Raw genomic sequence first — 57,405 nt, 5'->3', positions numbered from 1 at the left:
TTCACACCGTATGGCTCCTTATCCGAAATCGAAAATTGCAATATGGAAATATTATAACACGTTTGCCCCTATCCCACAAGCGATTCTTTGACACGCCGGGCGATGAAAAAAGCACAAAAAAACCTTGCGAAAAACGCTTGCATTTTCACAGTGCGCGGTGTATACTTTACCCCAGTGAAACAAGAAAACTTATGGTTTCACAAGGTAACTGAATAATGTTCTTCAGGGCAGGGTGAAATTCCCTACCGGCGGTATAGCCCGCGAGCGGGTGCTTTGGCACCAAGCAGATTCGGTGAAACTCCGAGGCCGACAGTATAGTCTGGATGAAAGAAGAATGATGCGGATGGTGGTATCGTTGTACCCTTTTCCGTTTGTTTGCTGTTCTGGAATGTGGTTTTATCCGCATTTCAGTTTTTTTGTTTACGGCATTTTTGCGCCCCGAAGGTATTTTTCGGGGCGCTTTTTATTTTTAGGAGGGATGCATTTTGACCGATGAGGATTATATGCGCCGCGCGCTCATGCTGGCAAGGCGCGGCGAAGGCCGCGTCAGCCCAAACCCCATGGTTGGCTGCGTGATCGTGAAGGAAGGCCGCGTCATCGGCGAAGGCTGGCATGAAAAATGCGGCGGCCCGCACGCCGAACGCGCCGCGCTGGCCGCCTGCGCGGAAAGCCCACAGGGCGGCACGCTCTACGTCACGTTGGAGCCTTGCTGCCACTGGGGCCGTACGCCGCCCTGCACGGACGCGATTATGGAAAAACGCCTTGCCCGCGTCGTCGTCGGCTGTCTGGACGCGAACCCGCTCGTCGCGGGAAACGGCGTGCAAACGCTTCGCACCGCCGGGGTCGCAGTAGCTACCGGCGTACTGGAAGCCGACTGTAAAAAGCTTAACGAAGTGTTCTTTCACTTTATCCAAAACCAAACGCCCTTTGTGACCCTGAAATACGCCATGACGCTGGACGGCAAGCTTGCCGCCCACACGGGCGACAGCAAATGGGTGACCGGCGAAACGGCGCGGGCGCACGTGCACCGAACGCGAAACCGGCTTTCCGCTATCATGGTCGGCCTTGGCACGGTCTTGCAGGACGATCCCCTGCTCACCTGCCGGATGGAGGGCGGGCGCGACCCGGTGCGCATCGTCTGCGACAGCCGCCTGCGCATCCCGCCAGACTGCCGGCTTGTGCGCTCGGCGCGCGTTTCGCCGCTGCTGATCGCGGCGGCCGAACGGAACGCGCGCGCGGAAGCGCTTGAGCGGGCGGGCGCGGAGATCCTTTTGTGCAACACCGTGAACGGCCGCATCGATCTGGCCGACTTGATGCGCCGTCTTGGCGCGCGCGGAATCGACAGCGTGCTGCTGGAGGGCGGCGCGGCCCTGCATTTTGCCGCGCTGGAAGCCGGTATTGTCCACAAGGTGCAGGCCTACATAGCGCCCAAGCTGATCGGCGGCGCGGGGGCTAAAAGCCCGGTCGGCGGGCAGGGCTTTGCCAAAATGGCGGACGCGCTGCCGCTGCGGCATATGACCGTCTCCCCATTGGGCGAGAACTTTTTGCTGGAAGGAGAATTGGCATGTTCACCGGTATCGTAGAGGAAATGGGGCGCATTGCCCGGGTCGAGCACGGCGCGAAGGGCGCGCGTCTATATGTTTCCGCGCGCACCGTGTTGGAAGGCACGAAACCCGGCGACAGTATTGCGGTAAACGGCGTGTGCCTGACCGCCACCGACCTAACGGCAAACAGCTTTGCCGCCGATGTGATGGCGGAAACGCTGCGCCGGTCGAATCTCGGTGCGCTTTCGTCAGGCGCATGCGTCAATTTGGAACGCGCGATGCCGGCGAACGGACGCTTCGGCGGGCACATCGTTTCCGGCCATATCGACGGCACGGGCGCCGTTATCGAGCTGCGTCGCGAGGACAACGCCGTATGGGTAAAGGTTCGCGCCGCCCCTTCCCTGACGCGCTATATGGTGGAAAAGGGATCGATCGCGATCGACGGCGTCAGCCTTACGATCGCCGCGGTATCTGAAAGCGATTTTTCAGTATCCGTCATTCCGCACACGGGCGCGGAAACCACGCTGCTCACCCGCCGTCCGGGCGACGCGGTCAATCTGGAATGCGACGTGATCGGCAAATATGTAGAAAAGCTGCTGGCTACGGAACAGCGGCAAGGGATTACACCGGCCTTTCTGGCCCAAAACGGATTCTTTTAAAGGAGGAACCATCTGATGCAAAACACCATTGAACAGGCGCTCCAAGACCTTCGGGAGGGCAAGCTCATTCTTGTCATTGACGATCCGGAACGCGAAAACGAGGGCGACCTGATCTGCTCGGCGGATGCAGCGACAACGGAAAACGTCAATTTTATGGCGACCTTCGCCAAGGGCCTGATCTGTATGCCGATGTCCGGCGAGCTGGCCGACCGGCTCGGCCTGCCGCCCATGGTCGAGCAGAACACCGATAACCATGAGACCGCCTTCACCGTATCCATCGACTACCGCGAAACGACAACCGGCATTTCCGCCGAGGAACGCGGCCTGACCGCCCGCATGTGCGTCTCGCCGGACGTATCCCCCGCTGATTTTCGCCGCCCGGGCCACATGTTCCCTCTGCGCGCGGTAGAGGGCGGCGTGCTCAAGCGCGCCGGGCATACCGAGGCAACGACCGACCTATGCGCGCTGGCAGGGCTGCCCGCCTGCGGCCTTTGCTGCGAAATCATGCGGGACGACGGCACGATGATGCGCACGACCGAGCTGACCGCGTTTGCCAAAACGCACGGCCTGACCATGATCTCCCTTGCCGACCTAATCGCCTACCGCCGCCGCACGGAAACGCTGATCGAGCGGGTGGCGTGCGCGGATTTCCCCACGCGGTACGGTCATTTCCGTATTTACGGCTATGTCAATAAGCTGAACGGCGAGCACCACGTCGCCATGACCATGGGCGATGTAACGGACGGCGCGCCCGTTTTGGGCCGCGTGCACTCCGAATGCCTGACCGGCGACGCGCTTGGCTCGGCCCGCTGCGACTGCGGCGAGCAGTACGACGCGGCCATGCGCATGATCGCCAAGGACGGGCGCGGCGTTATGGTATACATGCGGCAGGAAGGGCGCGGCATCGGCCTGATCAACAAGCTAAAGGCTTACGAATTGCAGGATAAGGGCATGGACACCGTGGAGGCCAATGTGGCGCTGGGCTTCCCGCCCGATCTGCGGGATTACGGACTGGGCGCGCAGATACTCAGCGATCTGGGCGTGCGCCGCCTGCGGCTGCTGACCAACAACCCCACCAAGGTGGTCGGTTTGGGCGGCCATGGAATTGAAATCGTCGAGCGCGTGCCGATCCAGATCGCCGCCAACCCGCACGACGCGTTCTACCTCAAGACCAAGCAAAGCAAGATGGATCACATGACCGAATACAAATAAACGGAGGAACAGAAAATGAAGCTGATCGAAGGAAAACTGACCGCGCCCGCCGGTAAATTCGCCATTGTCGCCGCGCGGTTTAATGACTTTATCGTGTCCCGCCTTGTGGAGGGCGCGGAGGATACGTTAAAGCGCCACGGCGTCGCGGATGAGGATATTGAGCTTGCCCGCGTGCCGGGCGCGTTCGAGATACCGCTGATCGCGAAAAAGCTGGCGGAAACCGGCCGCTACGCGGCGGTCATCTGTCTGGGCGCGGTCATTCGCGGCTCCACCTCGCACTATGATTTCGTCTGCGCCGAGGTATCCAAGGGCGTTGCCTCGGTCGGTTTGGAAACCGGCGTGCCCACGCTGTTCGGCGTTTTAACGACGGACAGCATCGAACAAGCCATCGAGCGCGCCGGGACCAAGGCGGGCAACAAGGGCGCGGACGCCGCCCTCTCCGCGATTGAAATGGTCGATCTGGCGCGGCAGATCTAAATCTTATCGCATCAAAAAACGCGCGCACAGGCAATGACCGCCTGCGCGCGCGTTTTGCTATGCTTATCAGCTTTTCTTTGCCATGCGGTATCTCGTGATAACCGTTTGAATGATCTCCGGGGTCTCAATCTCCCTCGGCACGGGCGGTATCTTTTGTTGCTCCACCCCCCGAAGGCTTTGGAACAGGACGAAATACATAGAACCCAAGCCTGTCACGGTCCTATCCGTTATGGGTATTTTTTTGATGTCCTCTACCTCTAAAACCGCCAGCAGCGCTTCTCTGATATAATTACTGAAATGCACGCCGGCTCGCTTGTCCTTGGATAAACTGCTTTCCACCGCTTGCCATAAATAATTTCCCAGTGCAAGGTGCGCCGTGGGATATTCGTGAAACAGGCGTTCCCCATATTGAATATAGGTGTAAACATCTTCCCACGCCTCGGTCAAGTCTTTCATGGTATGTCCTCCATTAGCATCATGCTATTTCCATATCAGCTCGTTCGCTTCATGAGGTTCAATGGCTCCGTACGCTTGCTCGACCTCATTTAAATGATTGATTAAGACAAATTCAATATAGTTTGTCATGGAACGATGTTTGTTGGTCGCAAGGACACCAATTTTATTATAAACGTCTTCGGCAAGGCGTAAGGTGAAAACTCGTTTGTTGGTAGCCATAAAACCATCCTCCTTTGCGGGTATATTTTTATGGTACAACAAAATCAAGTATTTTTATGCAGTCTACGTGATAGCTATATGATATCACTTTTTGTATTACCAGGTTACCTCAATTGAGTTAACCGACATTTTCAGTTTGTCAAGCCCTTAGGCAAAATTGGTTCGTTTCCGTACATATTTTGCATCCTTGCAGCCTGCTATCTCCCTACGAGCGGCGTGGTGAGGTCACCCCGCCCTACAGCGCCGCTTAAAAGTAGGGCGGCGTGACCCCACGCCGCCGTTCGCGGCTACCGCCGCGCATTATTTCATTATTGAATTGTGAGCGTTATAAACCCACCTAAATCCGTTCTTTTGTCCACCGAAGTAACTCTTCATAATCAGCCGATCCGTCAGCGACTTTTAAAAATATCTCACTCAATTCGCCTTTTTGAAGCTGGCGCAATGGCATTTTGTTAATCTGTAGTACAATTAAAAGAGCCAAAGCGCTAATTCGTTTGTTTCCATCCACAAAAGCATGGTTTGCGGATAGTCCGAAGGACAGGCGAACCGCCTTTTCAACAACACTTGGAAACAGCTCCATACCATCAAACACTTGAAGCGGGGCATTAAGCGCAGACTCCAGCAGAGATTCATCTCGCACTCCCGTGCTGCCGCCAGTCTCCGCAAGCAGTTGATCGTGCATATCAAGAATTAATTCTTTGGACAGCCAATTCATTTTGCAAGTACCTCAAAATCTTTTCGATAAGCATCAATCAGCTTACTCGATGCATCGAGCACCTCTGCCTTTGCAGGGTATTCGATCTGATCACCTGCCTCCAATGTGCAGCCGACCTCGAAGGGAAATTTCCGCTCACGAACCATTTTTTTGACAAAAATATTAATTGCGGCGGAAGCGGACAACCCGATCTCCGAACAAAGCAAATCCAGCTGTTTTTTTACATCCGCGTCAATTCGTATCGTCATATTTGTGTTAGCCATATTATCATCTCCTGTGCTTAGTATAATCCGCTCCATTAAAAATGTCAACGAAATGCACATAATATTACGTGCATTTCGTTGACATAAATATAATCTCACACTATTACGCATCAAATATATGAGCGTCAGCGAACCACCGAGCTCCGCTGATCAATCGATCACCAGCGCCTCGCGCAGCGTGCGCAGGCTGGCGAGGTGGCCGTCCAGCATGGAAAGGGTCAAATCCTCCATCTCAAGCGCTACCTCTTCATCGTACCCCGACATGCGCGCGACCGAGAAAAATTCCTTCCACCACTTGGCGTCGTGTCCCGCGCCGACCGCGACGAAGTTCCACGCGCGCCCGGCGAAAGCGTCGATCGGCTTGGTGTCCAGCAAGCCGTTGGGCTGCCAGTAGCGGCGTTCCGGACGCGAATCCTTTCCGTGAATATGGTACAGCGCCTGATGCTCGCCCAGCACGCGCGCGGCCTCGATCGGGTCGCCGCCCATCCAGAACAAATGGCTGGGGTCGAGGTTCATGCCGACCATTGGGCCGACCGCGTCGCGCAAACGCAGGCAGGTTTCCGGGTTATAAACGAGCTGCGCGCCGTGGTTTTCCAGCGCGATACGCGTAACGCCGCAATCCTCTGCCATTTGAACGATATCCTTCCACACCGGGATGGCGACCTCGTTCCACTGATAGTCCAAAACATCCTGCGTTTCAGGCGGCCAAGAGGTGGTAATCCAAACCGGCGTTTTGTCGCCCTTGCACCCGGCGGGCAGGCCGCTCATCATAACGATTTTCTTTACACCGAGCTGACGCGCCAGTTCAAAGGTCTTTTTCGTTACGTCCATTTCATGCTCATACGCAAGCGGATTGCCCGAGCAATTAAGCGCGCACAGCGTAAGGCCCTTGGCGCGGATCGCATCGTACCATTTCTGGCGCGCGGTCGCGTCATGTACGAGCAGGTCAAGGTCGCAATGGGGCGCGGCCGACCAGTTGCCGGTGGCGATCTCCAACGAAGCGACGCGCTGCTCCACGCAAAAATCGAGCATTTTATCAAAGGGCATATCGAGGGTACATGTTTTTACTGCAAGTTTCATGATTCCGGTTCCGCTCCTTTTTTCTTTTCTTGTGCTCATTTTAACATACTATATAACCGGTCCGCAAGCGTTTCGGCCGGTGTTTGGCGGCGCGCCCTGATTTCCCGTTTTCCCTTGCAAAGCCCGGCGCTTTATGATACAGTCATGTTGCTTTGATAGAAAGAAGGGAGAAAAACGGATGGACGCGGACGTTATTATCGTGGGCGCGGGCCCGGCGGGTATTTTTACCGCGCTTGAAATGTTGAATCAAGGTACCACGCAGCGCATTCTAATGGTAGAAAAGGGTCAGCCGGTCGAAAAGCGGCACTGCCCCAAGGCAAAGACCGGCAAATGCATGAACTGCCGCCCCTATTGCCATATTACCACCGGCTTTTCCGGCGCGGGCGCTTTTTCGGATGGCAAGCTTTCGCTTTCCCACGAGGTCGGTGGCGATCTGCCCACGCTGATCGGCCCGACGCTCGCGCAGCAGACGATCGATTATACCGACGGGATCTATCTTTCCTTTGGCGCCGATCAGCACGTGGAGGGCGCGCAAAACACCGAAGAGGTAAAGGAGATACGCAAGCGCGCGATTCAAGCGGGTCTAAAGCTGGTGGACTGCCCCATCCGCCACCTTGGCACGGAAAAGGCGCAGCAGATCTACGGCGCGATTCAAAAACACCTGCTGGACAACGGCGTGGAGCTTCTATTCGGCTGGGAATGCCGCGACCTTATTCTGGATGGCGAGACCTGCCTTGGCGTATCGCTCGCGCGAAGCGGTGAAACGCGGGAGCTGCGCGCCAAAAACACCATCATCGCGACCGGGCGGCGCGGCGCGGATTGGCTGGAGCGCATCTGTGAGGAGCACCACATCGCCCACCAGCCCGGCACGGTCGATATCGGCGTGCGGGTAGAGGTGCGCAGCGAAGTGATGGAGCGCGTGAACAATATTCTTTACGAATCCAAGCTGATCGGCTATCCGCATCCGTTTAAGAACAAGGTGCGCACCTTCTGCCAGAATCCGGGCGGCTTTGTTTCGCAGGAAAATTACGATAACGATCTCGCGGTCGTAAACGGGCATTCTTATAAGGAACTAAAAAGCAACAACACCAACCTTGCTATTTTGTGCTCGCACAACTTTTCCGAGCCGTTCAACCAACCGATCGCGTACGCCCAAAAGGTGGGCGAGCTGACCAATATGCTGGGCAGCGGCCACATCCTCGTGCAGCGCTACGGCGATATTCTGGACGGCAAGCGCACTTGGCAGCAGGAGCTTTCCCGCTCCAACCTAACGCCCACCCTGCCGGACGCGGTCGCGGGCGATATCACCGCCGCCATGCCCTATCGCGCGATGGTCAATATTCTGGGCTTTATGCAGGCGGTCGATCAAGTGGTGCCCGGCTTCGCTTCTATTGAAACCCTGCTGTATTCTCCGGAACTGAAATTTTACTCCAACCGCGTGAAGATGGACCAAACGTTTACGACCAGCCTTACCGGCCTTTTCTGCCTTGGCGATTCCTCCGGCTGGACGCGCGGCCTGATGATGGCTTCCGCCATGGGCGTGCTGATGGGCCGCCGTCTTGCGGCGGAGGAATCAAATTAATTCCTTGAAAAGCAGCGTCTTTGCCGTTTTGCGGCAAAGACGCATTTTCATTTAACAAAATATTCATAAACGAGACTTGACTTTGCAGGGCGACGGTGGTAAATTAGTTTTAGCACTCGAGGGAGATGAGTGCTAAACACAAAAAAGGAGCGACGCCGCATGGAGCTTTCCGAACGCAAAAAACAGATCCTGAAGGCCATCATCGGCGATTATATCCGCACAGCCGAACCGGTCGGATCCAAAACTCTGGCCGCCGGGCATGAGCTCCCCTTCTCCTCCGCCACCATCCGAAACGAGATGAGCGAGCTGGAGGAGCTGGGCTTCCTCGAAAAGCCGCATACTTCGGCGGGCCGCATCCCCTCCGCTTTGGGTTACCGCCTGTACGTGGATGAGCTGATGACCCGCATGGAAGACGCGCCGGACACCGACGAAATGCCGTTTCAGCGCATGATGCAGCACAAGGTGAAGGAGCTGGACCGCCTGATTCAAGAGGCCGGCAAGCTGATTTCCAACCTTACGGATTATGCGTCGGTCGCGATCACGCCCGCGATGACGCAAACCGCCATTCGCCGTTTTGAGATCATCGCGGTGGATAAGCTGAATTTCGTTATCGTCGTTGTGACGGAATCCGGTACGGTAAAAAACAAAATGGTGCGCACGCTGGCCGATGTGACCGCGGATGAAGCCGAACTGCTGACCTACGTGCTCAACCAAACCTTGACCGGCCTGCCGCTTTCCCATATCACCGCCGAACGGTTCGATATTGTCCGCCGCGCCGCCGGGCTGTCCGCCCTGCTTGCGCCGGTGGCCGAATACATCGCCGAGCTGATTGAAGAGCTGGGCAGCCAGCGCGTTTATTTAGAAGGCGCGACCAAGCTGCTGCACTACCCCGAATACCGGGATCTGAAAAAAGCGCAGACCCTGCTCGATTACATGGACGACGACACGCATCTGCTGCCGGTCGCCCGCAAGATCGACGGCGTGCAAATTTTCATCGGCCCGGAAAACGGTGAAAACCCAATGAGCGAAACCTCTGCCATTTACGCAAAATACGATATCGGTAAGATCGGCCAAGGTGCGATCGGCATCGTCGGCCCGACGCGCATGGACTATGCCACGCTTTCCGCCCGCCTTTCCCGCTTTGCGAAGGGCCTGAACAAGCTGATCGCCGAAACCTTTTTGGATGAAAAAGAATAACGGAGGCATCAAATCAACATGAGCAAGAAAAAGAAGCCGGAAGCTGCTGCGCAGGAGCAGACGACGGAAAGCAGCGAGGTAGAAACCGAGAATACCAAGGCCGCTGAAGCCGAAGCTGAACAGACCGAACCCGAAGCGCAAGCCGAGACCGCCCCGGAAGCCGAAGCCGCTAAAGTTCCGGACGACGACCTCAAGGCTAAGTTCGACGACCTGAACGACCGGTATTTGCGCATGGCGGCGGAGTACGACAACTTCCGCAAGCGCAGCCAGCGCGAACGCGATCGCATCCACGCAGACGCGGTCTCGCACGCGGTGAAGGCGCTGCTGCCGACCTACGACAATTTGGAACGCGCCGTTAAGGCCGAGACCACGGACGCTGAATATAAAAAAGGCGTTGAAATGACCATGACCCAGCTGGTAGAAAGCCTAAAGGGCCTGAACGTCACCGTAATTGAGGCAGCGCCCGGCACCCCGTTCGATCCCAACCTGCACAACGCCGTCATGCATATTGAGGACGAGGCGTTTGCGGAAAATGTGATCGCCGAGGCGTTCCAGCAGGGCTTCCAGATCGGCGACCATGTCATTCGCCATTCGATGGTCAAAGTCGCAAATTAATTAGGAGTTAGAAATTAGGAATTGCGGTTCCGCGCGGAGCGCGGATATTTGATAAGCGGCTTACAGCCGCACCATGATTACTAATTACTAACTACTAATTACAAATTCACTTTATCAATCAAGAATCTTAACTATAAGGAGTGCAATAATCATGGGCAAAATCATTGGTATCGACCTTGGCACCACAAACTCTTGCGTGGCGGTCATGGAGGGCGGCGAAGCCGTCGTTATCCCTAACGCGGAAGGCGCGCGCACGACCCCTTCGGTCGTCGCGTTTTCTAAGGACGGCGAGCGCATGGCCGGTCAGGTAGCAAAGCGTCAGGCCGTGACCAACGCGGACCGCACCATTAGCTCCATCAAGCGCGAAATGGGCACGAACTACCGCGTAAGCATCGATGATAAGCAGTATTCCCCGCAGGAAGTTTCCGCGATGATCCTGCAAAAGCTGAAGGCGGACGCGGAAGCTTATTTGGGCGCCACGGTTTCGCAGGCGGTCATCACCGTTCCCGCTTACTTTACCGACTCCCAGCGTCAGGCCACCAAGGACGCGGGCAAGATCGCGGGCCTTGACGTGCTGCGCATCATCAACGAGCCGACCGCTGCCGCGCTGGCTTATGGCGTGGATAAGGAGACCGAGCAGAAGGTCATGGTATACGACCTTGGCGGCGGTACGTTCGACGTTTCCATCCTCGACATCGGCGACGGCGTGCTCGAAGTGCTGGCCACCGCGGGCAACAACCGTCTGGGCGGCGACGACTTTGACAAGCGTATTATGGACTGGATCGTCGCGGAATTTAAGAAATCCAACGGCATCGACCTTTCCGGCGACAAGATGGCCATGCAGCGCCTGAAGGAAGCCGCGGAAAAGGCCAAGATCGAGCTTTCCGGCATGGCGCAGACCTCGATCAACCAGCCGTATATCACGGCCGACGCGACCGGCCCCAAGCACCTCGAATTAACGCTGACCCGCGCCAAGTTCAACGAGCTGACCGCCGATCTGGTCGAAGCGACCATGGGCCCGGTGCGTCAGGCCATGTCGGACGCCGGCCTGTCCTCCGGTGATCTGGCGAAGGTGTTGCTCGTGGGCGGCTCCAGCCGCATCCCCGCCGTGCAGGACGCCGTAAAGGGCATCACCGGCAAGGACGGCTTTAAGGGCATCAACCCGGACGAATGCGTTGCCATCGGCGCCGCCATTCAGGCGGGCGTGCTGGGCGGCGAAGTCAAGGACGTGCTGCTGCTTGACGTTTGCCCGCTGTCCCTCGGCATTGAAACGCTGGGCGGCGTGTGCACCAAGCTGATCGAACGCAACACCACCATCCCGACCAAGAAGAGCCAGACCTTCTCCACCGCGGCCGATAACCAGCCCTCCGTTGAGATCCACGTGCTGCAGGGCGAGCGCGAAATGGCCGCCGGCAACAAGACGCTGGGCAAGTTCAGTCTGGACGGTATCGCCCCCGCGCCGCGCGGCGTGCCGCAGATCGAAGTAACCTTTGATATCGACGCGAACGGCATCGTCAATGTATCCGCCAAGGACCTCGGCACCGGCAAGGAGCAGAAGATCACAATCACGGCTTCCTCCAACCTTTCGCAGGACGAGATCGACAAAGCCATGCACGAGGCCGAGCAGTTCGCCGAGCAGGATAAGAAGAACAAGGAAGCGGTGGAGACCCGCAACAGCGCCGAACAGCTGGTGTTCCAGTCCGAAAAGGCGCTGACCGATCTGGGCGATAAGCTCTCCGCCGAGGAAAAGACCACCGTGCAGGCCGAGATCGACAAGGTCAAGGAAGCGCTTAAGGGCACTGATAACGAGATGATCAAGATGGCGTCCGATTCCCTTTCCCAGAAGTTCGGCGAACTGGCCAGCAAGATCTATCAGCAGCAGGCGCCGCAGGGCGACCCCAACATGGGCGGTAATCCGAACATGGGCGGCCAGCCGGGCGCGGGCCCGCAGGGCGATTTTGTGGACGCTGATTTCACCGAAGTGAAGGACGACGATAACAAATAATTAGTAATTAGAAATTAGCAGTTAGTAATTGTGGATCCGCACGCAGTACGGCGAGATTGATTTCGCCGCCTGCGGCGGCGCTCCTCAATTCCTAATTACTCATTACTAATTACCAATTTCGAGGGCGCGCTCCGGCGCGCCTATCCCCTTGTATAGAGGAATGATGATATGGCTGACAAAAGAGATTACTATGAGGTGCTCGGTGTCCAAAAAGGCGCGAGCGATGAAGAAATCAAGAAAGCGCACCGCCGCCTCGCCAAGAAATACCACCCGGATCTGAACCAAGACAACCCGGAGGCCGACGAAAAATTTAAGGAACTGAACGAGGCTTACGAGGTGCTCTCCGACAAGGACAAGCGCTCGAAATACGACCAATTCGGCTTCGCGGGCGTCGATCCCAGTTATGGAGGCGGCGCGGGCGCGGGCTTTGGCGGCTTCGATATGGGCGACCTCGGCGATCTGTTCGGCTCGTTCTTCGGCGGCGGCTTCGGCGGGCGCTCTTCCCAGCGCCGCAACGCGCCGCAGCGCGGCGAATCCATCCGCCAGAGTGTGATGCTTTCCTTTGAGGAAGCCGCCTTTGGCTGTGAAAAAGAAATTTCCATAGACCGGATCGAGACCTGTGATGAATGCGGCGGCTCGGGCGCGAAGAAGGGCACCAGCGCGGAGTCCTGCCCGAACTGTCACGGCACCGGCTCGGTCACGCAGACCCAGCGCACGCCGCTCGGCATGTTTCAAACACAGGCGGCTTGCCCCAACTGCCGCGGCACGGGCAAAATCATCCGCACCCCCTGCACCAAGTGCAGCGGCGCGGGACGGCTGCGTAAAAACCGCAAGCTGAACGTTACCATACCCGCCGGTATCGACGACGGCCAGTCCATCCAGCTGCGCGGTCAGGGCAACGCGGGCGTTAACGGCGGCCCGGCGGGCGATTTGCTCGTCACGGTAGGCATCCGCCCGCATCCGGTCTTCTCGCGCGACGGCTCCAACGTCATCTGCGAGATCCCGATCTCCTTTACACAGGCGGCGCTGGGTGATACGCTGCAAGTGCCGACGATCGACGGACGCATCGAATACAAAATCCCCGAAGGCACGCAGACCGCCACCGTGTTCCGCATGAAAGGCAAGGGCATTCAAAACCTGAACGGACGCGGGCGCGGCGATCAATACGTTCGCGTCAATATTGAAGTGCCGAAAAACCTATCTGAAAAGCAGAAAAAACTGCTGCGCGAGTTCGAGGAAAACACAACGGATGAAAATCAGGCTCAGCGCAAGGGTTTTTGGGATAAAGTCAAGGACGCTTTCAAGGAAATGTAAAACACAAAAGGCGCTTTACCGCATGATTGCCGCGGTAAGGCGTCTTTTTCTTTTCTATATCCGCATTTTATATACGTGAAGCTTGAATAGCAAGGGGCTGTAAAAAAACTGTTGCAAAATAGAAGAGTACCCAAATGTCATTCTGAACGAAGTGAAGAATCTCGCGCGAACGCGCGTTCCCAGCGTAACTTCCGCGCGTTGGCACGAGATTCTTCGTCGCTTCGCTCCTCAGAATGACAAAATTGGTAGCATTCTTCGCTTTGCAACAGTTTTCTATTCATTTGTGAGAACTTATTTTCAGCCCCTTTTTATTCTTTTATAGGGGTAAGGCGGCGGCCCATTCCCGAAGACGGGCAAGATCCGCCTGATTCGGATGGGTTAGCGCGCGGTCAAAATTTTCGATCATGTCGGTCATGCGTTTATCGCCGGGGCTTTGCCGCAGCATGGCTTCATACCGCTCCCGCACGGCGGGCTGCATTTTTCCCTGACACATAAAGCCGGGCAGCAGAATGTTATCCGCCGGAAGCTGCGTTTTTGTCCGCGCGAGGATAGAATCAAAGTAGCCCTGTTCCCCGCCAAAGCCGGCGGTACCGAACAGCGCGACCTGCTTGCCATGCAGCTTGCCGAGAAAAAACGCGGTCTGCTCGTCGCACAGGCCCTTATCCGTCCAGAAACCAACGCAAAGGAGGGAGGCGGATAACGCTTCCTCCCCCGGCGGGCCAAAGAAAACGCGGCCCGCTTCCGGCAGGCAGTCTTTTAACGCTTCAGCCAGTACGGCGGTATTGCCGGTACGGCTGCTGAAAACGATCGAATATTGCATGAGAAAAGGCCTTCTTTCAGCGTGTGCTGAGATCCATATAATGCGCGGGCTGCTGGACGCAGCGGTATGCCGGGCGAATAATCTTGTCCGCGTTGATCAGCTCTTCCAGCCGGTGCGCGCTCCAACCGACGATGCGCGCGATCGCGAACACCGGCGTGTACAGCTCGGGCGGCAGCGCGAGCATCGAATAAACAAAGCCCGAATAAAAATCCACGTTCGCGGAAACGCCCTTGTAGATATGACGCTCCTGCGCGATGACTTCGGGCGCGAGCCGCTCAACCAGCGAATAAAGGGCGAAATCCTGATCCCTTCCCTTCTCCTTCGCGAGCTGGCCGACAAAGGATTTGAACACGCGCGCGCGTGGGTCGGAAATGGAATAGACCGCGTGGCCCATGCCGTAGATCAAGCCCTTCTTATCAAACGCTTCGCGGCGCAGCAGCGCGCGCAGATAGCCCGCCACGGCTTCTTCATCCGTCGTATCGGTTACATTGCGCTTGAGGTCCTCAAACATTTGCACGACCTTGAAATTCGCGCCGCCGTGCTTGGGTCCCTTGAGCGAGCCGAGCGCCGCCGAGATCGCGGAATATGTGTCCGTGCCGGACGAAGACACCACGTGCGTGGTAAAGGAAGAATTATTACCGCCGCCGTGCTCCATATGCAGCACAAGCGCCAGATCCAACACCTTGGATTCCAGCGGCGAATAGCTCATATCCGGCCGCAGCATGCGCAGGAAATTGCTCGCCGTGGAAAGGCTGTCCGACGGATAATGAATGTACATGCTGCCGCCGCATTCATAATGGTTATAGGCATGATAGGAATATACCGCCAGCATCGGAAACACCGAGATCAGCATCAGGCACTGGCGCAGCACGTTGGGCAGGCTGATGTCGTCCGCCGTCGAATCATACGAGGCGAGCGTTAAAACGCTGCGGGACAGACTGTTCATCATATCGTGCGTGGGCGCTTTCATCACCACATCGCGCGTAAAGTTGGTAGGCAGCGTGCGCCCCTGCGCCAGTAGGCTTTTAAAATCTGATAAGCGGCGCACATCGGGCAGCTCGCCAAACAGGAGCAGGTATGCGGTCTCCTCGTAGCCCTTGCGGCCGTCCTTCATAAAGCCCTGTACCAGATCGTTGATATTGATGCCGCGATAGTACAGCTCGCCATCGCAGGGGACCAGCTTTCCATCCACCATTTTCTTGGAAATAATATCGGATATATTGGTCAGTCCGGCGAGCACCCCCTCGCCGTTTAGGTCGCGCAGCCCGCGTTTGACGTCGAATTCCTTATATAGCGCGGGGGCAATGGTGCTGTTGCTCTTGCAGAGCGCAGCCAAAGCTTCCACGCGCGGGGTCACTTCCAAAACATCGTGTCCTGCTGTCATAACTTCCTCCCTTTCCCGGTTCGTGAATTACTCGATAGTATTATTTTACCGGAAAAGGGCGGTCCGCTTCAACTTTATTTCGGTAACAAACCGTGAATAAACTGTAAACTTTTTCAACATATCACCACTTTACCATATTGGTGTATAATTATTCTTCGTCCTCCTCAAGCTCCTGCACCTTTTGTTCGCGGCGGCGACGGGCCATGCGGAAGGAAATATAGTAGATCACCAGAGTGGCAAGGGCTGTCGGTATGCAAATTGAGATGAAAAATGCGACGGATAGGCCAAACATAACGCTTGAACCGCCCTCCACGGGTACGAATTGCCGCACGCGCAGCACAGTGAGCAAGATGGCGGCTATCGCCCCCGCGCCCAGCGCCGTGAACAGGTAATGGCGCAGTGGAAAGCGGTCCGATTCGGCAAAGGCGTTATCATCCATCAGGCCATTCCGCCACTGCATTACGACGCAAACAATCTGCGCCAGCATGAATACGCCAAACTCCACCCAGCTGAACTGTCCGGAGCCCTCTGTATATTTGATCGCCTGCAATAGCATATCGAGCAGAATGCCAAAGGTAAATACATAGTACCCGATTTTGTAGATTCGGTTGACCTCTTGCGCGACGCGCTCATCGGTCGGTTTATGGATCAGCTTCATTGTGTTTCTCCCCCTTACAAAACATTCAGCAGCGCGACGACCAATGCTACGATCGCCATGAAATCCGCCAGTTGTTCGTCCTTCATCAATGCGTGTAACTTTTTCATTTTAAGCTTCCTCCCAAAATAATTCATCCAGTGTTCGATCGAGTACTTTACAGATCGCAATGCAAAGGTGAAGCGTCGGATTATAGCCGCCCGCTTCGATCAAGCCGATGGTTTGCCGCGTGACGCCGACCGCTTCCGCCAGATCCGCCTGCGACATATCCTTTTCCACCCGCGCCAGCTTCAGCTTTTTATTTTTCATGCCATCACCTCTTTGTTGATTACAGTATAATCTTTATCTTTCATTATGTCAAGTATATATTGCATTTTGTTTGATAAAAAAGGCTCTCAGAAAGTGAGAGCCTTTGGTCCTTATTCGTGCGGGGTTCCGCCGCGCGGCCCGGCGAAGCCGAGTCGGTGCATGGTGATCAGATACGCGATGAGCAAAGGAGTCATGGAGCCCGGCCATGCCAGCGCATAGGCCACGCAGATGCCGCCGAAGCCGAACGGCCCGGCAAGCAGCATCACGCCGAGCGCACGCATCACCAGCTCCATGATGCCGGCGATGGTTGGCACCACGCCCTGCCCCAGCCCTTGCAGCGTGTACCGATAGATATACAGCAGCGACAGCGTCGGGTAGAACAGCCCCGTTATGCGCAGGTAGAGCGCGGCCATGGAGATGACCTCGGTCGCCTCCTTACCGACGAATACGCCCGCGAGCGGCCCGCCAAACAACAGATTGACCGCAAGCACAGCAAGCGAATACCCCACCGACATGTAAGCGCACGACCGCACGCCCCGCTTGATACGGTCTACGCGGCCCGCGCCGTAGTTTTGCGCGGCATAGGTCGCCATGGTCATGCCGAAGGACGATAGCGGCGCGCCAAAGATTTGCTCGATCTTTTGCGCGGCGGTAAACGCCGCGACCGAAACAGAGCCGAAGCCGTTGAGCACAAACTGTAAAATGATAACGCCTATGCCGATGATCGAAGCCTGAAAGCCCATCGGCAGGCCAATGCCCGCGTGCCGCGCCAGCTCCTCGCCCGTTAAACGGAAGTCCTCGCGCCGCAGATGCAGCGCAGGGAACTTTTTCACGATATAGATTACACACAAAAGGCCGGAGACAAGCTGCGCGATCACGGTTGCCCAAGCCGCGCCCGCAACGCCCATATGCAGCCATAGGATAAACGCCAGATCGAGCGCAACATTCAAAATGCTCGCGATGATTAGGAAGTAAAGCGGCGTACGGCTATCCCCCAGCGCGCGGATGATATTGGACAACAGGTTAAAGAGCATGGCCGCGCCCGTGCCGATGTAAATAACGACGATATAGGCATAGGCCTGATCGATGATATCCGCCGGTGTGCGCATGAATTCCAGAATGGGGCGCGCAAAGGGCACGCTGATCCCGGTCAGCACGGCGGTGACCAGCACACAGATCACGATGCACGCCGCAAAGCTGCGCCGCACGCCGTCCGCGTCGCCCGCGCCGAAGCGCTGGGCCGTAACGATGGAAAGCCCGGTCGTAAGGCCCTGCACAAAGCCAATGATCAGGAACATGATGCTGCCCGTGCAGCCGACCGCGGCCAGCGCGCTCACATCGATCGCGCGGCCCACGATCAGCGTGTCCATCATATTATAGAACTGCTGGAACAGGTTGCCCGCAAGCAGGGGCAAAGTAAAGAGCAGCACCAGCTTGGCGGGGCTGCCCTGTGTCATCGACTTGGTCATAAGCGGGGTCTCATCCTCTTTTCAAAAACGTTGCAAGCATCATTATAGCACGTGCCGGCCCTTCTGCGAAGCGCGCGTTTTCCACAAAAAAAGAGGCGCCTATGCGCCTCTTTTTGCATGCTTACCGGATGAAGTTGGTCATCGTGCGGTGATGCGCCGCCGGCGGCGCGATGCCCGCCTTATCCATGACCTTTAAAAGCCACGCGATGTTTTCTGCCAGATGTTCGACCACGTCCATGCCCTCGGTATCTTCCAGTACCTCGCCGGGATCGGCGCCATGCACGGCGTTCCAGTAATCGGAGGTGACCAGCACCATTTCCATCGCGTCCATCGTGCCGAGCAGCTGCTGGTAGGTCTCCATACCGCCCGAGCGCCGCAGCGTGACAAGCGCCGCGCCCACCTTATGATGCAGTTGGTTTTCGCCGCAGCCCGCGGCCAGCATCAGCCGGTCGAGGATGCACTTCATATTGCCCGCGATGCCGCCGTGATACACGGGCGACGCGAGCACGATGCCGTCCGCCGCGATGCACTTTTCAATCACTTCGTTCACACTGTCGTCGTTCTGGATACAGCGCAGCGTTCCGTTATCCAGACAGTGATAGCACGCGAGACAGGGATGTACTTTTGCGCCGGGCTGCACGACCTCGAACTCGATCCCCTCGCGCTCGAAAACCTGAGCCATGACCTCCAAACACTGCGCGCAGTTGCCGCCCTTACGCGGGGACCCATTGATTGCTACTACCTTCATATCTTTTTCCTCCTCAAAATTTATCTCTTTTTATTGCTTCTGTCTTCCGGTTTCAATGCGATATAGCCGCATGACGACCAGCGTGTGGTTGAGCTGCGGGCCCATCAGCAGGATCATGCTGACCAGATAGAGCCAAAGCATCAGCACGATGATCGCGCCAAGCGAGCCGTACAGCACCGAGTAGCGCGCCATATTATCCACGTAGAATGAAAACGCCCAGGAAACCAACAGCCAAGCCAGCAGCGAAAACAGCGCGCCGGGCCAGACCTCGCGGAATTTTAAATACAGGTTTGGCACCACGCGGTTAAACAGCAGTAAAAAGCCGAAAATGAAAGCGATCATCACCCAGAAGCTCGCGTCATGCGTCAGGCCGAGCACGGCTTCGGGAATGGGCAGGTAAACAGGCAGCAGACGCAGCAGCGTGCGCCCCGCAACGACCAAAACAAAGCTGACGACCACCGAAATCAAAAAGCCCGCCGTGATCCCAAAGGAAATAAGAACATCCATGACCATGCCGCGCTTGACTTCGATATGGTAAATATCGTTCACCGTGCGCATCATCGAACGCACGGCGCGCGAGAGAAAATACAGCGTGAGCACGATACCGATGATCATCGGGCTGACCGCGGGCTGCTGCCGGAGCTGTTCCAAATAGGATTCGATTAGGCTGTTCAGGCTTTGCGGCAGCATCTGCAAGATCGGCTGAATGCCGTCCATCGACAGGTGGAGCTGGGCGAGCAGCGAGTTGATGAACATGAGGAGCGGGGCCAGAGAAAAGAGCAAAAAATAAGAAAGCTCAGCCGCAGCCTGCGGAATGCCGTCCCCAAAATAGCGGTAAACCATGCGCTTGATCAGATATACCAAACGATTTTGTCCGTTCAACCAGCCGCGCCTCCTTTCCCCCTGCGTGTGTTACCGTTATTGTACCAGTTTTTCGCGTGATTTACAACTTGCGTTTTCCCACCATTTGGCGTATACTATAACAAAATAGAACGAATGTTCGTTTTCGTGAGGTGCGCTATGCAAGACCTTCGGCCGATCACCTGTTGCTTTTCCGGCTATCGAATCGAAAAAATGCCTTTCGGCGCGGATGCCCCCGAAGCGGAGGCGCTGAAAAAAAAGCTGGCGGACGCGGTCGCGCGGGCGCACCAGCGCGGATGCACGCGCTTTTTTACCGGCATGAGCACCGGCTTTGACCTATGGGCGGCAATGGCCGTTTTGGAAGCGAAAAAAGCCTTGCCGCTTCGCCTTTGCTGCGCTATCCCGTTCGACGATCAGGCCCGCGCTTTTGCGCCCTTTTGGAAAAAAGCCTATAACCAAGCGCTCGTCTACGCCGATGAAGTGTACACGCTTTCCCGCGCGTACCATGCGGGCTGCTACGCCGCGCGCAACCGCTTCATGGTGGAAGCCTCCGCCCGGCTGATCTGCTACTATGACGGTCTGCCCGGCGGCACGGCCCAAACCGTCCGTATGGCGCAAAAAGCAGGGCTGCTGATCGACAATTTGGCGGAGGAGCAGCTTTCGCTGATTTCTCATTAATTTTTCGCAAAAAGTTCCTATTTTCTCCTTTTTTCACACAACTGGCTATTTGCATCACGTAGGTGTTATTTACATTGTGTTCACAATTTAGTAAAATAGAAGATATTACGAAAGAGAAAAAAGGGGAAATCTAAACATGGGCTATCGTTTTAAGGACATGAAAAAATGGCAGAAAAGCCGTCTGTTGTTCTGCTTTATTTTCGTTGTTGTCGTTTCGGTGGTTTACCTATCTATTTGCTCGGTTCGGCTGTACCGCGACCGCGCGGGCGAGGACAAGTATTGGACAGACGCGCTAACCACGAACGAAGCCGTGCTGGACAAGGTGGAATCACGCGGCGCGGACGCGGTGCAGGTATCCGTCGGCACCTATATCGAAAACCTGAAAGAGGTATCGATCAAAAACTCCTCCTACCGGCTCGTCATGCAGGTATGGTTTAAGTGGCAGGGCGATCAGGCGCTCGACATGGCAAGCAATTTCCATGTGTATAAGGGCACGATCAACAAGACCGAAATGCTCAAAGAATATCACGAGGGAAACGAGCATTACCAGCTTGTCCGCATGGATGTAACGGTCACAAAAAACTACTGGACCTGCCGTTTCCCATTGGAATCCCACCAGCTGCGCTGCTATTTGGAAAGCAACTATCCCGCGCAGGATGTGATTTTTGTCGCGGATAAAGAAAACAGCGGCCTGAACGGCAATATGTCTATCGCGGGCTTCGATATCCGCCGGTACGACACGGGCGTTTTCTATAACGAGTACGATTCGACCCATGGCGATCCCGAGCTGGCCGATCCGATCATCACAGCCGAGCATGTCACCGCGTTGGAACTGAACCGTTCCAGCATCGGCCTGTATATTAAGTGCATCATCGCGCTGTTCGGCACAACGCTTTGGGTGCTCATCACGCTGTTCATCTGCACCTTCCACTATGTCGATCCGCTGGGTATGATCCCGGCCGCTCTGTTCGGCACGGTATCCAACATCATGGTCGGCGCCAACCTGCTGCCGGACGCACTTGAAATGGGCTTGTTGGAATTCATCAACATGTGGGGCGTGTATACCATCATCATCGTCGCGCTCGCGGTCATAAACATCAACCGCATCCGCAATAAATTCGAGGATCGGGAATTTGCCCAGTACTTCGGCCGCATCATCTTTACGACGATCCTGTTCTTCACGCTGGTCGGCCATCTGCTGCTGCCGATTTGCGCCTATATGATTTAAGGGAGGCGCCAACGCCATCATGCGTAAACGCATTTATGAAATCGTCGAGCACGCGGATCAGGGCGACCGGCTCAGTCACGCATACGATATCTTCATCACGGTCGTTGCGCTTATCAGTATCGTTCCGCTTTTATTCAAGGGCACGAATCCGTTCCTCGACCGGATCGATCTGGTTACCGTTTATATCCTGTTCGCGGATTACATCTTCCGCTGGGTAACGCACGATTTTCGACGCGGCAAGGCTTCGCCGTGGTCGTTCGTCCTTTATCCGGTCACGCCCCTTGCCATCATTGAGCTGGCCGCCATTCTTCCCTCGCTCGCGGTACTCGGGCCGCAGTTCCGCATCCTGCGCATGCTGCGCCTTTACCGTGCGCTGCAATATTCTAAAAACTTTATCTATATCGCCAACGTTTTTAAGCGCGAAAAAAAGACGCTCGGCAGCGTGCTCATCATTGCGCTGGCGTATATCTTTATTTCCGCGCTCGCCATGTTCTGCTACGAGCCGGATACGTTTGAAAACTTCTTTCATGCGCTTTACTGGGCTACCACCGCGCTCACCACGGTGGGCTATGGCGATATTTATCCGGTTACGCATGTCGGCCAGCTCATCAGCATGATCTCCTCCCTGTTCGGCGTGGCGATCATCGCGCTGCCCGCCGGCGTTGTAACGGCCGGCTTTATGTCGCAGCTGGAAAGCGAAAACAAGCAGAGGGAGGCGAAACAGGATGACGAAGTGGAATAATAAAACGCGCTACGCGGTCGTCATGGTGCTGTGCGTCGTGCTGAACATGGTGCTCAGCGAGGTTTCGGGCAACCTGCACCTGCCGGTGTGGCTGGATGTGACCGGCACGGCGCTCGCCGCCTTGCTGTTGGAGCCGACCGCCGGCCTGATCGTCGGTCTGGCAAACAACTTCTTCCTCGCCATTTTTCTTACCGGCACCTCTTCGCTGTTTTACTACTGCATCTCGGCGGCGGTCGCGCTGATTGTCGGCCTGATGATCCGCGAGCCAAACGGCGGCAAAATCCGACGGAACAGGGTTTTGCCCGCGATCGCGCTCGTGCTGATTGTATCCACCCTGCTGTCGACGGTGTTGACGCTGCTGCTCAGCGGCGGTGTTTCCACCAGCACGTGGGAGGTCCACTATATGGACATCGCCGCCGCGTGGGGCTTGCCGCAGGCGCTCTCCTGCCTATTCGGCGTGTTCGTGATCAAGTTCTACGATACGCTTGCCACCGCCGCTCTTGTCGCGGTACTGTACCGTGTTTCCCCCCATTCGTTTAAATATCCTCCTGCGGAGGCGTGACCAGAAACAAAAGCCCGCTCCAATCGGAGCGGGCTTTTATGTGTGCTTTAAACTATTTTCTCCCGTTTTTGTATATACCGAGTAAGTATCGCGGCCGTTTCCGCCCGGGTCGCGTGACCCTTTGGGTCGAGGATGCCGTCCCCTTTTCCGGTGATAATGCCTTGCTCAATCGTCCACGCGACTGCGCTAACAGCGTATCGTGATATATTGCCGCTATCATGGTACTGTGCCAGCAGCATATCGCGCTGTTCCACTGTTGGGCTGCCCGCGTATCGATACAGCATGGCGGCAAGCTGTTCACGGGTGATGAAATCGTCCGGTGCAAAGGTATTTTCGTCATATCCCTTTACTACGCCATATTTCGCCGCCCACGCAACGGCGTCCGCATAGTAAGCAAAAAAAGGAATGTCCGTAAAGGACGTGTCCTTTACGGACGGCTTACCGGTAAGCCGCCACAAGATGGTTGCGATCATGCCGCGCGTCGTATCTGCCTGCGGCGAAAATTCTGTATCCGAAGTGCCGCCCATCAGACCGCTTCCGTACATATATTGCACGCTGTCGTGGAACCAGTCGGAGGCGCCGACGTCAGTGAAAGGCAGCTTATCGTGTTCGGCCTGCCTGAACGCTGCTACAATGGTATGTCCCTTTGTCACCCGATCAAAGGTATAGGTGTTCACTTCTCCAACGCTGGCTCCATCCACCTTCACATCGGCAACTTCATAGCCCGTATCCGGCGTAATGGTAAAGGTACGGCTACCGCCCCGCGCCACTCGTAGCGAGCCTTTAGGGCTAATAGAGCCGCCGGTACCTGCGGAAGCGGTAATGGTATAGTAGGTTGTACCGCTCGAATGGCTGGGTTCAATATCCTGATAGACCAGCGAATAAAGCGAAAACTTATCGCTTTGCACCGTCACTGTGTTGGGGTCACTGTCTAGGTCATACAACAGCTCGGTCGTAAGCGCGCCAGTGGCTCCGTGCACCGCCAAGACTGACCAGCGACGCTCTACCCCTGTTGGCGCCGGTAAATCGGACACGTTGAAAACGAGTGTGATCTGACGTCTTAGCGAAGTAAGCGGTTGAACGGTTTTATCACCTGTATTCTTACGGATAATTTCCTTTTTCACTGTTACGTCATGTACCCGTCCGACTGTGACACCGGCAGACTCCGCTTTTTTAAGAATTTCCGTTTGCTGGGACTCGGTCAGCGTATCTGCCGGCTTTACCTCCAAAATAATATTATATTCGGAGATGTCGCCCTGCTTAATTGCCTGCGCTTCCTCAAACACCATGTTTTGAAGCACCATATTGGCATCCGGCAAATTCGCCGCCGCCTGTATATTCTGCTTCACATTGATTTCGGGCAGTTTAGCCAGTGCGTCATTCAGCTTTTCAACCGTTTCGTCCTCTATTCCGGCTTTATCGCCCTCTTCCATTGCTTCGTAGTCCAGCTTGGTGTCCAGAATACTTTCCTGCTGCACTTCGTCCGGCACCGCATCCTCCGGTAATAGAGGCAGGTTTTCTATTTTATCCTCCAAATCCGGCGCTTTCATTTTCTCAAAAGTAACCATAAGATGACAATCCGTGTCTGGTGAGAAGGTGTATATATTATTTTGCAGGTATTTTGTCACATCGTCATTTTCTATCCACGCAGTCTCTACTTTATAGCCGGGATCTGGCTTGAAAGTAAACGACTGAGGCGTTCCCTGCTCTACCTCGATATCGCCCGCCGGCTCCACAGTACCGTGCTCGCCCGCTTGCGCGGTGACTGTAATGCTGTGTACGACCGGCTCGAACGAAACAGCTATCGTATGATCAGTATCGGCGTTAATGGTATAGGTATTGTTCGTAACGCTTGCTGTCACGTCTTTACCGTCAAGCGTCACACTGGCTACCTTAAAGCCGCTGTCCGGCAGGAAGGTAAAGGTTTTTTCCGTATCCTGTTCCACCTGAATCATACCCGAAGGCGCAATGCTGCCGTTCGATCCGGCGGTTGCGGCAATGGTGACATACTGCGTATTTTCAGCAAAGGTAACGTTTAAGGCTTTCGCCTGATCGGCGGTTAGGACATACCTGCCGCCCGAAACCTGATCTGTCACGTCCACGCCATCCAGCGTGACCTTGGCGATTTTATAACCGCTGTCCGGGGTAATGGTAAAGGTTTGCTCCGCGCCTTTTTCCACCGTAAAGGTGCCGGAGGGCGAAACCGCACCGTGTTCGCCCGCTGTGGCGGTCAGCTTTACGCCTTCTGCAGTTTTCCAAATAGTCTTGCCGCTTTCCTGCAGCCTTTTTAGAAAAAAGGTGTCGGAATCCAGCACAAAATCACCAACGCTGTCTGCCGCGGCGGTGATATAGGTTTGACCAAGGGTGATTGTGCCGTCTATTCTTACTGTTGTTTCTCCGGTAACCTTGCCGCCGATTGTAAGTTGTTTTCCGGCATTCATCAGGAGAGTTCCACCTCCCGCGAAGCTCCCATAAATCTTCTCATTATCGGAGCTTAAAGCCACAGAGCCGTTCTTATCAAGTTGTAGGTTACCGGTGTTCCAAAACAGTACATTTCCTGTATCATCACAAACTAATTTCGCCTTATCTGCAACATGAACAGTAGGAATATCCGAATCATATAAGTAAGCGATCGCCGCGTTTGTTTCTGTCGCGCCATCACCAACATTCACCGTAAGACCATTTGTCAGTTTCGCATTATCCTCTGCCCACGTCAGAAGCGAAGTGTCCCCTGTTATAGTTAAGACCGCAGATTGTGTGACCGACGCGCCATAGCCTCCGCCGCATAATCGGGGTATCTTTGAATCATGTGCGTTAATTGCTACATCATTTACATTCGATGCCCAACCACCGCCACGCAGTGCAACTTTAATAGTTGATTTATCAATATTAATCTCTGTATCCTGCGCACTTGCACCGCCATATCCACCGCCATATGCGGTATCAACAGTCGAATCCATAATATTTAACTGTGATTTTCCAGTAACAGCAGCACCAACGCCCCATCCGCCTGTGATAGTCACCGCCAACATTTTGCTTTGCTTTATCGTTATGCAAACGTTACCGTTTATGGCAGCAGTCGCATTAGAAGCCGTTGCGTGGCCTCCGCCCCAAATCCAGTTTGAATTTTGTACCTGACTGAATTCCGTACTTACGTTGCCATAAACCGAAGCATTGGAATTTTCAGCGCTCGCATATCCAGCGCCATAATAATAGCCATTTAGGCCTAACGAATTTCCAGAGCCACTGAATTTAGTTGATACTGTTGCAGACTGCGTCCCGCTGCCTACCGTTGCCGTTGTGTTCTTTTGCGCCGCCTGACCGCCTCCAATAAAGTTCCCCGCACATGAAAAGCTGTCACCTATTTGTGTGGAGATACCGTTTTTTACATTTGCATGCGCGTTCTCGGGCGTGTACCTCAGCGGCATAATCCATCCGCCGCCAACAAACCGGCCAAGAGAAGAAGTACCTGTTGTTTTTTTGCAAACAACGTTATCTCCCAACGTAATATCAACTTGTCCAACATCAGCGCTAGCTATGTACTTTGTTAGGTAGTCCACCACACCGCCGCCAATAATACCGCCAAGGGATACGTTATTCCCTATCGTAGCTTTAACCGTGCCCAGTACATTGCTAGTTCCGTTTGCCGCATTCCCACCGCAAAACAGTGCATTATTAACCGTCTTTCCATTTGCGATATGAATCGTAACGTCTCCGTTTACATTGGCCCGCCAAACATCCTTGCTGCCATCTTCGTTTGGTTTTGCTTCGTTACGGCCCTCCACACGACCGCCGCCAATAATACATCGGTCTGTATTGGACTCTGTATTGGTTGATATATTCCCGCTGACCCGCAGATCCACGCCGCCGACGTCCGCGAATGCCGCGCTAGTCTCGTCATCACCTGCGTAAAAGCCGTTCACCCATCCGCCGCCAATAATGTAATCGCCATCATAGGCTTTTTGTTTAATATCAGTATCGATCGTCATATAGCAGGTACCAACTACATTTGCCGTAGAGGTTACGCTTTCCGTACCACCATTGCTTGCATACCCCCCACCCATGCAAATTTGTATACGTCAGCCCCGCTTAAAATGTTAATATGTGTGTCGCCGAAAACATTAGCCGTTCCGCCGTCGCTCACATAGCCGCCGCCATTTACAACAAACACAGGGGCATATAGATCAATGTTTGTGTCTCCCGTTACATTTGCCGTTTTTTCCTTTTCTGTCACATTACCGCCGCCATGCACTGAAAAACCTGATCCGGACTGCGCTGCTGCTTGCGACGATCGAATTTCAATGTAGGTCGATCCATCTATCGTGCTGTTGAGACCACCGCCATAAATAGAAGTCCTGCCAATCCTGCGGTTATTCATAGATGATGTGGCGCCGTTATATACAATGGAAGTGTTTTTTTGAATATCCTTCCCATCGCTGCCGCCGTAAATGTCGCCGTTTACAATAATTGGGCCCGTAACGACCAGCGGAATGCCGTTTGCAAAAACATTTGCTCCACTGCCCATCTCAACAAATAATTTTACAGGATCTTCTGATGTAGCTCCCTCTTTGGTCGTGGTAATGGTAAAGGATGTGATTCCTTTATCCGTCGGTACATTTATGTAGGTAATATCACTCAATGAATTGTTAATGACGACTATATTATCAGTTGGATTCAGAACCAGTCGTACAGCGCCTGCCGGATTTGTAGCGCTATAATCCTCCAGTTGTTTATTGATCGCTAATTGGATTCCCGTCTTACTTACCGCGTTCCCTTCCACCATGATCTCCGTATCATACGCTACTATTTCATCGCCGTTTGCAGCCGCCGCATACATCGGCGGGCATATGGCACACAGCATCGTGATAGAAAGAATCCATGCGAGAACTTCTTTTAATCGTTTTTTCATAAGCGATTCCTCCCGGCGGCATTTACACATCAGTGCATTTATTCTCTAAGCATTTTTTAATACACTGTACTAAACCAATAAAAATAACTTGTTCATTCCAATTAATCTGTACATTTTTCTTAGAAAATTATACGCTTTTTTTAGACAGTTGTCACGTTATTTTGCGAAATTGTAAATAATAAAGAAAATAATACCAGAAGCAAAAAGGACCGAACAAAAAAATTTGTTCAGCCCTCTTTGAATAAGCACTATTATTACAAAATCAGTCCACCTTGACCGTCCAGCCAAGCTCGTCGGGGAGGTTGCCCCATTGCACGCCGGTCAGGGTATCGTACAGCTTCTGGGTAACAGGGCCGATCTTGCCGCCGTTGATGTAGGCGACCTGATCTTCGTAGCGCAGTTCGCCGACCGGCGAGATAACCGCCGCCGTGCCGGTGCCGAATACCTCTTCCAGCTTGCCGTTTTGCGAAGCCTCCATCACCATGGCGATGGGCAGGCGCTCCTCGGAGACCGGGATGCCCCAGTGCTTCAGCAGCTCGATACAACTCATGCGGGTAACGCCGGGCAGCACGGTGCCGACACAGGGCGCGGTGTAGACCGTGCCGTCGATTTTGAAGAAGCAGTTCATCGAACCGACTTCCTCCACATACTTATGCTCCACACCGTCTAGCCACAGGGTCTGCTCATAGCCAAGGTCGTGCGCCTTGACCTGCGAAATCAAGCTGGCCGCATAGTTGCCGCCGCACTTGGTAAAGCCGGTGCCGCCGGGACAGGCACGGGTGTATTCGTCCTCCACAAAGATCTTGACCGGGTTGATGCCGGTGGAGTAATAAGCGCCGACGGGCGAGCAGATGATAATAAACTGGTGCGTTTTGGACGGACGCACGCCCAGATGCGGCTCGGTCGCAATGACAAAGGGGCGGATGTACAGGCTGGTGCCTTCCGCGTGCGGCACCCAATCCTTTTCTGTTTCAACAATCGCCTTGACGGCCTGAACGAAATCATCGACCGGCAGGCTGGGCAGGCACATACGGTGGTTCGTATTCATCATGCGTTCCGCGTTTTTATCGGGACGGAAAAGCTGAATCTCGCCCGACGGCGTGCGGTAGGCCTTCATACCCTCAAACGATTCCATGGCGTAGTGCAGCGTCATGGCGGCGGGGTCGAGTTGCAGCGGCGCATAGGGGACGATGCGTGCATCGTGCCAGCCCTTGTCCTCATCGTGATCGACGATGAGCATATGATCGGTATAGTAAATACCGAATCCAAGGTTCGATTCATCCGGCTTTTGTTTCTTGCTGGTGGTCAGCTGGGTCTTGATGGACAGCATAGCGGTTCACTCTTTCCGTTTTATTTTGTTCGTTTTTATTATACCACAGCGGTTGATATACGCAAGGGTTTATTGCTCCGTAGGTGCCGCTGGTGGTATAATTATTTGAATGCCTGTATAATAGTCGCTTGCGGCTATTATACCACTTTTGCAGGATAAAGCAAGGCGTTTTTCATACGGCGCGTGACAAAGAGCGAATTTTTTGGTATACTGTTATCGGTTATTTTCTTTGGAAAGGAGCGCCGCTATGAAACGGTTGCTGACCCGGATACTTGGCGTCCTCCTCTGCGCGGCGCTGGTTCTTCCTTTATTGCCTCCCTCCGCCGGCGCGCTGACGCTGACCGCCGTGAACGACACCCTGCTTCCCGTCAGCGAGGGCACCATGCCCGCCCGCCTTGGCGGCGAACTGTACGTGCCATACGACGTATTCACGCAGCTGGGTGTTTCCAGTTCCTCGGAAGAAGGGGTGCTGAATCTCTCCTCCGGTGGCGAGACCCTCTCCTTTTCGCCGGATGAGGGCTATGTATACGATCAATATATGAACAGCTACGATTCCCCCGCCTATTCGATGAACGGTACGGTTTACGTGCCTGTCAAACTTTGCTGCGGCAAGTTTGGACTGACATACTCCACCTTTTCCGCCTATGGCGAAACGGTGCTGCGCGTGACGGACGGCGCTTCGCAGAGCGACAGTGAATTTGCAAGCTCGGCCTCGGGCGATATCGAACGCGCGATCAACGCCTACAAGGGCGTTCCCACCTCGCCCGACACGCCGAATAACGGCGGCAACACCCAAAAGCCGTCCGACAAACCGGTCGAGCCGCCCATTCCCCCGGTGGAGGAAAAGCCCACGCAAAAGCCCGGGCGAGTTTATCTCACCTTTTTCGGGCCGACGACACAGTACACCCCGCAAACATTGGATGCGCTGCACGGCGCGGGCCGGCTTGCGACCTTCTTCCTCTCCACCGACACGGCCGCTTGGTCGAGCGACACGGTGCGCCGCATCGTAGGCGAGGGACACACCGCCGCGCTGCTGCTGTACGCCGAGCCTTCCGTAGCGCCCGACGAACTGGTGGAACGTCTAACGGCAGCCAACAAACAGCTGGCCTTTCTGACCGGCGTCAACACTCGCATCTTTTCCAACGCGGACGGCTGCAACAAACTGACCGCGGCCCAGCGCGACGCGATCATCGCCGCCGGCTACCGCCTGTGGGATTCGACGATGGACTCCGGCGATTCCACCCAGTCCGCACCGATGACCTACGCCGTAACGGCCCAGCGCTTCGCCGCGACAAACGCGACCGTTGTGCTGCGCCTTCGTCACAGCGCTTCCACAGCCAGTGCGGTGCAGTCCCTTTCCGCTTACATGCTGCGGCAGGGCATCCCCTCCTCGCGTGTGACGCTGAACACCTCGCCAATTAATTTGATCTCGGATATCCGGTGACAACAAGTGCCTTGCAAACCAGCCGGTTTGCAAGGCACTACTTTTATATCTGCTTGCGGATGCGATCGATCGCACCCTTTTCCAGACGGCTTACCTGCGCCTGCGAGATGTGGAACTCCTCAAACGAAATGACGTTATTTTTCTTTTTCGGCTTTTCATATTCCACCTCGTACGTTTTGTCCATGGACAAGTGGATCTCAAGATATATCTTTGTATTGGTCTCGTCCGCGTCCACCACGATATGGTCGACCAGCGCCTTAGACATCTCGCGGGAAAAGCCGCAGTTCTTCTTCCACTGCTCTTCGATCGTCTTGGCCAACTGCTCGATACGATGAATGCGCTCCTCAATCGTTTTCCCCGCGTTCGACAGTCGGCTTTTCTTCGTCTCCAGCTCGCTCAGCATTTCATTGTACTGCTCGTTGCGGCGCCCAAATTCCTCGTTGGTCAGCGCGCCTGCCAACGTCAGCTCGAGCAGCTTTTCTTTTTTGTTGGACAGAGCCGTTATCTCCTGCTCCAGCTTCTCCAGCTCTTCGCCATGATCCTGCCGGGAGGCGTACAGCCGCAAGTCGTCGATATATTCCTGCATGGCGGCGTTTTTTTCCGTCGCGACCTTTTCAAACACCTTTTCCAAAATACGGTCCAGCTCGCTGCTGTAAACCGTCGGGGAATCACAGCCGCCCGCTTTGCCCTTGAGCCGGTACAGCTTGCAGTTCCAGCACTCTGTTTCTCCCCTGCGCTTGCTTTTATACACGTGCCGGTGAAAGGTCGTGCCGTGCTTGGCGCAAATCAGCTTTCCGCTATAGGCGTACCGGTTCTGTGACGCTTGCGCGTGCCGCTTCATCGTCTTTCCCCGGCTGGCCAGCAGGCGGTTGGCTTGCTCCCAGAGCGGCTCCGGTACAATGGCGGGCACCCGCTCGTCCTCGTGCACGATCCACTTGTCCTCACCCAGCCGATAGGTGCGACCGTCCCGGTAATCGCGGGTCGCATAGCGCCGCCCGGCGTAAAAGCCCTTGTATTTGGGGTTCCGGATCATGCCGTACAGCGTGGAATACGTGATTGGCCTGCCCTGCTTGCCCAAAATGCCGCGGCTGTCCAAGTCGTTTGCGATCGCCCGCAGCCCCAGATCGCCGGCCACATACCGTTCAAACACCTCGCGCACCACCGAGGCCTCGGACTCGACGATCTCAAGTCGTCCGTCTGCCTTATTATAGCCGTAAAGATTGTTCTGTCCGAGCAGCACGCTGTTCTCCTGCGCCCGCTTGAAACCGAAACGCGTACGCTCGGAAAGCTTGCGCACCTCGTCCTGCGCGATCGAGGACATGATGGTCAGCCGCAGCTCGGCATCCTTATCAAAGGTATTGATGTTATCGTTCTGAAAATACACGCCGACGCCGTGCCGCAGCAGCTCACGCGTGTAGCCGATACTATCCAGCGTGTTGCGCGCGAAGCGGCTGATCTCCTTGGTTATGATCAAGTCGAATTCGCCGGCCTTGGCATCCTCAATCATCTTCAAGAACCGCTCGCGCTTGGCTACCGAGGTGCCGGATATGCCCTCGTCCACATACCCGCCCGCAAACGTCCAGTTGGGGATGCTGCGGATGTACTCCTCATAATAGCGTCGCTGATTGTCCAGACTGTTCAGCTGTTCATCTTTTTCGGTCGACACACGGGCGTAGTAGGCCACGGCAATCTTCATATCGAAGATGCCGCGGCCCGCAGCCTGCATGTCGTCCATCATTCGGACGTCCATGGGACCCTCCTCAGGTAAGGTTTTTGCTTTGTACTTCCATTGTACCGCGTCCATGTAAGCCCGTCAACTTTTTGACCTGCAAACGCCGTACAAAATCATGCTCATCCCGGGATATATGCCCGTTTTTGAGCATTTCATCGTTGAGCGCCAAAATCTGATACACCTGCGCCCGTTGCAGCGAGTTATCCATCATGCGTCCCTCCTCGTATGTAGTATTCCTTATTTTTCCTTGTGACATACTTAGTGCCGGCAGTTGCTGCAACAGCAAATCGAGTTTACCCCAATTTCTGTGACCAATTGCTTGACGCGTTTAATGAATATGTCGAGGAAAATTATATAAATTTTTACGCACTCAATAGCCATTTGAAGAATTCACTAAAGAATTTAAACCCGCAATCCGAACCTGCTTTCAAATCAAACGTATTGCCTTCCATAGAGCAATCGCTTACTGTGCAGGATGCCATAAATACATTAGAGAACCATTTTAAGGATCTACCCAATAAATCCAATCATTCAGACGGCATCAAAACCATCATCAACAAATATTTCGCAGAGCACCAAATTCCCAAATATCCCGTTTCATTGAATGACGGACATTATGTTTGGCTCTATCAAAGGCTTTTGCATCTCTGTTTTAACATTGTTGGACATTATGGAGTCGCGCTACTAATCCATTGCAAAGCTGATAGAAACGAGTCTGATAAAGCGGAATAACTTTGCCGCCGGAGCCATAGATCGTATTACATTCATTTTGTAAGTAGAACCCTTCGGGGTATCTGGGTGATTTACCCAGATACCCCAGATTGCAAACACTATTCGTTGGTTGATCAGGTTATCCGCCCGTGTATGGGCTTTCACCGTAATTTCCGTTTGTCACTTCAAGGGGGTACCTGCCACGTTTTCCCGTGACATTCGGCTTTCCTCAGCTTCCATCTCACAACGGATGTCCTTTCCTTCGGTAACGTTTTCTGCTACCGAGCGCATAACAGACTTTCATCGTCTAGTGCTCATGTGAACGCACTCAAAAGAGCCGCTGTATGCAAAATTCTGCACGCAGCGGCTCTATTACAGTTTTCGAAAGTATTTTATTCCTAGAAGATTACGATTAGTTATTCTGTCGTTTCCATTATCGCGCGAAGCTGTGTTTGCACAATGCTGTTTAATGCTTCGATCCTTGCCCGCGGTATTTCGATCCGGTCATGCGGCTGAAAGCGGAAGTCGATCAGATTTTTTAAATCCTGCCTGATCTCCGGCGTCAATAAGCCGCGCGCGGTAACGATGAAGTCCTTACCCAGTCGCGGACGGCATTTTTGCAGGTACCACGCCGGGTTTTCCAGTTCTTCTTCGTTCAATTCCGGAAACAAGGCGCGGTTGTTGTCAAAAACCGGCGCCATTTTTTGTACCTGCATTGTATCCGTATCAAACAGTACGCCAAAATTGCCATAGTGCCGGTCGGGATTCAAAATCAGCGCATCTAATACGCACAGACGCCGGAATTCGTCTTCACTTCCGATCGAAGTGAAATAGTCGAGCAGTGCTGGGATCGTCCGTTCTCCTCCGAAAACGGCGCTCGCCTTTGCAAGGCCCTGCTTTTCCGATGTAAACAGCCTGCATGTACTCACCAATTTATCATGGTAAACACCCAATTCATATCGAACCGCATTTGGGCAGAGCGCAGCCGATAATTGCGACGCAAGAAATTCCGACAGCGGCTCCAGCTCATACAGCGCGCTGCCGCTTTTGTAAAGGTAAATATCCTTACCTTCTCGAATCCAGCATTTCGCATAATAGCCGTCCGTACCAAATTCCGGCGATGTTGAGAGCAGGTCGGATTCGCTGATCTTGCCGTCAAACGCGGCTTCACTGATCAGCCTGTCAAACTCATTCTGATACAGCGATACCTCGGCCCAAGTGAGCGTCGCGCCCGCTTCCTTCACCCAAAAGGTGTCGTTCAAGGAAAGCGCGTGCGTTATTTTGAGAAACCCTTCTAAATCGTCGCAGCCGTATCGCTCCAGCAATTCCGCAATATGCTTGCGATGCTTGGGCGCTTTTCGCTGCTCCAGAAACGCGGTCAAGTCCGAATATCCGATCGGTCTGTATGGTACCGACCATTCCCCTTCCAGAAACTCCGGCTCGTCAAACGCATTGCGGGTACAAAGGAAGTGCAGCATCGGGGCATCTTTGTTTAGGAGCACATATTCGCTATGAGGTCTCATCTTCATTGGTCCGTCTCCCGCGCGCAATCAAATTGCATGGTATTTCGTGCCCTGCTGCATTTCCCGCAGCAGCCCTTCATAGCTAATCTCCGCCGGGTCGTCCTCGTAACGCAGCCAAAAATGGTCATGCGCCACCACGCCGTGCGTTTTGCGGCAGATCAGCTTGGGCTGGTATAGCGACAGACCAAGGATCCCCAGCAGTTCCTTTGCATTTTGCCGCGTGGATGGAAAGCACCGATCCGCCAGAAAGCGGCCCAGGCGCTCCGCATCCGGCTTTGCTTTTCCGTCCATCCCATAAAGCAGTACGGGCAGCTGTGCGGCGTCCAGCACCTGAAAACAAGGCTCCCCCGCCGCATCGAAGCGGACGCGCACGGCAGGGCTGTCCTCCCAGTAAATATCAAAACCGACTTGCTTCATTGAAAATACTCCTTTAGCTGTGTCAGCCGTGTCAGCAAGATTTCACGGCAATACGCGATCGTCTGCTCCGAAACCGGCAGTCCTACAAATAGCGTGTCACTGACCGACTCCGGTATCACAAGCCCCTCCGGCAGCCGCTCTATCAAATGCAGTTGTTTGGAAAAGCTCGTGGAAAACGGCTTGGCTTTGCACGAATACAAATACTGCTCGACCGGCTTCTGTTCCGCCTGCATAAAGCCAAGCGCGTACCCGTTGTCAAACAGCGGCGGGAATCGATAGGTATGCTTTCTAGAATCCTTGAGCACGCCAAAATTATTCAGATGCCTGTCCTCGTTGCAAATCAGAAAATCAAGCAGCAGCATGGTATCCAGATAGGCGCGGGCGTCCAGCTCCGTCTGCTTTTGGAACCAATCGAGCACGAGCTGGTAGTTATCTCGCGCGGCCACGCCCCATTTGACCGGTTCTGCCGCGCTTTCCACCATCGTTTCAAAGGAAATATAGGTTTCTTCCGGCGCGCAAAAGTTGGGGGAAGCGGTGCCGAGGATCGACCGGCCCTCCTCCAACCGAATGCGGCACAGCCGATAGGGTACCGCCGGGATGTGCATCTCCGCCGCCAGCCGTGACGCGATCACCTCGGCAATCGAATCTTGATACTCCCGTCCATGGTCCATACGGTTTGCTTTTACGAAGGTATTGTTCTCCGGCAAATACCACTTCATGGCGTCGCCCTTGCTGGTGCTGGATAAGATCATCGGCACACCGGGCTTGACCTCCAGCTCCGGCCACTGCATCTTATTCATTTGGGAATCACCCATCTTTCCATTTCCGTTTTCTTATCCATTATATCACAGCGGCAAGCCATTTCAAAGTCATAACACGCCGCTAAGCGCCGCTGATGATATAATTAATTAAATAAGCGATATAATAGCCGTTTCGCGGCTATTATATCATACCCATAGGAAAATCACAGTCTATTTTTCTGCTTGCAACAGAGTATAAAAGGTGCTTTTCGACATTCCCGCTTGGCGGATCGTTTCCCTTCCGGTGCACTTACCTGCCCTCCAATCACCTATCAACTCCTCCCAGTTTTCCGGTTTTTTTGCCCTAGATCTTCCAAGGTGCTTTCCCTTGGCCTTGGCCGCTATGATCCCTTCGCGCTGCCGTTGTCGGGTAGTCAGGCGCTCTTGTTCCGCAATCGTTCCCAGCACTTCGATCAGGATATTGTTTACCATATCAAACACCCACTCCTGCCCTTGGGGCAGCTCCATCATCGTCGTCGGAAGGTCGAGCACCTTGAGTCGGATGCCGTTCTCCTTGAACCACTGTAGCTCGCTGCGGATATCCGTCTTGCTGCGGCTAAGCCGGTCAAGCGATTTGACGACCAGCGTATCACCCGGACGCAGCATTGCTGTTTTGAGTGCCTGATAGCCCGGACGATCCAGACTCTTCCCGGATTCTTTGTCCGTAATGATCTCGCGTTCCTCCGCGCCGAGCTGTCTAAACACTTCGATCTGCCTATCCAGATTCTGCTCGCGTGTTGAGACGCGGGCGTAATAAAAGGTCTTATGCGTAAAATCAACCCCAGTTTATTTAGAAATATGTTCGGATATAAAAGCAGCACCCCGAATTGGGGTGCACATATAATAAAATTGCACAGTATCAACCGATTGATTCCTGTAAAATCAAATGGGCGGAAAATTCTATAGTTTTCTTTAAATGGGCGACCTCTTCTGGTGTGAATCCCACGATATCTTCCCAACGATAAGACGGCAAATAGCAGGACGCATGGCAGAAACAGAGTTTTTCATCGGGTCGCTCCATATATACTTTGACACTTCCATCAGCTTGCATTTCCGAATGAACGATCTCGGTACTATCATCCAAAGTCATGAACGGGTACATCATAATGATCACCTCTTTCTATGCCTAGTTTATCACAAAATGTGGTGGATGTAAACAATCTTACCGCTCTTCAGCAGCGGAAAAGTGTCCGGAAAGGTGGTTTCCTTTCCGGACATTTCCGCAAACCTGATTGGGACCTTTTCGGATAGTTTTAAGCATGTTTTTGCATGTTTTTCTACCTTCCGGAAAGGTGTACCTTTTGGGATACTACTTTTCGCTTAAGATTTTCTTCTATTCTTCCTCGTCGTCCAGCAACTCGCTCACGAGCATGCCGACGGCCATCAGGATGGCTCCCCAGTTCATTTTCTCACCCCCTTCCATCAGTACGCATACAGCAGTTCGCCCGTCAGCTCATGCAGCAAGGCCGGATCGTATAGCAATTCCTCGATCTCTGTAGGTGAACAGCCGTAATCGAAAAGTGCTTGCACCTCGTCTGGACTGATGCCCAGTGACTTGGCGACATCGAACAAGCCGTCGATTTCAGCCGTTTGCGTTTTTCCCAACCGATACGATTCGTAATACGGGCGGTATCTCCACCAATGCTCGTAGCTCTGACGCGGCGTGAAGCTGCCTGTCGCAATACGGCCCGTGCTGTCGATCCGCAAGATATCTCCCTCCTTCGGCTCTACGACCTCGCACGGTGGGCCAAGACGAAGCCGCTTTGCAGTTTTCCGCAGGATCTCTTCCGTGGAAGCGTACAGCAGAAAGCCTTTGTAACGATACAGCGCGAACGGATTATCACCCTTCACCACCCAGACCGTATTCTCCGCGTCCAACACCGTGAACACAAAAGAACCCTCGACTGTTTCCGCCATGCTTTTCAGGCTGGCGAAGTCGAGGGCGTTTTGCTTTTCTAGCAGCTGCACGGCAACGTAGCTGTCCGTCTGGATGTTGGTTTTCGGCAGGTTGGCCTGCAGCTCCCGGTCGTTCCAGAGAACGCCGTTGTGCGCCAGCGCGAAAGTTTTTCCATTCGCATTTCCTATAAACGGGTGGTTGTTGTAATTGCATTTTTCGCTACCCTGCGTGGTCATCCGGGTGTGTCCCATGACGACATTGACGCCGTTTGGCAGACGCAGTTTCAGTTTATGCGCCGGCAGCGGACGCTTGTATATCCGCATTCTACCGCCAAAGTTGTAAGCAATGCCGGTCGCATCTGTTCCCCGGCTTTCGCATTCGCGGGCGAGCGTGTTCAGAATGCGATTCCTCTGTTTGGCGGAGCGCACGTTCTGATGGTCGATCAGGCCGAATAGACTGCACATTTAATCATCCTCCTCTGTATGTACCGGTTCGTTGACGTAGAGACAGCGCTCTTTCAAATAGGCGATCAGCTCCGGCTCCTTCACTCGGTTCAGGAAGTCGTACCAGCTCATGTCCTGCAAGCTCTCATCGGACAGCAAAACGGCCACATCGCAAAGGTGATTTACCAGTTGCAATGTGGCCAGAAGTGTATTCAGTTTGAGCGTGCCCCGAAAGATGCGGATCTCTATCGTCTCGCTGTTCGTCAGATTGACCGCCGTATACCGGCCCGCGTCGGAGTTTTTCGCGTGGACGATTTGTTCCTGTGGGCAGAGCTTCATGCCATAACGCGCCGCCCAGCGGTTGAGCTGACCCTGCGTTCTGCGGCTGAACCGCAGCAACTCGGGCCAAAATTTTTCGACGAAGTAGAGCAGCCGGGCAATCGCTTGTTCCTGCTGGTCGTAAGTACAGCCGAACGCCAGCCGTGAAATATGGATGTGCAGGCCGCAGGTCGTTGCCCGATGGCTTAAATATCCCAACGAGCGGGCCCTGTCCAGTATTTCGGGCCAAGGCATTTCGCTTAAATGGTAATCGAGCGTCATCGGATGCGTCACAAGATCCAGACCGTCGTCCAGACTGCCGTCCGATTTGATATACAGATTTTCCGCTTCGCCATTTGCGACCTTGAGCAGTTCTTCCGCCTTGCTGTTGCTTCGTCCCCCACCGTCGATCTCCAGCTCGACGCCAAAGTGGCGCAGACCTTTGCCGTGAAAGACAAGGTCAGGCACGTAATCGTATTCATGGATCACGCCGGAGTTTTCCAGCTCATCATAGCATTCCTCACAGAGCGCATCCTCGTTCCAATCCCGATAGCGGACGCATTCATTCCTGATCACCCGCCCACAGTGATCACAGCGCGTGAAATACCGGTCATAGCATACCTGACAGAGCACGTGCCGCGCATCGCCCTGATCGTCGTCTCGATAGATGCGGGTCCGGCACTCGTCGCACAGGAGCGTCATCGCTTCCGCACAACTCTTGCAAAGCTCGTCCGCTCCCACCCGAAAACGCTCCGATGCCGCGTAACGCTGCCCACAGCGGTCACAGATAAATGTGTTTTCCATATCGATTCCTCCAATAAAATAAAGTGAACCCAGAGAAGGCGATTCTCCGGGTTCACTTTTATAATATATAGATGAAATCAGGACTTGTACAGCTTATATCTGCCCAAGCAGCCATCGCACATCGACGTTCAGAATCTCTGACAGTGCTTTCAGCTCAATATCTGACACCGGCCGCTTCTGTCCTTCGAGCAGCGAAAGCGCAGGCAGGCTAATGTCCACGCCGGCCACCTGCATGCGCGCGAGCAGGTCTTTCTGCAAAATCCCCTGCTCTGTTCGCGCCTGCGTGACCCGCGCGCCGACGATATTCCGATCTCCCAGCGCCAGCTTCCTCTTGTTCAACTCCATCACCTACCGGTATTTTTACCAGTATATCGAATTTTGGGGTTGATAATTTTGGTTATACCAATTATAATAGTAATATAAAAAAAGTTTCTTTCGACAATACACGAGAAACTTATTTTACAACCAACAACTTGTAAGGGAGATATGTAAGAAAATATACACCAGCAAACTCCAAAAAAAGAGGTGCGGCTCTATGTACGAAAATCAAAAATTGCTTTGAACATCATTAAATGATGAAAACAGGTATTTAGAAGGTGATTAATATGAAAGCAAGAAGTACGTTTTTAGCGATTCTGGTGTTAGGGATATTGTCTATGTTATCGGCTTGTGGGCATGCACCGCCTAAAGAGAAACAGATTAAGGCAGATGTTTTGGCTCAGGGTTTATCAGAGATGTGGATCAGTAGCCGTGCTGATATAGACGATCCAACGCAATTTTTGTCCTACGAAATTTCCAGTTTAAGCATTTCCAAGCGAGATACCCGATCAAATGAAGGTCTGGATACAGTATGGTTCAATTTTACCGCCACAAATTCTATCCACGAATATTCAGGTTCTGCATATGCAAATTATAAATTGTATTCCGAAGGTGGATGGATTCTTGATGACTGGTATTTCGAATCGTACGAGTCCCATCCGATTGCAGCGCCCCGCTTTGAAGAACTTATGAACGTCCTAAATTACTGTAGTGCTCTTAATATGCCAGAAACTTTTGATAAGTCGAGCTTTGCACAAGGCGATTATTATGCATCTGCAGCTGAAGCGTCCACAGAATCCAATGTTCTTGGCTACACTTATCAGGAAAACGTAAGCGAAGGGCGCTTTCCCTATGAACAACCGGTCGCAACGTGGAGTTATTCAGGAAAATGTGGTAACAAGTATGGATTATATACACAAATTTTAAATCCTTTGTACATTCTTGGCTATTCATCCGATGTATATTTAGGCGACGATTATTATGCAAATGGCCAAGTTGGCTGGTATCTCTATAATACCGTGAGCAGCGAGAATGGTACGATCAGTTCGCCAGTCTCAACCACCCGAACATATGCCGGTAAAACGACCAACAAAGGCAGCGACATAGTTTTAACGATAATTATTGTAGACGGCGAGCCTGTAGAAGTTACCTATACGATTACTTGGAAATCGTTGATCTCTGAAGATATGTTATCAGAAGATTTGGTTGTTGATATCTACAATGTCGAATACGGAGATGAAACTCGGGCTTCGTTTATTATCAAAGGAGATTCCAGATATCCGAATGAAACTAATGCGTCCGGTTGGCTAACAATCAATGTTGATGAAACAACTGCATCGATCAGGGATCATTTACATGAATATACAGATATCGATGCCGACGACTTAACACTTGTTGAATCTAACCAACAGCAGTCTCTTACACAAACCGATATAACGGAGTCTCAGGTAAGTCAAAGTAAAGGCGCGATCTTAAACGATGCTGCTGACTCAGATTGGGAGCAAAAAACTACTGAAGTGCTTAATAGCTACGTATATGGATTAAATGATGCAATTAATACGTGTGATTTCTCTATTGTCGAGCCTACTTTTGAGAATGATAGTATAATTTATCACGATCAAAAAAATCTGGTATACAATTTAGTAGAGCAGGGAATCAAGGAAAAAGTAGTCTCGTTATCTGTAATAAACAGTTGGCTTAATGACGATGGTACAGCAGTTGTTGTTTCCAAAGAACTTATTGGCGTAACATATGCAGATGGTAATTATGAGGAAGTGCCACAGAGTTATGCTTACTATATGCGAATACAATCTGATGGAAGTTGGTTGCTATATCAAATGATAGAACAGCAAAATTAAAAAAGGAGTGAAAAAACATGAAAAAAGTATTATTATGCATGCTCTTGGCCTTTACGATTTGTGTTGCTCCGATTACAATGGCTGGAGCATCTATGGAGAACTTTACAATAAAAAGTGCTTATGCAGAGTATTTTACCGATGTTCCCCCCAATGCATGGTTTCATGATTCCGTTAAAAGAGCATATGAGTTGGGCTTAGTCAACGGAACTAGTTCGACAACATTTTCACCTAATCAAACCCTTACAGCAGAGGAAACCACTGTTCTATTGGCACGTATTCACGCTATTTACCATGACAATCAAATTGGAGAACAATTCTCCAGCGTCTATTGGGCAAACAAATACTTTGATTACGTAAAAAACAACATTGATGCTTCTTATTTAGGCAATGGCCTTTATGAGCAAGCAGCAGACAATCGGATTAACTTTGCGTATTGGATCAGCCAAGCGCTTCCTAGCACCGAGTATGGCGAGATTAACACAATCCCTATGGGATATATTCCTGACCTCTCTGCAGATGAGTTCGGCGCAGAGATTGTCAATAGAATTTATATGCTCTATCGAGCAGGTATTTTAACAGGAAGCGATGTCTCCGGTACATTTAATCCGCATTCCAGCATTACGCGCGCAGAGGTCGCAACCATTTTGGTGAGATTGGTCGATCCTTCGAAACGTGTAGAGGTCGAAAATTCGAGTGGATATACATATCAAATTGACACAGCATACAATATTGCCGATGTGCGAGAAATGCTTGTCGATTGCGAGGATACACTGTATTATGCAACAAATGACAAAATTTATGCTGACGGCGAAGTTGTATTTGATGGATATATGCCAATTACTCTTCAATATCAAACAAATACGATTAACTATGAGAACTGGTACTTTCAAGAACTCGCAACTGATGCCAAACATGAACGCGTCTATGCATTACTATTCTCTTGGATCAGAGATAGTGGCGTTGGTTGCCTGATGGCAATCGATTTAAAGACTGGAAAAGTGCTCGGAACTTCCCTGTCGCCGAATTACGATTTTAGAAGAAATTCCCATGACAACAGTTGTACGATGAACAGCGCTGTCATTGATCCATCCGGAGCGTTAATTTTTTGGACCGGTAACAGGCGTTGGAATTTCAAATCAGAACCGCAAATCTTTTTTGTTGGAAACGCTAGTACACCGGATACCTATGGCATGCATTTAGGATATTCAAACGGTGATCTCATGGGGCTCGGGAAGGAATTAGCAATGTTTGATATGAATCAAAGTACGATTAAACATATAGCTGTCTCCACAACAGAAGAAAACTCTTGGTACGAATACTATCCTATCCCATCAGATTACAACGGAAAATTTTACACTCTCGGCAATAAAGAATTTGGATTGCTTTGTATTGATCCCAGTACACAGACCTCTAATTTAATGGTTGATGCTGAGCATGTGCAAATTCTAGACGGCCTGCCTTTACGCGGCAATGCAATGTATCAGCTCTGCAATATCATGGCAGCTGGGACAGACTATTTCTATCTTTTCTACCCAGCCGATGCATGCATTCGGAAGTTGTCTCCCATAGACTAAATGCGATACACTACGTATCCGTTCCTTACGCAAGATTCTCAGAAAAAAATGTTTCTATTAAATTATATGGAACCCTCCACTCCCGGCCGACTTTCACGGCCGGGAGTTCTCCGTTTTGTATCATTTTCCGTACCTGCTGACGGGTGGTCTTAAGCAGAAGAGCGACCTCCTTGACGGTCAGGATTTCGTTCATGCCCATGGGGCATTCCTCCGGCCATAAGCGGTGGAATTGTGCTGTGAGCCATTGTTTTTCTGTTCCTTATAGATAAAATTATGCAGCTTCCGCACGAGAACCTTTCGGAAGCCCCAATTGCCGTATTGGTCCTCTTGCGGCTGAATCTGGTACTGATCGGAATGGCATTTCAGCTCTGCCTTGTCCATCTCGAACAGACGGCAGACCTCCTCCACCGTATAGAAATCTTTCATGTTGTTGTAATCGATGTACTTCATGATATATTACCTCGTTTTAAAATGAATTGGCGTTTGACGAAATGGAAAGGCGTAACATGCTGCATTTCACCACACTTTATTTCTATGTTGCTCAATTCATTTTAAATAGAGACGCTCCCATCACATTGCAAGCTTAGAGATACGCCCCTATCGCTATTTCCATTTCCAATATTTTAGTTCCACTTCGACCGCATGGTCTTCGACCGTTCGAAGAATTTCAGGCAGACTGGGCATCCGCTTTGCGGCGTAGCCTTTGCGCAGTGGAATTGGATTCAAACCGAGTTTTGCAAATTTGGCTAGGAGATCATCCGTTCTGATATCACGCGCACGCATCCATTTGAAGGCCGCATCGACGGTTTGTCTGCGCTGCACCGTAAGGTACAATAAATTGCGCAAAAAGAAAAAAAAGAGTATGCTTTGCAAAACTCCGGTAGAATGAAGTAGTGACACACCATTCGAAAGGAGCGAGCAAACCATACCTGAAAAAATCGTACAGTTAAATTCTGAGGGCGGAGAGTTTTAGAATGTCGCCATTCTGGTTGCGATCGCCGTCAATGAGGATGGATATCGTGAGGTTCTGAGTATCGCAGAGGGCATGAAGGAGAACAAGACCAGTTGAGCAAGTTTCTTCCAGTGGCTCCGTGAGCGTGACTTGAATGGTGTAAAGCTTATTGTTGTCGACAAATGTCAAGGTATGCTTGAAGCTGCCCATGAGGTGTTTCCGAATACCAAATACCTGCGCTGTACGGTACATTTCTATCATAATATGTTCTCTGTGACGCCGCGCTCTAAGGTAAAGCTGGTAGCCCAAATGCTCAAGGCGATCTATGCCCCAAGGAAGCAAGGAAGCCGCCCAAAAGGTTGAGGATGGGATTGATGAGACCCTGTCTTACTCCATTTTCCCAGCGAGCACCGGACACGCATCCGTACCAACAATGTCATTGAGCGTCTCAACCGGGAAATTCACCGCCGCACCAGAGTGGTAGGTTGCTTCCCGGACGGCAATTCCGCCCTCATGCTGGTCTGTGCTCGGCTTCGCCATGTCGCTGGCTCCCGGTGGAGCAATAAGAAGTATATGAATATGAAGCACACGGAGACTTCCGACGAGGACGTTTCTATTGCCGGCTGACTTCTTCCTTCAGAATCTGCATACCTTTTTGCGCATAATTCTTGACACTACCCAGCTTCTCAAATTCCGTATCGTTTGCTACAGATACCAACGATAATTGTTCACAGTTGAGCCATGTATCGGTATCTTCCTGTCTTTGCATAGACACCTAAACATATTTGTGTTAGAACTTAATGTAGCGTCCGCTAGAGAAACTGCACGAAGTATTTCCACTATCCATTCCGCCGAATCAGAACTGTTCGCTACAAAATTATACAGTATGATTGGGGTTGCGTAGCTATGTAACCGGACTCAAACCTGAGCGTCGAGTGCTACGATGAACACTACCGATAGCTCCGGAGAACGTGGAAACCAATCCACTAACTTCTGCTCATCATATTCCGGAGCGAATCTATTACCAAATGTGGCAGCCTTTTTTGCACCATATGCAATATCTCCTTTGAGGGAAATCGAATTCAAATGGATCTTCTTAATATTCCGAATCTGGCATCGGAATATCCCAATCCGTTTTTAAACGCCAGTCCTTACTTATTTTATCTGCCATATCAAGCAACTGCCGCATATCCTCCGCTTGAATTTTACATTTCGATAATTATGTCAACTGGTCAATCAGATGAAACTGGATCGTAAACATTGTCCGTCTGTCAAAACGATCTAATATCAAAATCCCATAACGATACTCAACTGACGCAATCGCCGTCCTAGCGATGCCCTCCCAATGTGCAAAGCCATTCTTTCTGGTGAATTTTTTTGTGGATCCACCCGAATTGCATGCAGCCGCCAACTTTTTAGGACGCTTAATCTCCTTCGCCGGAGTTGGACCGAGGTCAACACGCAGAATCTAATCAAACTCTCTCTTAAACACAGCCAGCATAATTTTCTCAATCATTGAATCCGGAATTTTCATTCATATAACCTCTATTCATTGCTCTTCAAAACGTAAAAATATTCAAATTATTTATTTTGAGCTTAATTATCTTTAAAATTTAATCTACGCTCTTCCACAACTAGTGGCCTTTTCATCACGCGGTTATTAATGCTCATAATGTATTCTCCGAGCAACCCGATGAAAAACAGTTGAATTGAGCCTAATACCAAAACAGCTAACAGAATTGGCATGGTGCCTGCCGGGAACCTATCCCAATATAGCAGTTTTAGAACCAGATAAATTACAGCGGCTAAAATGCTTAATGCGGACAAAACGAATCCACCAAAAGTGGCAATTCGCAGGCCAATTTTGGTGTAGGATGTAAATGAAAGCATAGCCGCGTCATATAGGCTGTACCAGTTGTTATGTGTTTTGCCGGCACGTCGTTTCGCTTGCTCATAAGGTATATCTTTTCTTGCAAAACCCAACTCAGCTACAATACCTCGTAAAAAAGGCGTTGGATCATCAAGATCTCTCAGTACATCAATGAAGGAGCGGTCATATAGTCCAAACCCTGTGAAGTGCTCTATCTGCTCAACATTGCTCATTTTTTTAATCAGCTTATAGTAACAGGAACGAAGAAAATACATCAGTTTATTTTCTTTGCTGGTCGTTTTGATACCGCAAACGATTTTATAGCCGTTTTCCCACTCAGCAACAAACTTCGGGAGCATATCAACCGGATCCTGAAAGTCGCAGCAAAGACAAATCACGCAGTCCCCTGTCGTCTGACACATTGCATAATAGGGCGAGTTAAATTGACCAAAGTTTTTTGTATTTAAAATCGCTCTAATTTTTTTATTTCCCGCGCAAATTCCCTCCAGAAGAATCCTGGTCTTGTCAGTGGAACCATTATCAATAAACAAAATTTCATAATCATATTGAGACAACTGTTCTGTCAGTATTTTAACGACCGCTTCGCTGATCGGCACCACATTTTCTTCTTCATTATAGCAGGGAATCATAACGCTTATTTTTATCATTTTTGCAACCTCGCCGTCTTATACCATTCCACGGTCCTGCGTATTCCTTCATCGAAATCAACTTGGGGATGGAACCCGATATCTCTTATTAAATCTGAAGTATCGGCGCACAAATACATCAGTTGATTCTCCCCATAAGGCCGCGCTCCCAGATTGGGCGATACTTTATTGTCACAGGCTTCTGCGATCTTGATTATATACTCTTTCAATGGATGGGCCTGTCCGCTGCCGAGCGGGTAAACATGTCCGTCTTGACCGCTCTCCGCCAGTTTTAACAGCGCTGTCGCCGCGTCGTCACAGTATAGATAATCCCACAACTGCTCTCCTGCAGTAAAGTGGCCTGCATCGCCCTTTAAGAACGCTGCAATTGCCGATTGAATCAGCGTAAACGGATTATCCCCTATCCCGTAAACGCTTAATATCCTGCACCATATGTGCTTCATCCCAAGCTGGTGCGCGTGCAGTCTACTAAGCCCACCCGCAGCCAATTTTGCAATTCCATACCCGCTTTCAGGAAAAGTCGGAGTATCAGCGCGAAGCATTTCATTGGTGCGTCCATATTCCGCCTGTGATCCCGCACCGATAAACACTTTGCAATGCAGGCGATGGGCCAATTCCACAGCGTCTAATGTATGCTGAATGTTTGCATTTTGTAAACTGCTATCGTTTCTTGCGTTTCCATAAATACCTTCCCACCCAAAGTGGAAAAATGCATCACAGCAAGATATTGCGCTGATATCCAATGTAGGCAATTCAGCTAAAGCACATGGTACAATAGTGAGCAAGTTATCCCGCGGCAAATCTTTAACCCTAGGAGATTGTGGTCTTAAAAGGGCCAATACTTCAATTTGATTTTTAATACAGCTTCTTATCAGCGATGTACCTATTAATCCAGTAGCTCCAGTAATTGCAATTCGTTTCATCGATCAAGTATTCCTTCATATAGATGATATTTTAGCAATATGCCTTTCGGATAGTAGAGTCTTAAGGCCTGTTTTATTACTTTCTAAATGCCCAAAGTTTGTTTAACAGAAAGTTTAATGGTATAGTAATAATCAAATTAATTATAGGTGCAATACCTTCGGATATACCCAATTTTTCAACCCAAACATAAAGCAATGCGACCCCAAACAAATACGTTCCGCCATAAGATAAAAACACTTTAAAATACGCCACTATTTGCGCTGATAATCCAACTTGTCGCGTATTCATAAAAACATATTTACTATTCCAGTAATAAGCATTGGTAACACTTATTATAAATCCAATTAAATTTGAAATTTGATAATGCCAGTGTAAACCATAGAAACAAAGCCAGTACACACCCAAAGAAATAATTGTGTTTGATAAACCTACAATACCAAATTTTACAAATTGCCAAGCTGTTTTACCCAGTCTTGCTGATAACATAATTGGTAAGGAATCCTTTAATTTTTTCATCTTATTTGCTTCCCCAATGAAACATATGATTATAAAACATTTTAATCATAGCAAATATCTATAAGGGTTTGCAACAAATTCCGAGACATTAACGGATCTTGATCGTAGATAGGCTTTCCCATCGATAGTTTAGGGAGGACATATGTAGTATCATCAAGTTGTACTTCCAAAAAAAGTGTTTGCTGATCCATAAGCATCGGTTTATATTGTTCAATACCCAAAGCTGTTTCACAGTGCCCATATCGCAAACCGTAGGCTTTGGCAATGGCCTCAAAGTTTGGAGTAAGATACCCCTTCTCTGCCTTGGTTTGCATAAAATTAGAATCAAAATACATTTCCTGAAAATGCCGAATCATTCCAAGACTGTTATTATTAATTAAGATAATTTTTAGAGGAATACTTTCTCGAGCTACAAACTCCAGTTCTTGTATGTTCATTTGTAGGCCGCCATCACCTACAATGCAAATTGTCGCTCTCCGTTGCGAAAAATATGCACCAATTGCAGCAGGCAATGCATATCCCATAGCACCATGCCCACCCGAAAAAAGAACCATTTGTTGTTCGCTATGCATCAAGCATTGTGCGGTCCATACCTGGTTTTGCCCGACATCAGTTGTTATAACTGCATCATTTGGAAGACACGATCCTAATTGAGCAATCATTTCAGTCGGCTTTGATTGATCCAAATTACCGAGGAGCTTTTTTATTCGATTACATTTTGTAATCCAAGTGGGATAAACACCTAATTGCGTTCGCTTAAGAATAGCCGGTAATAGATCTCGTAAATCAGCCGTAACTTGTATTTCTTTATTACTGATTCGGTTACTGAATTCATTTGCGTCGATATCGATTCTATAAATTACAGTGTCGGGTGCAAATTTAGTTAAATCATTTCCCGTCTGTCGACAATCCAAACGGCTACCCAAAGAAATAATTAAATCACTATTGCATATTATAAAATTTGCACTGCGATTTCCATATGCTCCAATAAAACCATAGTTTAGCAAATCATCTGTCGCAAGTATTCCACACCCAATCATACTGGTTACGACAGGAACATTCAACAAATGTGCTATTTGCCGAAATTCAGATGCGCATCCTGATGTAACAATTCCACCTCCTGCTAAAATAACAGGACGCTTTGCATTTTTAAGTAGCCCTAGCATTTCTTCAGCGATAAAAGTATAGTCCGGCTTTTCGCTTTCAGGCTGACAGAATTTCTTAATCACTGGTATATCAATATCTGCGCGAAAAATATCCATAGGCACATCAAGTAACACTGGACCAGGACGTCCACTAGAACAAAGATATACCGCTTTTTCAAGTACATATCGAATTTGATTCGGATCATCAATCCGAACTGCATATTTTGTTACCGGAGTCACAATGGCAACAATATCTGTTTCTTGAAATCCTTTTTGCCGTAGTGGCATTTTACCTCTGGCCTCATACGTATTGACCTGACCGGTTATAAACAAAGTAGGTATTGAATCAAAATATGCATTCGCAATACCTGTAATTAAATTTGTTGCACCAGGTCCGCTCGTTGCATAGGCTACACCGAAAGGCCCGCCTGCTTGTGCATAACCACAAGCGCAAAATGCAGAAGCTTGTTCATGATAGTTTACATGAGCAGAAATTTTATCGCGATATCGATCCAGCGAATCCATAAAATGCGTCACCATTCCGCCAGGGTATCCAAAAATATCAGTAACACCCTGCGCAATTAAGAATTCAACAATATAGTCACTGAGTTTCATGTCAATACGTCCTTTTCAGCGGCTTTCCGAATAATGCTTGCCATATAATCAATCACTTCATCCGTCATCCCCGGATAAACGCCAACCCAAAACGTGTTTGTCATAATTCGGTCTGTATTTTCCAAGTTTCCAACCGCGCGATAGCCCTTCCCAGTTTTGCGCATCTCATCAAAACATGGGTGTTTCGTGAGATTGCCGGCAAACAGCATACGTGTTTGTACGCCGTGCGCTTCGACATATTCTACCACTGCGTTTCTGTCTACGCCTTCCCGGCACGTCAGCAAAAAGCCAAACCAGCTTGGATCGCTGTTTGGACAAGCTTTCGGCAGAATTAGCTTATCATCAAGTCCCTGCAAGGCATCCTTCAGTCGGGTAAAATTGTGCTTTCGGCGCTCTACAAACTGCGGAAACTTTTCTATTTGAGCGCAACCGACAGCTGCCTGCAAATCGGTTGCTTTTAAATTGTATCCAAAGTGCGAATAGACGTATTTGTGGTCATATCCCAAAGGAAGCTCTCCATATTGTCTGTCGAATCGGTGCCCACACTTATTATCGCAGCCAGATGGGCAGATACAGTCACGGCCCCAATCACGGAAGGAACGAATAATTTTATTGAGAAGCGCATTATTGGTATAGACAGCCCCCCCTTCGCCCATCGTCATATGATGCGGCGGATAAAAACTCGACGTACCAATATCGCCAAAAGTGCCGGTAAACTGTATTTTTCCGTCAAGCGTATAGCGCGATCCCAAGGCGTCACAGTTGTCCTCCACCAGCCAAAGTCCATGCTGATCGCAAAATGTCTTAACCACGGCCAGATTGAACGGATTGCCCAAGGTATGCGCGATCATCACCGCCTTGGTTTTATCCGACAGGGCCTGTTCCAGCATCGTGACATCAATGTTGTACTGCGGGATCGTCACATCTACAAATACCGGCACCGCGCCAAACTGGATGGCAGGAGTAACCGTAGTTGGAAAGCCACAAGCTACCGTAATGATTTCATCGCCTGGCTTTACCGCTTTTTCGCCAAGCAGCGGTGAGGTCAACGTCATAAATGCCAGCAAGTTCGCCGATGAGCCGGAATTGACCAAAGAACAGTATTTCACGCCCAAATATGCAGCCAGATCGTGTTCAAACTTATCGGTATACCGCCCTGCAGTCAGCCAGAACTCCAACGCTGAATCAACCAAGTTCACCATTTCTTTTTCGTCATACACACGGGAAGCATAAGGGATCCGCTGCCCTGCTTCAAACGGTGCTTTGACATTGTGATACCGCTTGCAGTAGTCCGCAACCGTCTGCAGTATCTGTTCCCGCGCCTGCTGCTCCGTCATATTTTCAAACATCAAGATTTCCTCCGATATACTCTTGGATTTGCCGGCTCATACACGCCGCAATATCGCCGCCGTCCTGCCATACGCGAGTCCACTCCACCGTCTTGTCAATCGCTTGAGCAATGTGCCAGCGCGGCTTCCAATCAAACACCGCTTTCAACTTCGAGCAGTCCAGCTTAAGAAAATTTGCCTCATGCGGCCCGCCTACATAGCGGTTCTCCCACGCCTGCCCGTTGCCCCATGTGCTACAAAACAAATTGACCAACGTGCCCGTCGTAACGCAATCACATTCATCCGGTCCGACGTTGTAATAGCCTGCAAAGGACGCATCCTCATACTGCTTCTGCGCGATCATCAAATAAGCAAATAACGGCTCCAATACATGCTGATACGGCCGCGTGGAATGCGGATTCCGCACAATAATGCGTTCTCCCTTGACAGCTGCGCGCACGCAGTCCGGTATGATGCGGTCGTTCGCAAAGTCTCCGCCGCCGATTACATTGCCTGCGCGGGCAGTCGAAATCGCCGTGCAACTTTCTACAAAGAAGCTGTTCTTGTAGCTGTGCGTGACCAGCTCCGAACAAGATTTCGAGTTGGAATACGGGTCAAATCCATCGAGTGGCTCGTTCTCCCGGTACCCCCAGACCCATTCTTTGTTTTGATATACCTTGTCCGTCGTCACATTAAGAAAAGAGCGAACGTTCGGATGCTTCCTGACGCACTCCAACATATGTACCGTGCCCATTACATTAGTTTCATAGGTATAGACCGGCTCCCGATAGCTATCCCGCACAATCGGCTGCGCCGCCAAATGCAAAATTATTTCTGGATTTGTCTCCTCAAACACCTGCTGTAGCTTGTCCATATCCCGGATGTCGCCAATAACGGACTGCATCTGTTTTTCCACACTAGCAAGGGAAAAGAGGTTGGGCTGCGTAGGAGGTTTCAAGGAATATCCCGTTACATTCGCTCCGGCATCCAGCAAAATTTTACACAGCCAGGTGCCCTTAAAGCCGGTGTGTCCTGTGACGAACACCTTCTTGCCACGATAAAAATCCCAATTCATTTATCTTCCCATACCTTCCATGGAGCGTTCCCGGAGTCCCACAGTTCCTCCAGCTTGTCCATTTCCCGCTTGGTATCCATACACTGCCAGAATCCGGGATGAAAATAGGCCTTTAATTGTCCCGCAGCTGCCAGTCGCTCCAGCGGTTGTTTTTCAAACACAGTGGCGTCGCCTTCAATATAGTCGAATATCTGCGGCTCCAAAACCATATAGCCCGCATTGATTCTAGCGCCATCTAATGTGGACTTTTCCCGAAAAGACCGAATGGTATTATCCTCTTCAATATCTAATACGCCGAAACGCTGATCCACGTTAACTGAGGTAAGAGTAGCCAACTTTCCATGAGCCTTGTGGAACGCAGCTAATGCGCAGATGTCTACGTTGGAAACACCGTCACCATATGTGAGCATAAAAGGTTCGTCGCCCACATAACGCTGAATTCGCTTCACTCGCCCACCAGTCATGGTGTTTAGCCCTGTATCCACTACCGTCACCTTCCAAGGCTCCGAATGCTGGTCGTGGACGATAATGTTATCTCCCTGCGTAAAATCAAATGTAATATCGCTGGTATGTAAAAAATAGTCGGCGAACCACTCCTTGATGATATGCTGCTTGTATCCAGCGCAGATAATAAATTCGTTAAATCCATAGTGGGAATATTCCTTCATAATATGCCAAAGCAGAGGCATTCCGCCAATCTCCAGCATCGGTTTAGGCTTGAGCTGGGATTCTTCGGAAATGCGGGTGCCAAACCCACCGGCAAGAATAACAGCTTTCATGTTACGACCCCTTTTCTTTAAACGTTATAATCCCGTTAGTTTGCTTCTGAGGATTTCTCGAGAACTTCTTTCACAGTCTTTTTTACGCGAAGGAGTAGAACAACGCGCCAACCGGCATATCCCACCAGTATGGCGACAGTAAGTCCGGTGACGGCAAGTCCAGCGACAAAGGAATCCGGCCGGTAGATCAGTTCAATCTCATGCTCACCCGGCCCGACTAACACGCCCTTGCGGTCAAAGTCGACGGTTAAAATATCTGTCTCAACGCCATCCACTGTCGCCTTCCATCCGGGCGCGTCCGATTCCGTAATCACGACAAGGCCTGTCTGGTCGCTCTGCGTGCGGTAGCAGATGGTGTTATGCTTATATTCCAGCACCTCGACATAGCTCGGATTCTCGGGCGCGCGAATCTCTTCCAGCGCCGACCCTGTGTCGGCCTCGATTTGCTTTCCTGTGCTCTCGTCAATTAAAGCGGTGGCCGCAACGTCAAAGGCGGGGTCGCTCAACAGAGTAAGAGTCTCCTGCGGGCCGAATCCATCCGGATATTCTAAGAAATCGTAGACCAGCCAAGCGGGACCAAGGGAGGGCGTTTCATATATTTTCACAGAGAGCGTCTCGTCGGAATCAAAATCGGGATAGATCCCATCCACCGTCGTTAAATATTTACATCCCAGATTTTCCACATATTCAGAAGATTCGTCTGCGGGAAGAAACCAATACTCAATATTTTGCAGGGCGATTCGTTTATCCATCTGCAATGACGAATGCACGTCTGTCGTTTTCATATAGATGGGATTCCAGTAATCTACAATATTACTGAAACTTAGATAAGCAGAACTGTCTGTCGGCAGGACCTGAGTCGCGCCCCAAGTCGTAATCCGAACCGGAGCCTTTGCATTTGAATTTCCGACCGCCTCAAACAGGCGGTTATCCTGCGCCAGAATCCGCTGCATCCTCTCCGTCGCTTCCTCCGACGTTAGAAACGTCTCAGAAGAAAAGCCGGCGCGAAAAGCCAGAGCGTTCTGCGCTGTTAATGTCAGAACCAATGCCACCGTGACTGTTACGGCGGCTGTCCGTCGATAGGCGGACAGCCATTTCAGGGTGGCTAACATCAGCAAAATCAAAAGAACTCCCACCGCGTTGTACTTTTCAATTCGATTCGGCAAAAGCACGGATATAAGAACCACACCCTCCACGGCAACCAGAAGCGGCACGTTGTAAAAGGTTTCTTTGAGCGGCATCTTAGGTTTGTTCGCCGCATCTAACAGAGCGTCAAGTCCCAAGCCCCCCAAAACGCCGATTCCAATAAATAATGTAAAACCAAACAGAAACGGTTCCCGAATTTGATTGACGAACGGAATATAGTAGAAAATATCATGAAATCCCACTGCAAAAGACCCCAGCAGGGCGATGGCAACCGTTACCTTTCCAAAAATCAAACCGACCCGTTTCTCATAGCATTCGACTCTCGTCAACGGACACGGCGGTAGACCGGACAAGGTTGGATCATTCCGTTCCGCCCCTTGCGCGGTAGGCGGGGCGGGCTCGGCATACTTTGCAAAAAAGCCAAGGATGGAAAAAAAAACACCGCACAGCCCCACAGCCAGAGTTCCAAAATAGCTGACGTTTACGTTTCGCAGTTCTCCACTTTGAGCCAAGTCTTTTATAAAAGCCCAAAACGGCAGGGGCTCACCGGGCCGTAAAATTCCAATATCATTTACAAAGCGGCTGTTGATCCCCGTCTGCACCAAGGTGGGAAAAAGGGAAAGAGCGGCCAAGCCGACGCCCACGCATCCCGCAAGCAAAAATTTAAGCGTGATCCGAACCATTGTGGCACGCTGGCGCCGGTTCACCCAGAGATATGTAAAATAGAGGACGGCCCACAGTAAAACGACCAGCACCGGACCCTGCGCCAGTCCGGAGAGCAGCATGAAAGCTAAGATCACGCCTGTCAGGATTGATCTCCAGCTAAAGACCGGCACGCGATCCTTAGCCAGATAGACGGCGCTTGCAAGCAACGGCGAAGCATAGGACAGCGCAAAAAGTAGAGAGGACCACGCGGTAAGGGAAAGGATTCCACCGCCGATTCCGCAGGCGCAGGCGCCGGCAATCGCGGATATCCGGCGGCAGCCACACCCTCTGCACAGGGCGTAGAGCCCGATTTGCAGAAGCCAAACATGCAGGATGATCGCCGCTTCTCTGATGGCAAAAGAGACCCCACCGTACTCCGCAGGAAAAAACGGAAGCAATAGATAGATGATCGGATAAAACGGTGCAGTCAAATTATGGAAACCGGAGATGCCACCCCAATAATATGGATTCCAAAGGGGCAACTCCCCACTTCCCCTCAGCGATTGAGCGGCGAAAGCAAAGGGCGAAAAATGATATCCCGCGACGTCGCCGCCCAAACCAGCAACATACCGATTATTTACAAAAGGGATGCAGCTAACAGTGAGAAACAGAAGCACGATTAGCAGCGTGATACAAACGGATCTTATTTTGTGGCGGAACACGGCGTTTTTCCCGATCGCGGGTGCGGAATTTTTATAATGCATCAAATCTTCTCCTACTTTTCGTTTTGTGAATATGGTTTCATATATCCCCGCATTTTCAGGAATCCCCGCTGCCGCCTTTTTATGAGCACGACAGATCCGACAAAAATACGCTGAGCTGCCGGATATCGTCGCCGTCGGCGGGGAAGTCCCGCTCCATAACGATGGACACGTCCAAAAGCGCGTCCGGCTCCACAGGGATGTCCAGCACGGTTGTTTCCCCGATCAGGGCAAATTCCTGCGCGTCCCCGTTCACTGTGATCACGCCGGACATGGTTTGATACTCCTCTTTCGGCTGATACAGTTCCACATGAGGCAGTCCATCCTCACCGGAACGGATCTGGAAAGCGCTCTCTTTTGCCAGCCAGCCATCGGAATAGATGCCGGTAATGTTTAAATTATCAGGCTGTCCATAAAACATTCCCCAGTGTTTTTTCCGGAGAATCGGAATCGCCCGATTGACAATCTTAAGGGAGTTAGCTTGTGTAATTGCCCAATTATCCCTTTCCGCAAATCCATTCGGATTCGCCAGAACCATTCGATTAAGATTCTCCTGATACAATTTGCTCAATATCAATTTCCTATGGTGTAACATTTTCTTCTGAAGCGATCGCAGTCGGCATCAGTCCAATTAGCATGCATAAAACTATAATAGCCGATTTTATTCTTTTTCCCATGAGGGTCCCCCCCCCTATTTTGTTTAATGATCAATTTATGTCGATTTCTAAGACACGTTGATATTGGTCGGAATATGTTTCCCAATCTATGTAATCTTAATATTAAGAAGTGATTACATTTTTTCCCTAAAAGCAAAAAAACGCTGGCCTAAATAATTAAGACCTGTAAATAAACACATGCCGACAAGCATGGAAACATTGTCCCGCACAGCTACTGTTGCTCCCGCAAGCATGTATAAACAAAGCGGTTTTGCAATACCGTAGGCTAACATATAGCACACCATGATATTGATTGCAAAACGTGCTATTTGTTTCCAGTCCCTATCCTTATTTTGAAAAGTAAAATACTTGTTTAAAAAAAAGCTTAAGATGCTAGTCAATATATAGTTTGCCGCAGAGCTTAACCAGTAAGAGGAATGCGCAAAATTATAAAGGCCGAACATAATAGCGGTGCCGATCAATGTATTCTCAACGCCGACAAGCAAGAATTTCAGAAGCTTACGGTCGAGAAAGCGAATCATTTAACGCCCTCCTCCGTTTCACGGACTATGTAAATGGGGCGTTTCTTTGTTTCTAAATATGTTTTAGATAAATACTGTCCCAAAATACCTGTACAAAATAGTTGAATACCTCCGATAAACAGAATGACACACATTATAGAAGGATATCCACCTACCGTTTCGCCGAACGCTAATGTTTTGAACACAATTATGCATATATAGATAAAAGTGATAAAACAAAGCAGAAAGCCTAGAATAGAAGCAATCGCTAATGGTGCTGTTGAAAAAGCAACAATCCCTTCGAGTGAATACAAAAACAGTTTCCAAAACGACCATTTGGTTTCACCGGCAACGCGTTCAACATTGACATACGGCAGCCACTTGGTTTTAAATCCAACCCATCCAAAGATTCCTTTTGAGAAGCGATTATACTCACGCATGGATAGGATTGCATCCACCATTGTACGTCGCATAAGGCGAAAATCCCGTGCACCATCTATAATATCAGCATCCGATATTTTGTTGATGAGCTTGTAAAAGCAGCGTGCAAAAAAACTGCGTATTGGTGGTTCTCCCTCACGAGTGACACGCCGGGTCGCCACGCTGTCATATTCTCCAGACAGTAGCAATTCATACATTTCTGGAAGCAATGACGGCGGATCTTGCATATCCGCATCCATCACGGCGACATAGTCTCCAGTGCTGGCTTCCAAACCAGCAAACATCGCGGCTTCTTTTCCAAAATTGCGAGAAAAAGAAATAAAGCGAACACGGTCATCTTGCAACGCAAAACTGCGCAGCAATTCAAGCGTGCTATCACATGAACCATCATCAATAAATATAATCTCGGCATCCAACGCGTAAGCCGTATTCAGCTTGGCAGCCTCGTCCACAATTGCGCTGTAAAAATGCGGAAGGGATTCCTGCTCAT

57 protein-coding genes, 2 pseudogenes and 1 riboswitch (1 of these 60 only partly in view) are annotated in these 57,405 nt (G+C 51.2%); of the genes and pseudogenes, 18 read left to right on the top strand and 41 right to left on the bottom strand.

From position 1 onward, the window contains the following. Positions 1-5, bottom strand: the 5' portion of a protein-coding gene (gene lepA / locus NE562_RS00290) for a translation elongation factor 4 (RefSeq protein ID WP_280960385.1). The gene continues 1,804 nt to the left of window position 1, outside the view; the window shows 5 of its 1,809 coding nt (coding positions 1-5); its start codon is at positions 3-5; its stop codon lies beyond the left edge, outside the window. A gap of 209 nt (positions 6-214) precedes the next feature. Beyond that, positions 215-339: riboswitch (FMN riboswitch) on the top strand. Between the two features lie 146 nt (positions 340-485). Here lepA and ribD point away from each other — a divergent pair. From ribD to ribE, 4 genes are read left to right on the top strand one after another with little or no spacing between them, the layout of a single operon-like run. Then, on the top strand, positions 486-1,583 hold the full coding sequence (gene ribD, locus NE562_RS00285; RefSeq protein WP_280960384.1) for a bifunctional diaminohydroxyphosphoribosylaminopyrimidine deaminase/5-amino-6-(5-phosphoribosylamino)uracil reductase RibD: 1,098 nt from the start codon (positions 486-488) through the stop codon (positions 1,581-1,583). Then, entirely contained in the window at positions 1,565-2,203 is a 639-nt protein-coding gene (locus NE562_RS00280) for a riboflavin synthase (protein ID WP_280960383.1), read from the top strand. The genes ribD and NE562_RS00280 overlap by 19 nt, the downstream gene beginning before the upstream one ends. Before the next feature lie 12 nt (positions 2,204-2,215). After that, on the top strand, positions 2,216-3,415 hold the full coding sequence (locus NE562_RS00275) for a bifunctional 3,4-dihydroxy-2-butanone-4-phosphate synthase/GTP cyclohydrolase II (RefSeq protein WP_419195978.1): 1,200 nt from the start codon (positions 2,216-2,218) through the stop codon (positions 3,413-3,415). Positions 3,416-3,430: 15 nt separating this feature from the next. After that, on the top strand, positions 3,431-3,892 hold the full coding sequence (gene ribE, locus NE562_RS00270) for a 6,7-dimethyl-8-ribityllumazine synthase (RefSeq protein ID WP_280960381.1): 462 nt from the start codon (positions 3,431-3,433) through the stop codon (positions 3,890-3,892). Between the two features lie 66 nt (positions 3,893-3,958). Here ribE and NE562_RS00265 read toward each other — a convergent pair whose 3' ends face one another. The 5 genes from NE562_RS00265 to NE562_RS00245 all read right to left on the bottom strand — a co-directional run bounded on the left by NE562_RS00265 (position 3,959) and on the right by NE562_RS00245 (position 6,625). Then, positions 3,959-4,348 carry a hypothetical protein gene (locus NE562_RS00265; protein ID WP_280960380.1) on the bottom strand — a complete coding sequence of 130 codons (390 nt, stop codon included), beginning with the start codon at positions 4,346-4,348 and terminating at the stop codon, positions 3,959-3,961. Between the two features lie 24 nt (positions 4,349-4,372). Continuing rightward, positions 4,373-4,567 carry a hypothetical protein gene (locus NE562_RS00260; RefSeq protein WP_280960379.1) on the bottom strand — a complete coding sequence of 65 codons (195 nt, stop codon included), beginning with the start codon at positions 4,565-4,567 and terminating at the stop codon, positions 4,373-4,375. Between the two features lie 337 nt (positions 4,568-4,904). Further along, positions 4,905-5,282, bottom strand: coding sequence for a type II toxin-antitoxin system death-on-curing family toxin (locus tag NE562_RS00255; RefSeq protein WP_280960378.1), 378 nt, complete (start codon positions 5,280-5,282; stop codon positions 4,905-4,907). Next, positions 5,279-5,545, bottom strand: a complete 267-nt coding sequence (locus tag NE562_RS00250; RefSeq protein WP_280960377.1) for a type II toxin-antitoxin system RelB/DinJ family antitoxin — start codon at positions 5,543-5,545, stop codon at positions 5,279-5,281. The genes NE562_RS00255 and NE562_RS00250 overlap by 4 nt, the downstream gene beginning before the upstream one ends. Positions 5,546-5,695: 150 nt before the next feature. Continuing rightward, on the bottom strand, positions 5,696-6,625 hold the full coding sequence (locus tag NE562_RS00245) for a sugar phosphate isomerase/epimerase family protein (protein ID WP_280960376.1): 930 nt from the start codon (positions 6,623-6,625) through the stop codon (positions 5,696-5,698). A gap of 178 nt (positions 6,626-6,803) precedes the next feature. Between NE562_RS00245 and NE562_RS00240 the strand changes: the two genes are divergently transcribed. The 5 genes from NE562_RS00240 to dnaJ all read left to right on the top strand — a co-directional run bounded on the left by NE562_RS00240 (position 6,804) and on the right by dnaJ (position 13,338). Next, positions 6,804-8,207, top strand: coding sequence for an NAD(P)/FAD-dependent oxidoreductase (locus tag NE562_RS00240; RefSeq protein ID WP_280960375.1), 1,404 nt, complete (start codon positions 6,804-6,806; stop codon positions 8,205-8,207). 159 nt (positions 8,208-8,366) lie between these two features. Then, positions 8,367-9,404 carry a heat-inducible transcriptional repressor HrcA gene (hrcA, locus tag NE562_RS00235; protein WP_280960374.1) on the top strand — a complete coding sequence of 346 codons (1,038 nt, stop codon included), beginning with the start codon at positions 8,367-8,369 and terminating at the stop codon, positions 9,402-9,404. 18 nt (positions 9,405-9,422) lie between these two features. Then, on the top strand, positions 9,423-10,019 hold the full coding sequence (gene grpE / locus NE562_RS00230; RefSeq protein WP_280960373.1) for a nucleotide exchange factor GrpE: 597 nt from the start codon (positions 9,423-9,425) through the stop codon (positions 10,017-10,019). A gap of 151 nt (positions 10,020-10,170) precedes the next feature. Then, on the top strand, positions 10,171-12,024 hold the full coding sequence (gene dnaK / locus NE562_RS00225; protein ID WP_280960372.1) for a molecular chaperone DnaK: 1,854 nt from the start codon (positions 10,171-10,173) through the stop codon (positions 12,022-12,024). Positions 12,025-12,192: 168 nt separating this feature from the next. Further along, entirely contained in the window at positions 12,193-13,338 is a 1,146-nt protein-coding gene (dnaJ, locus tag NE562_RS00220; RefSeq protein WP_280960371.1) for a molecular chaperone DnaJ, read from the top strand. A gap of 316 nt (positions 13,339-13,654) precedes the next feature. Here dnaJ and bilS read toward each other — a convergent pair whose 3' ends face one another. The 7 genes from bilS to NE562_RS00185 form a co-directional block, all read right to left on the bottom strand. Then, positions 13,655-14,158, bottom strand: coding sequence for a flavodoxin family protein BilS (gene bilS, locus NE562_RS00215; protein ID WP_280960370.1), 504 nt, complete (start codon positions 14,156-14,158; stop codon positions 13,655-13,657). Between the two features lie 16 nt (positions 14,159-14,174). Beyond that, positions 14,175-15,542, bottom strand: a complete 1,368-nt coding sequence (locus tag NE562_RS00210) for a citrate/2-methylcitrate synthase (protein ID WP_280960369.1) — start codon at positions 15,540-15,542, stop codon at positions 14,175-14,177. Between the two features lie 148 nt (positions 15,543-15,690). Then, positions 15,691-16,200, bottom strand: coding sequence for a DUF6773 family protein (locus NE562_RS00205; protein WP_280960368.1), 510 nt, complete (start codon positions 16,198-16,200; stop codon positions 15,691-15,693). 108 nt (positions 16,201-16,308) lie between these two features. Continuing rightward, entirely contained in the window at positions 16,309-16,506 is a 198-nt protein-coding gene (locus tag NE562_RS00200) for a helix-turn-helix transcriptional regulator (RefSeq protein ID WP_280960367.1), read from the bottom strand. Positions 16,507-16,616: 110 nt separating this feature from the next. Further along, on the bottom strand, positions 16,617-17,975 hold the full coding sequence (locus NE562_RS00195; protein WP_280960366.1) for an MATE family efflux transporter: 1,359 nt from the start codon (positions 17,973-17,975) through the stop codon (positions 16,617-16,619). Between the two features lie 121 nt (positions 17,976-18,096). Then, positions 18,097-18,723 (bottom strand): flavodoxin family protein, encoded by a 627-nt coding sequence (locus NE562_RS00190; protein WP_280960365.1) that lies wholly within the window; start codon positions 18,721-18,723, stop codon positions 18,097-18,099. Positions 18,724-18,753: 30 nt separating this feature from the next. After that, the gene (locus tag NE562_RS00185; protein ID WP_280960364.1) at positions 18,754-19,605 is read right to left on the bottom strand and encodes a YihY/virulence factor BrkB family protein; all 852 of its coding nucleotides are present in this window, start codon (positions 19,603-19,605) and stop codon (positions 18,754-18,756) included. Positions 19,606-19,743: 138 nt separating this feature from the next. Here NE562_RS00185 and NE562_RS00180 point away from each other — a divergent pair, with 138 nt between their 5' ends. The 4 genes from NE562_RS00180 to NE562_RS00165 all read left to right on the top strand — a co-directional run bounded on the left by NE562_RS00180 (position 19,744) and on the right by NE562_RS00165 (position 22,794). Next, a complete protein-coding gene (locus tag NE562_RS00180) occupies positions 19,744-20,262 on the top strand; it encodes a DUF1273 domain-containing protein (RefSeq protein WP_280960363.1) in 519 nt (172 codons plus the stop codon). A 136-nt stretch (positions 20,263-20,398) separates the two neighbouring features. Next, a complete protein-coding gene (locus tag NE562_RS00175) occupies positions 20,399-21,490 on the top strand; it encodes a hypothetical protein (protein ID WP_280960362.1) in 1,092 nt (363 codons plus the stop codon). Between the two features lie 19 nt (positions 21,491-21,509). Beyond that, positions 21,510-22,232 (top strand): ion transporter, encoded by a 723-nt coding sequence (locus NE562_RS00170; protein WP_280960361.1) that lies wholly within the window; start codon positions 21,510-21,512, stop codon positions 22,230-22,232. Beyond that, entirely contained in the window at positions 22,216-22,794 is a 579-nt protein-coding gene (locus tag NE562_RS00165; RefSeq protein ID WP_280960360.1) for a hypothetical protein, read from the top strand. Before NE562_RS00170 ends, NE562_RS00165 begins: the two co-directional genes overlap by 17 nt. 47 nt (positions 22,795-22,841) lie before the next feature. On the opposite strand, the gene NE562_RS00160 is transcribed toward NE562_RS00165, so the two are convergent. The 3 genes from NE562_RS00160 to NE562_RS00150 form a co-directional block, all read right to left on the bottom strand. Next, entirely contained in the window at positions 22,842-26,783 is a 3,942-nt protein-coding gene (locus tag NE562_RS00160) for an S-layer homology domain-containing protein (RefSeq protein WP_280960359.1), read from the bottom strand. Positions 26,784-26,815: 32 nt separating this feature from the next. Continuing rightward, positions 26,816-27,703 carry a hypothetical protein gene (locus NE562_RS00155; protein ID WP_280960358.1) on the bottom strand — a complete coding sequence of 296 codons (888 nt, stop codon included), beginning with the start codon at positions 27,701-27,703 and terminating at the stop codon, positions 26,816-26,818. A gap of 262 nt (positions 27,704-27,965) precedes the next feature. Further along, the gene (locus NE562_RS00150; protein ID WP_280960357.1) at positions 27,966-29,033 is read right to left on the bottom strand and encodes a branched-chain amino acid aminotransferase; all 1,068 of its coding nucleotides are present in this window, start codon (positions 29,031-29,033) and stop codon (positions 27,966-27,968) included. A gap of 247 nt (positions 29,034-29,280) precedes the next feature. Between NE562_RS00150 and NE562_RS00145 the strand changes: the two genes are divergently transcribed. Next, on the top strand, positions 29,281-30,477 hold the full coding sequence (locus tag NE562_RS00145) for a polysaccharide deacetylase family protein (protein ID WP_280960356.1): 1,197 nt from the start codon (positions 29,281-29,283) through the stop codon (positions 30,475-30,477). 43 nt (positions 30,478-30,520) lie between these two features. On the opposite strand, the gene NE562_RS00140 is transcribed toward NE562_RS00145, so the two are convergent. Together NE562_RS00140 and NE562_RS00135 are read right to left on the bottom strand one after the other, a co-directional pair. Beyond that, entirely contained in the window at positions 30,521-32,227 is a 1,707-nt protein-coding gene (locus tag NE562_RS00140; protein ID WP_280960355.1) for a recombinase family protein, read from the bottom strand. Between the two features lie 10 nt (positions 32,228-32,237). Further along, a complete protein-coding gene (locus NE562_RS00135) occupies positions 32,238-32,420 on the bottom strand; it encodes a hypothetical protein (RefSeq protein WP_280960354.1) in 183 nt (60 codons plus the stop codon). Between the two features lie 50 nt (positions 32,421-32,470). Here NE562_RS00135 and NE562_RS00130 point away from each other — a divergent pair, with 50 nt between their 5' ends. After that, entirely contained in the window at positions 32,471-32,941 is a 471-nt protein-coding gene (locus NE562_RS00130; RefSeq protein ID WP_280960353.1) for a hypothetical protein, read from the top strand. Positions 32,942-33,336: 395 nt separating this feature from the next. Here the strand turns inward: NE562_RS00130 and NE562_RS00125 are convergent, their stop codons facing one another. From NE562_RS00125 to NE562_RS00090, 8 genes and pseudogenes are all read right to left on the bottom strand, one after another. Further along, positions 33,337-34,449 (bottom strand): HipA protein, encoded by a 1,113-nt coding sequence (locus tag NE562_RS00125; protein ID WP_280960352.1) that lies wholly within the window; start codon positions 34,447-34,449, stop codon positions 33,337-33,339. Between the two features lie 21 nt (positions 34,450-34,470). Next, positions 34,471-34,860 carry a hypothetical protein gene (locus tag NE562_RS00120; RefSeq protein WP_280960351.1) on the bottom strand — a complete coding sequence of 130 codons (390 nt, stop codon included), beginning with the start codon at positions 34,858-34,860 and terminating at the stop codon, positions 34,471-34,473. Then, entirely contained in the window at positions 34,857-35,660 is an 804-nt protein-coding gene (locus NE562_RS00115) for a hypothetical protein (RefSeq protein ID WP_280960350.1), read from the bottom strand. The genes NE562_RS00120 and NE562_RS00115 overlap by 4 nt, the downstream gene beginning before the upstream one ends. Positions 35,661-35,831: 171 nt before the next feature. After that, positions 35,832-36,407: pseudogene (locus NE562_RS00110) on the bottom strand (recombinase family protein); the annotation flags it as partial. 112 nt (positions 36,408-36,519) lie between these two features. Next, a complete protein-coding gene (locus NE562_RS00105) occupies positions 36,520-36,765 on the bottom strand; it encodes a hypothetical protein (protein ID WP_280960349.1) in 246 nt (81 codons plus the stop codon). 317 nt (positions 36,766-37,082) lie between these two features. Next, entirely contained in the window at positions 37,083-38,021 is a 939-nt protein-coding gene (locus tag NE562_RS00100; protein ID WP_280960348.1) for a class II glutamine amidotransferase, read from the bottom strand. Further along, positions 38,022-39,122 (bottom strand): zinc-binding protein, encoded by a 1,101-nt coding sequence (locus tag NE562_RS00095; RefSeq protein ID WP_280960347.1) that lies wholly within the window; start codon positions 39,120-39,122, stop codon positions 38,022-38,024. A 93-nt stretch (positions 39,123-39,215) separates the two neighbouring features. Then, entirely contained in the window at positions 39,216-39,461 is a 246-nt protein-coding gene (locus tag NE562_RS00090; protein WP_419195975.1) for an XRE family transcriptional regulator, read from the bottom strand. A gap of 266 nt (positions 39,462-39,727) precedes the next feature. On the opposite strand from NE562_RS00090, the gene NE562_RS00085 reads away from it, so the two are divergent. Both NE562_RS00085 and NE562_RS00080 read left to right on the top strand, forming a co-directional pair. Further along, positions 39,728-41,299, top strand: a complete 1,572-nt coding sequence (locus NE562_RS00085) for a TcaA NTF2-like domain-containing protein (protein WP_280960345.1) — start codon at positions 39,728-39,730, stop codon at positions 41,297-41,299. Between the two features lie 17 nt (positions 41,300-41,316). Beyond that, a complete protein-coding gene (locus NE562_RS00080; protein WP_280960344.1) occupies positions 41,317-42,873 on the top strand; it encodes an S-layer homology domain-containing protein in 1,557 nt (518 codons plus the stop codon). A 25-nt stretch (positions 42,874-42,898) separates the two neighbouring features. On the opposite strand, the gene NE562_RS00075 is transcribed toward NE562_RS00080, so the two are convergent. The 4 genes from NE562_RS00075 to NE562_RS17860 form a co-directional block, all read right to left on the bottom strand. Then, a complete protein-coding gene (locus NE562_RS00075) occupies positions 42,899-43,072 on the bottom strand; it encodes a helix-turn-helix domain-containing protein (protein ID WP_280960343.1) in 174 nt (57 codons plus the stop codon). Further along, complete coding sequence (locus NE562_RS00070) at positions 43,063-43,323, bottom strand: hypothetical protein (RefSeq protein ID WP_280960342.1); 261 nt, start codon at positions 43,321-43,323, stop codon at positions 43,063-43,065. Before NE562_RS00070 ends, NE562_RS00075 begins: the two co-directional genes overlap by 10 nt. Positions 43,324-43,476: 153 nt before the next feature. Next, positions 43,477-43,707 (bottom strand): hypothetical protein, encoded by a 231-nt coding sequence (locus NE562_RS00065; protein WP_280960341.1) that lies wholly within the window; start codon positions 43,705-43,707, stop codon positions 43,477-43,479. Positions 43,708-43,819: 112 nt separating this feature from the next. Then, positions 43,820-44,035 carry a hypothetical protein gene (locus NE562_RS17860; RefSeq protein ID WP_419195980.1) on the bottom strand — a complete coding sequence of 72 codons (216 nt, stop codon included), beginning with the start codon at positions 44,033-44,035 and terminating at the stop codon, positions 43,820-43,822. Between NE562_RS17860 and NE562_RS17855 the strand changes: the two are divergent. Further along, positions 43,976-44,354, top strand: a pseudogene (locus tag NE562_RS17855) (transposase); the annotation flags it as partial. The gene NE562_RS17860 and the pseudogene NE562_RS17855 sit on opposite strands and share 60 nt — an antisense overlap. 1,067 nt (positions 44,355-45,421) lie before the next feature. On the opposite strand, the gene NE562_RS00055 reads toward NE562_RS17855, so the two are convergent. The 11 genes from NE562_RS00055 to NE562_RS00005 form a co-directional block, all read right to left on the bottom strand. Beyond that, complete coding sequence (locus NE562_RS00055) at positions 45,422-46,363, bottom strand: glycosyltransferase family 2 protein (protein WP_280960340.1); 942 nt, start codon at positions 46,361-46,363, stop codon at positions 45,422-45,424. Further along, positions 46,360-47,286 (bottom strand): NAD-dependent epimerase/dehydratase family protein, encoded by a 927-nt coding sequence (locus NE562_RS00050; RefSeq protein WP_280960339.1) that lies wholly within the window; start codon positions 47,284-47,286, stop codon positions 46,360-46,362. The genes NE562_RS00055 and NE562_RS00050 overlap by 4 nt, the downstream gene beginning before the upstream one ends. 76 nt (positions 47,287-47,362) lie before the next feature. Beyond that, positions 47,363-47,803 carry a GtrA family protein gene (locus tag NE562_RS00045; RefSeq protein WP_280960338.1) on the bottom strand — a complete coding sequence of 147 codons (441 nt, stop codon included), beginning with the start codon at positions 47,801-47,803 and terminating at the stop codon, positions 47,363-47,365. 41 nt (positions 47,804-47,844) lie between these two features. Further along, a complete protein-coding gene (locus NE562_RS00040; RefSeq protein ID WP_280960337.1) occupies positions 47,845-49,563 on the bottom strand; it encodes a thiamine pyrophosphate-binding protein in 1,719 nt (572 codons plus the stop codon). Further along, positions 49,560-50,912 carry a lipopolysaccharide biosynthesis protein RfbH gene (rfbH, locus tag NE562_RS00035; RefSeq protein WP_280960336.1) on the bottom strand — a complete coding sequence of 451 codons (1,353 nt, stop codon included), beginning with the start codon at positions 50,910-50,912 and terminating at the stop codon, positions 49,560-49,562. Before rfbH ends, NE562_RS00040 begins: the two co-directional genes overlap by 4 nt. After that, positions 50,905-51,966 (bottom strand): CDP-glucose 4,6-dehydratase, encoded by a 1,062-nt coding sequence (rfbG, locus tag NE562_RS00030; protein WP_280960335.1) that lies wholly within the window; start codon positions 51,964-51,966, stop codon positions 50,905-50,907. The genes rfbH and rfbG overlap by 8 nt, the downstream gene beginning before the upstream one ends. Continuing rightward, positions 51,963-52,745, bottom strand: a complete 783-nt coding sequence (rfbF, locus tag NE562_RS00025) for a glucose-1-phosphate cytidylyltransferase (protein WP_280960334.1) — start codon at positions 52,743-52,745, stop codon at positions 51,963-51,965. The genes rfbG and rfbF overlap by 4 nt, the downstream gene beginning before the upstream one ends. A 35-nt stretch (positions 52,746-52,780) precedes the next feature. Beyond that, positions 52,781-55,300, bottom strand: a complete 2,520-nt coding sequence (locus tag NE562_RS00020; protein WP_280960333.1) for a YfhO family protein — start codon at positions 55,298-55,300, stop codon at positions 52,781-52,783. Positions 55,301-55,379: 79 nt separating this feature from the next. Next, a complete protein-coding gene (locus NE562_RS00015) occupies positions 55,380-55,718 on the bottom strand; it encodes a hypothetical protein (RefSeq protein WP_280960332.1) in 339 nt (112 codons plus the stop codon). Positions 55,719-56,087: 369 nt separating this feature from the next. Continuing rightward, entirely contained in the window at positions 56,088-56,495 is a 408-nt protein-coding gene (locus NE562_RS00010; protein WP_280960331.1) for a GtrA family protein, read from the bottom strand. Then, on the bottom strand, positions 56,492-57,405 hold a 914-nt coding region (locus NE562_RS00005), incomplete at its 5' end, for a glycosyltransferase family 2 protein (protein WP_280960330.1). The genes NE562_RS00005 and NE562_RS00010, both read right to left, overlap by 4 nt.

The sequence above is a fragment of the Butyricicoccus faecihominis genome (assembly GCF_024462775.1).
GTDB lineage: Bacteria > Bacillota > Clostridia > Oscillospirales > Butyricicoccaceae > Agathobaculum > Agathobaculum faecihominis_A.
This window is presented reverse-complemented; position numbering and strand designations above follow the sequence as displayed.

Excerpts from the sequence above, each read along its gene's own strand:
- NE562_RS00280 (WP_280960383.1), top strand. The coding sequence starts at position 1,565 with ATGTTCACCGGTATCGTAGAGGAAATGGGGCGCATTGCCCGGGTCGAG.
- ribE (WP_280960381.1), top strand. The coding sequence starts at position 3,431 with ATGAAGCTGATCGAAGGAAAACTGACCGCGCCCGCCGGTAAATTCGCC.
- NE562_RS00265 (WP_280960380.1), bottom strand. The coding sequence starts at position 4,348 with ATGAAAGACTTGACCGAGGCGTGGGAAGATGTTTACACCTATATTCAA.
- NE562_RS00260 (WP_280960379.1), bottom strand. The coding sequence starts at position 4,567 with ATGGCTACCAACAAACGAGTTTTCACCTTACGCCTTGCCGAAGACGTT.
- NE562_RS00255 (WP_280960378.1), bottom strand. The coding sequence starts at position 5,282 with ATGAATTGGCTGTCCAAAGAATTAATTCTTGATATGCACGATCAACTG.
- NE562_RS00250 (WP_280960377.1), bottom strand. The coding sequence starts at position 5,545 with ATGGCTAACACAAATATGACGATACGAATTGACGCGGATGTAAAAAAA.
- NE562_RS00245 (WP_280960376.1), bottom strand. The coding sequence starts at position 6,625 with ATGAAACTTGCAGTAAAAACATGTACCCTCGATATGCCCTTTGATAAA.
- NE562_RS00240 (WP_280960375.1), top strand. The coding sequence starts at position 6,804 with ATGGACGCGGACGTTATTATCGTGGGCGCGGGCCCGGCGGGTATTTTT.
- hrcA (WP_280960374.1), top strand. The coding sequence starts at position 8,367 with ATGGAGCTTTCCGAACGCAAAAAACAGATCCTGAAGGCCATCATCGGC.
- grpE (WP_280960373.1), top strand. The coding sequence starts at position 9,423 with ATGAGCAAGAAAAAGAAGCCGGAAGCTGCTGCGCAGGAGCAGACGACG.
- dnaK (WP_280960372.1), top strand. The coding sequence starts at position 10,171 with ATGGGCAAAATCATTGGTATCGACCTTGGCACCACAAACTCTTGCGTG.
- dnaJ (WP_280960371.1), top strand. The coding sequence starts at position 12,193 with ATGGCTGACAAAAGAGATTACTATGAGGTGCTCGGTGTCCAAAAAGGC.
- bilS (WP_280960370.1), bottom strand. The coding sequence starts at position 14,158 with ATGCAATATTCGATCGTTTTCAGCAGCCGTACCGGCAATACCGCCGTA.
- NE562_RS00210 (WP_280960369.1), bottom strand. The coding sequence starts at position 15,542 with ATGACAGCAGGACACGATGTTTTGGAAGTGACCCCGCGCGTGGAAGCT.
- NE562_RS00205 (WP_280960368.1), bottom strand. The coding sequence starts at position 16,200 with ATGAAGCTGATCCATAAACCGACCGATGAGCGCGTCGCGCAAGAGGTC.
- NE562_RS00200 (WP_280960367.1), bottom strand. The coding sequence starts at position 16,506 with ATGAAAAATAAAAAGCTGAAGCTGGCGCGGGTGGAAAAGGATATGTCG.
- NE562_RS00195 (WP_280960366.1), bottom strand. The coding sequence starts at position 17,975 with ATGACCAAGTCGATGACACAGGGCAGCCCCGCCAAGCTGGTGCTGCTC.
- NE562_RS00190 (WP_280960365.1), bottom strand. The coding sequence starts at position 18,723 with ATGAAGGTAGTAGCAATCAATGGGTCCCCGCGTAAGGGCGGCAACTGC.
- NE562_RS00180 (WP_280960363.1), top strand. The coding sequence starts at position 19,744 with ATGCAAGACCTTCGGCCGATCACCTGTTGCTTTTCCGGCTATCGAATC.
- NE562_RS00175 (WP_280960362.1), top strand. The coding sequence starts at position 20,399 with ATGGGCTATCGTTTTAAGGACATGAAAAAATGGCAGAAAAGCCGTCTG.
- NE562_RS00170 (WP_280960361.1), top strand. The coding sequence starts at position 21,510 with ATGCGTAAACGCATTTATGAAATCGTCGAGCACGCGGATCAGGGCGAC.
- NE562_RS00165 (WP_280960360.1), top strand. The coding sequence starts at position 22,216 with ATGACGAAGTGGAATAATAAAACGCGCTACGCGGTCGTCATGGTGCTG.
- NE562_RS00160 (WP_280960359.1), bottom strand. The coding sequence starts at position 26,783 with ATGACGATCGATACTGATATTAAACAAAAAGCCTATGATGGCGATTAC.
- NE562_RS00155 (WP_280960358.1), bottom strand. The coding sequence starts at position 27,703 with ATGAAAAAACGATTAAAAGAAGTTCTCGCATGGATTCTTTCTATCACG.
- NE562_RS00150 (WP_280960357.1), bottom strand. The coding sequence starts at position 29,033 with ATGCTGTCCATCAAGACCCAGCTGACCACCAGCAAGAAACAAAAGCCG.
- NE562_RS00145 (WP_280960356.1), top strand. The coding sequence starts at position 29,281 with ATGAAACGGTTGCTGACCCGGATACTTGGCGTCCTCCTCTGCGCGGCG.
- NE562_RS00140 (WP_280960355.1), bottom strand. The coding sequence starts at position 32,227 with ATGGACGTCCGAATGATGGACGACATGCAGGCTGCGGGCCGCGGCATC.
- NE562_RS00135 (WP_280960354.1), bottom strand. The coding sequence starts at position 32,420 with ATGATGGATAACTCGCTGCAACGGGCGCAGGTGTATCAGATTTTGGCG.
- NE562_RS00125 (WP_280960352.1), bottom strand. The coding sequence starts at position 34,449 with ATGAAGATGAGACCTCATAGCGAATATGTGCTCCTAAACAAAGATGCC.
- NE562_RS00120 (WP_280960351.1), bottom strand. The coding sequence starts at position 34,860 with ATGAAGCAAGTCGGTTTTGATATTTACTGGGAGGACAGCCCTGCCGTG.
- NE562_RS00115 (WP_280960350.1), bottom strand. The coding sequence starts at position 35,660 with ATGAATAAGATGCAGTGGCCGGAGCTGGAGGTCAAGCCCGGTGTGCCG.
- NE562_RS00105 (WP_280960349.1), bottom strand. The coding sequence starts at position 36,765 with ATGATGTACCCGTTCATGACTTTGGATGATAGTACCGAGATCGTTCAT.
- NE562_RS00100 (WP_280960348.1), bottom strand. The coding sequence starts at position 38,021 with ATGTGCAGTCTATTCGGCCTGATCGACCATCAGAACGTGCGCTCCGCC.
- NE562_RS00095 (WP_280960347.1), bottom strand. The coding sequence starts at position 39,122 with ATGGAAAACACATTTATCTGTGACCGCTGTGGGCAGCGTTACGCGGCA.
- NE562_RS00085 (WP_280960345.1), top strand. The coding sequence starts at position 39,728 with ATGAAAGCAAGAAGTACGTTTTTAGCGATTCTGGTGTTAGGGATATTG.
- NE562_RS00080 (WP_280960344.1), top strand. The coding sequence starts at position 41,317 with ATGAAAAAAGTATTATTATGCATGCTCTTGGCCTTTACGATTTGTGTT.
- NE562_RS00075 (WP_280960343.1), bottom strand. The coding sequence starts at position 43,072 with ATGGGCATGAACGAAATCCTGACCGTCAAGGAGGTCGCTCTTCTGCTT.
- NE562_RS00070 (WP_280960342.1), bottom strand. The coding sequence starts at position 43,323 with ATGAAGTACATCGATTACAACAACATGAAAGATTTCTATACGGTGGAG.
- NE562_RS17860 (WP_419195980.1), bottom strand. The coding sequence starts at position 44,035 with ATGGGCAGCTTCAAGCATACCTTGACATTTGTCGACAACAATAAGCTT.
- NE562_RS00055 (WP_280960340.1), bottom strand. The coding sequence starts at position 46,363 with ATGATAAAAATAAGCGTTATGATTCCCTGCTATAATGAAGAAGAAAAT.
- NE562_RS00050 (WP_280960339.1), bottom strand. The coding sequence starts at position 47,286 with ATGAAACGAATTGCAATTACTGGAGCTACTGGATTAATAGGTACATCG.
- NE562_RS00045 (WP_280960338.1), bottom strand. The coding sequence starts at position 47,803 with ATGAAAAAATTAAAGGATTCCTTACCAATTATGTTATCAGCAAGACTG.
- NE562_RS00040 (WP_280960337.1), bottom strand. The coding sequence starts at position 49,563 with ATGAAACTCAGTGACTATATTGTTGAATTCTTAATTGCGCAGGGTGTT.
- rfbH (WP_280960336.1), bottom strand. The coding sequence starts at position 50,912 with ATGTTTGAAAATATGACGGAGCAGCAGGCGCGGGAACAGATACTGCAG.
- rfbG (WP_280960335.1), bottom strand. The coding sequence starts at position 51,966 with ATGAATTGGGATTTTTATCGTGGCAAGAAGGTGTTCGTCACAGGACAC.
- rfbF (WP_280960334.1), bottom strand. The coding sequence starts at position 52,745 with ATGAAAGCTGTTATTCTTGCCGGTGGGTTTGGCACCCGCATTTCCGAA.
- NE562_RS00020 (WP_280960333.1), bottom strand. The coding sequence starts at position 55,300 with ATGCATTATAAAAATTCCGCACCCGCGATCGGGAAAAACGCCGTGTTC.
- NE562_RS00015 (WP_280960332.1), bottom strand. The coding sequence starts at position 55,718 with ATGTTTTATGGACAGCCTGATAATTTAAACATTACCGGCATCTATTCC.
- NE562_RS00010 (WP_280960331.1), bottom strand. The coding sequence starts at position 56,495 with ATGATTCGCTTTCTCGACCGTAAGCTTCTGAAATTCTTGCTTGTCGGC.